Below are 57,344 nucleotides of genomic sequence, written 5' to 3' on the forward strand. Positions count from 1 at the left end.
CATCCGGGAGTACGTGGTCGAGTCCGGCCTCGGCGCCGGTGACAAGCTGCCTGCCGAGCGCGAACTGGCGCAGCGGCTCGGCGTCAGCCGCGCGTCGGTCAAGCAGGCCATCGTGGTGCTCGACGTGCAGGGCCTCGTCGAGGTGCGGCACGGCGGCGGGACCTACCTGACCAGTGCCAAGCTCGACCTCGAACCGGTCGAGGAACTGGTGGAGCGCCGGCGCAGGCTGCCGGATGTGCTCGAGGCGCGCGAGGCCATGGAGACCAAGCTCGCCGAGCTCGCCGCCGAGCGGCGCACCAAGGAGGATCTCGACGCGCTCGAGGACGCCCTGCGGTACATGGCCGAGGAAATCGACAACGGCGAGCAGGGCATCGAGGGCGACCGCCGGTTCCACGCCGCGATCACCGCGGCCGCGCGGAACCCGATCCTCGCCGAGTTCATGACTTCGATCGCCGAGCAGATCGCCGAGAGCCGCACCGAGTCGTTGCACCAGCCGGGGCGGCCGAAGCGGTCGCTCACCCAGCACTACCGGATCTTCGACGGCATCAGCCACGGCGACCCCAAAGCCGCCGCGGCGGCGATGAAGCGGCACCTGCGCACGGTCGCGAAGGTGCGCCTGCTGTCCTGGAACCCGGACGAAGAGGCCTGACCGGGTATCTTCACCACGACGGAACCGGACGCACCTCTCCCACCGTCGTACCCGTCAGGTGTCGCTGAAGGGGGCCGTCCACGACCGCCGGCGGGAACTCGTCGACGGGCGGGGCGAACTCCTACGTGCACAACCCGACCGGCTGGACCGACGCACTCGGCCTGACCGAGTCGAGCGATCTCGAATGGGTCGACCCCAACGCGCCTGACCCGGCTTCGACCACCGGGCGCACCTGGCAGGAGTCGTTCCAGCGGCGGTTCCGCGACCCGCGCAACCGCGGCCCGAACGGCGAGCCGGTACCGGACACCGGGTTGTCCGAGCGCCCGGGGCCACCGGGATCCTGTGGTGGTGGCGGACGGCGTGGACGGAGGAGACGATGACGGACCGGCGGTCCTTGCTGGCCGACTTGTGGCGCAACGAGCAGGTGCCGATCGAGGACGCGTTGTTCCTCGCCGACGGCAGTGCCTACGACCTCCGGCTGGACCGGGACGCACCCGGCGGGCTGGCCGTCGGCGACCGGTTCGACCTGGCGGAACTGCTGGCCGAGGACCCCGACTGGGTGGCGTCGATCCACCCGCTGCGGGAGGTCGGGCTGCCCGCCGGGGACGGTTGGCTGACCAGTGGTGAAGGGTCGCAGGGCGCGGACGGCTTCTTCGCCAGGCTCGACGCGGCCCGCACCCCGCGCTGGGTCGCCTTCCTCGCCGAGGGCAATCCCTTCACCGAGATCACCGTCGACGGGCGAATGGCGACCTTCACCTCGACTTCCGGGGTGGTCGTCACGGTCGATGCCGACCACCCCGAGCGCGGCTGATCAGGCGGAGACGACGGTCAGCTCCGTGCTGCCCGCGTGCCCGCCGCCGCAGCGTTCGGTTACCTGGTGCACGCCGGGAACGGCGTCCGCCCGGATGAGCGCGGTGCCCCACGACAGGGCCGAAGAGCGCACGGTGAACACCGCCACCCCGCCGTTTCCGGTGTACGGGCCGTCCTGGCCGGTGGCGGCGAACGCGGTCGAGCCGACCAGGTTCAGGCCCTCCACCCCGCACCCGGCGACCACCCGCACCCGCTCGCCCGGCCGCACGATCTCCTTGTCCAGGTTGAGGAACGAGCCCGTGGGGGCCGCCGAGGCGGTGCCCGCGGTCAGGGCGAGGGCCGCCGTGGTGACGATCAGCGCTCGGCGCAGCGTGGACATGGGTTCCCTTTCGTTCGCGGTTGACCGATCCCCGCAGCGGCCGGTCAACTCTTCACCTCAACCAGACGCGCCCAGCCGGTGCGGGTTGCCTGCGCGACGCCACCGGTCGGGTGAGTCGTAGGCTGGGGAACCGTGTTAGTACTGGCCGTCGACACCTCCACGCCCGCGGTGACCGCCGGGGTGGTCCAACTCGAGCCCGATTCGCTGGCCCTCGCCGCCGAGCGGGTGACCATCGACGCCCGCGCCCACGGCGAACTGCTCACCCCGCACGTGCTCGACGCCGTGCAGGCCGCCGGGGCCCACCTCCGCGACCTGGGCGCAATCGTTTGCGGAGCCGGCCCGGGACCGTTCACCGGCCTGCGCGCGGGTATGGCCACCGCCGCCGCGCTCGGGCACAGCCTCGGCATCCCGGTCCACCCGGTGTGCAGCCTCGACGCCATCGCCGCCGAGGTCACCCCCGGTGAGCCGTTCCTCGTCGTGACCGACGCGCGCCGCCGCGAGGTGTACTGGGCGGAGTACGACGTCGACGGCAAGCGCGTCGGCGAGCCCGCCGTGCAGAGTCCCGCCGAGCTGGTGACCACGGCGAAGGCCGCCGCGGGGTACTTCGCCGAGAAGACCGGGCTGCGCATCCTCGAACCCGAGTACCCGTCCCCGCTCGGGCTGGTCATGGCCGCGCGGGAGGCACTGCGCTCCGGCGCCGAACCCGCCCCGATGACCCCGCTCTATCTGCGGCGCCCGGACGCCGTCGAACCCACCGCGCGCAAGCGGGTGACCACGCCGTGACGGTCGAGCTGAGGCCGTTGCGCCGCGGCGACATCCGGCGCTGCGTGGAGATCGAGAAGATCCTCTTCCCCGGCGACAGCCCGTGGAGCGCCGCCGCGTTCCGGTCCGAATTGGACTCCGGCGCGCACTACCTCGGCGCCTACGAAGGGCAGGAACTGCTCGGTTACGCGGGACTGGCCGTGGTCGGCCCGCGCGGTGACTACGAAACGAGCCTGCACACGATCGGCGTCGCCCCGGAACACCAGGGCAAGGGCATCGGCAAGGCGCTGCTGGAAGCGTTGCTGGCCAAGGCCGACGAACTGCGCGCGCCGGTGCTGCTCGAAGTCCGCACGGACAACGAGGTCGCGCTCAAGCTGTACGAGACGCACGGGTTCACCAAGCTCGGCGTGCGCAAGCGCTACTACCAGCCGTCCGGTGCGGACGCTTACACGATGGTGCGGCCGCCGCTGGGCGTGGCCGCGGAGGAGGCCGGCTGATGGGCGCCCGGATCGTCATGGGCATCGAGAGTTCGTGCGACGAGACCGGCGTCGGCCTGGTCCGGCTGCACGACGACGGCACCGTGGAACTGCTGGCCGACGCGGTCGCGTCCAGTGTGGACCAGCACGCGCGGTTCGGCGGCGTGGTGCCCGAGGTGGCCAGCCGCGCGCACCTGGAAGCCATGGTGCCGACCACCGAACGCGCCTTCGCCGACGCCGGGCTGAAGATGTCCGATGTGGACGCCATCGCGGTGACCGCCGGGCCGGGGCTCGCCGGTGCGCTGCTGGTCGGCGTCGCCGCGGCGAAGGCCTACTCGGCCGCGCTGGACGTGCCGCTCTACGGGGTCAACCACCTCGCCGGGCACATCGCGGTGGACACCCTGCAGCACGGCCCGTTGCCCAAGCCCTGCTTGGCGTTGCTGGTTTCCGGCGGGCACACGCAGCTGCTCCGGGTGGACGACGTGGCCAGTTCGATCGTCGAACTCGGGTCCACTGTGGACGACGCGGCCGGTGAGGCTTACGACAAGGTGGCCAGGGTGCTCGGCCTGCCGTACCCCGGCGGGCCGCCGATCGACAAGGCCGCCAAGGCCGGAAACCCCTCCGCCATCGCCTTTCCGCGTGGCATGACCGGCCCGCGCGACGCGAAGAACGACTTTTCCTTCTCCGGCTTGAAGACCGCCGTCGCGCGCTGGGTGGAAGGCGCTGAACGCCGCGGTGAGGAGATCCCGGTCGACGACGTGGCGGCCTCGTTCCAGGAGGCGGTCGCCGACGTGCTGACCGCGAAGGCGGTGCGTGCGGCCAAGGAAGCCGGTATCGGCACGATCGTCATTTCCGGTGGCGTGGCGGCGAATTCGCGGCTTTCGTCGCTCGCGCAGGAGCGGTGCGACCAGGCGGGCATCGAGCTGCGGGTGCCGCGGCCGCGGCTGTGCACGGACAACGGGGCGATGATCGCCGCGCTCGGGGCGCACGTGGTGGCCGCCGGGGTCAAGCCGTCCTCTTTGGACTTCGCGGCCAATCCGGCGCTGCCGGTGGGGGCCGTCTCGGTCTGAGACGGCCCCCGGCCGGCCGCTAGTTGGGCGCCCAGGAGGGCAGGATCCGGACGTCGTCCGCCTTCACGTAGGCGATCCGGTGGCCGAACTGCACCTGGACGAACTTCGTCTTGCCGCGCACCACCTGGTGGTCGGCGGTGTCGAAGTTGACCGCGTAGTAGTACTCCGAGCCGGTGGTCAGGCCCAGCGTGTACCGCTGGCCGGCTTCCATGGTGTAAGGCAACGGGATGAACTCACGCGGGGTGATGCCCTCGGGATACGCCGACGCCTCCGGGTACGCGCCGCCCCAGATCTGGACCGGGCCCGACTTGGGCGTGACCACCTTGCCCTGCACCGGTTTCGCGGTGGCGTTCGACGGGTTGTGGAACCAGCCCTTCTGGCCGAGGTACCACACCGCGGTCCAGTCGCCCTTGACCTCGGCGACCGCGTACTGCTGCCCGCTGTCCACCCGGCTGCCGATGTCCGAAACGTGCATTGTGGACTGTCCGGTTTCCGGGTGCAGGCCGATGTCCTTGAGCAGCGGGGCGTCCGCCCGCGGTTCCGTGCGGAGGATGACCGAAGTGGACCCGCGCGGCGGGCACAGCGGCACGTCCTTCTCGCAGTACTCGAAGGCGGGCTTGTTCGTGGCGAAGTCCGGCGCGATGGTCACCATGCCGGTGTTCGGCCGCCAGTCGCCGGAGCCGGTGTCCGCGCGGTCGACCGGGGCACCGAGCAGATCGAAATAGTGCGTCCAGTCCCAGTACGGGCCCGGATCCCAGTGCATGCCCTTGATCTTCGCCGGGCTCAGGCCGGGCACGTTGTCGTGGCCGATGATGTGGTCGCGGTCCAGCGGGATTTCGTACTTGGCGGCCAGGTACCGCACCAGCTTCGCCGAGGTCCGGTACATCGCCTCGGTGTACCAGGTGCCCTTGGCGGCGAAACCCTCGTGCTCCAGGCCGATCGACTTCGCGTTGACGTACCAGTTCCCGGCGTGCCAGGCGACGTCCTTGGTCGGCACGTGCTGGGCGATGTGGCCGTCGGCGGAGCGCAGCGAGTAGTGCCAGCTCACGTAGGTCGGGTCCTGCACCATGTCCAGCACACCGTTCCAGTAACCCTCGGTGTCGTGGATGACGATGTAGTCGATCTTCTGGCTGTTCGGCCGGTCCGCCTTGTCGTGGTTGCCGTACCCGCCGGGGATCTCCTGGTACGGCGCGGGGATCCATTCGCAGGAGATCCCTTGTGGACACTCGATCGGCCCGGCCGCGGCGGGCACGCCCTTCGGTGCGGCGGTGGGCGTCGCGGCGAGGCTGACGCGCTGGCCGTCGTCGGTGACCCGCTCCACGCCGGTCGCGATGGTGCTGAACACCTCGTCGGCGAACGCGGTGGCCGCGGAGCTTTCCTCGCTGCCGCTGTACTTCGCCACGGCCTGGTACCAGTCACCGGTCTCGCGGTGGTGGGCGGCCAGCAGCGCGGCACCGCCGCGGATGTTCTGCGCCGGGTCGGTGCGCAGCGTCTCGGTGTCCACTCCGGTCAGTTCGGCCGCGGTGTCCAGCGACTGCAGGGAATCCGGGGGTGGCGCGGGCGGCCCGGCCTCCGGGTGCAGCGGCGGGCGTGACTCGTCGCCGCGCGGGTCCTCCTCGCCCTGGTCGTGGTGCGTGCCCACGCCCGCGGTCCGCAGGTCGGTGAGGTGCATCGGGCCGTACCCCGCCGAGGTGCTCGGCGTGCCCGCGTTGGTGTCCCATCGGGACTCGAGGAACGAGACGCCGAGCAGGACGTCCTGCGGTACCCCGAACTCGGCCGCCGCCGCGGCGAAGTCCCGTTGCCGCTGCTGATCGGCCGGTGCCGCCTGGGCGGCGGGCACGGAAACCGCGCCCGCCGCCAGTAGCAACACCGCCAGTCTTGCTGCTGTTCGCCGCATGTAACCGGCCCCCAGTGCTAGGTGGATGCTTGTGAGCACCTACCTAACACCGCGCGGACCTCGTCAGGAAGAGGCCGTTCGGGCTCAGGCCGGGTTGAGCGCGGGCACCCGGTCCTCGACCACGAAGCTGGCCGCGGTGCTGACCGGGGCGTCCGGCTTGGTCACGTACGGCAGCACGCGGTAGTCGGCGCGCAGCTCGTCCGCGGTGAACCGGGTGCGGATGTACCCGCGGCGGTTGCGGTGGAACTTGACGTGCGGGTTCTCGTCGAGCACCGCCTGGTTCGGGTCGTCGTTGCCGTCGCGGCCGCTGGTGATCGAGGTGGTGACCAGCTCGACGCCGACGCCCTTGGAGTCCGGCCGGCCGTAGGTCTCCTTGATCTCGGCCGCCCAGTGCCGGTGGACGTCGCCGGTGAGCACGACGCCGTTGCGGACCGCCGAGTCGCCCATCGCGGTGGCGATGCGGTCGCGGTTGACCTTGTAGCCGTCCCAGGCGTCCATGTTGTAGCCCTCGGCCGCGCCGGGGGTCAGGTCGATCTGGGCGAAGAACACCTGCTGGCCGAGGACATCCCAGCGGGCGCGCGAGGCGTTGAACCCGTCGACGATCCACTTCTCCTGCTCGGCGCCGGTGATCGACCTGGTCGGGGCGAGGCGCTCGGCGCAGTTGGCCTTCACGCCGTCGCCGCAGGCCTGGTTGTCGCGGTACTGGCGGGTGTCGAGCATGTGGAAGGTGGCCAGGTCGCCCCAGGCCAGGCGGCGGTAGAGGCGCATGTCGATGCCGTTGGGGCGGGCGGTGCGGCGCAGCGGCATGTTCTCGTAGTAGGCCTGGAAGGCGGCCTTGCGCCGGGCGAGGAAGGCTTCGCCGGGGGTCTGCGAGGAGTCCTCGGGGACCTCGTCGGCCCAGTTGTTCTCCGTCTCGTGGTCGTCCCAGACCACCAGCCAGGGCGCGGTCGCGTGCGCGAGCTGCAGGTCGGGGTCGGTTTTGTACTGGCCGTGGCGGAGGCGGTAGTCGGCGAGCTTGACCGTCTCCGGGCCGACGACCTTGCGGACCTCGTTGGTGCCGGCGGCGTACTCGTACTGGTAGTCGCCGAGGTGCAGGATCAGGCCCGGCTCGTCCTGGGCGAGGTGGCGGTAGGCGGTGAAGTAGCCCTGGCCGTAGTGGGAGCAGCTGGCGAAGCACATGGTCAGGTCGGTCATCTGGCCCGGCGCGGGCGCGGTGCGGGTGCGGCCGACCGGGGAGATCTCGGAGCCGGCGCGGAAGCGGTAGAAGTACTCCGTGCCGGGGGCGAGGCCGTCGGCCTCGACGTGCACGCTGTGCGCCGCGTCGGGGCTGGCCCAGGTGCGGCCGCCCCGGACGAGGTCGGTGAACTTCTCGTCCTTGGCGATCTGCCACTCGACGACCTGGCCGCGGGCGGGCATGCCGCCGAGGCCGTCCTCGGCGAGCGGGTTCTTGGCGAGGCGGGTCCAGAGCACGACGCTGTCGGGGTACGGGTCGCCGGAGGCGACGCCGAGGGTGAACACCTCGCCGGGGGCGGCGAGGCCCGCGCCGGCGGAGGTGGTCGCGCGGGCGAGTCCGGAGGCGCCGAGCGCGGCCAGGCCGAGCGCGCCGGCGCCGCCGAGCAGGACGGAACGCCGGGAGGGGGTGCTCATCGACACGATGACTCCTCAACAAGGTGGTGGGAACCGGCTGTCGCCCCCGATCGCACTGCGCCCGCGTCGAACGGGACAACCGTCCGGGATGACCACTCCGTGAATTCCTTTCGCGTCCGGCCGGAACAACGGGGCCGGTCAGCGAGTTGCACGGGGAGGTGGGCCACGTCAAGTGGACCCTCCTTGCGCGACTAGCACTCACGTGGCTAGAGTGCTAATTGCACGGCACCGCACACGCCCCGGCACCCGCGACGGCGGGGGTGGTAGGAGTCGTAAACCTTCAAACCTGCCAACGCTTTCTTCCGACCCGTGGAGGTCAACCCGGTGAGCGTGAACATCAAACCGCTCGAGGACAAGATCGTTGTCCAGACGAGTGAGGCCGAGGAGACCACGGCCTCCGGTCTGGTCATCCCCGACACCGCCAAGGAGAAGCCCCAGGAGGGCAAGGTTCTGGCCGTTGGCCCGGGCCGCATCGACGACAAGGGCAACCGCGTCCCGGTGGACGTCAAGGAAGGCGACGTCGTCATCTACTCCAAGTACGGCGGTACCGAGGTCAAGTACAACGGCGAGGACTACCTGATCCTCTCCGCCCGCGACGTGCTGGCCGTCATCAACTGACGTCCGCTCTGCAGCGCATGACGCCCCGGGGCCCCGATTGCCGGGGAGCCGGGGCGTCCGTGCGTTCTAACCACTTCGAAAGGTAAGCGGAAAACGCTATGCCCAAGCAGATCAGTTTCGACGAGGACGCTCGTCGCGCGCTGGAGCGCGGGGTGAACAAGCTCGCCGACGCGGTGAAGGTCACTCTCGGCCCGCGCGGCAGGCACGTCGTCCTGGACAAGAAGTTCGGCGGCCCGACGATCACCCTGGACGGCGTCACCGTCGCCCGTGAGATCGAGCTGGACGACCCGTTCGAGAACCTGGGCGCCCAGCTGGCCAAGAACGTCGCCACCAAGACCAACGACGTCGCCGGCGACGGCACCACCACGGCCACCGTGCTGGCGCAGTCCCTGGTGAAGGTCGGCCTGCGCAACGTGGCCGCCGGCGCCAACCCGACCGCGGTCGGCCGCGGCATCGAGGCCGCCGCGGAGAAGGTCGTCGAGGTCCTCAAGGCCAAGGCGACCCCGGTCAAGGGCCGCGACAACATCGCGCAGGTCGGCACCGTGACCTCGCGTGACGCCACCATCGGCGCCCTGCTCGGCGAGGCCGTGGAGCGGGTCGGCGAGGACGGCGTGATCACCATCGAGGAGTCCTCGACGCTGGCCACCGAGCTGGTGATCACCGAAGGCGTGCAGTTCGACAAGGGCTTCCTGTCGGCGCACTTCGCCACCAACCCCGAAGAGCAGCGCGCGATCCTCGAGGACGCCTACATCCTCATCCACCGCGAGAAGATCTCCGCACTGGCGGACCTGCTCCCGGTGCTGGAGAAGGTCGTCGAGGCCAAGAAGCCGCTGCTGATCATCGCCGAGGACGTCGACGGCGAGGCGCTGTCCACCCTGGTGGTCAACTCGCTGCGCAAGACCATCACCGCGGTCGCGGTGAAGGCCCCGTTCTTCGGTGACCGCCGCAAGGCGTTCCTGGACGACCTCGCCACCGTCACCGGCGCCGAGGTCATCTCCGCCGAGGTGGGCCTGAAGCTGGCCGAGGCCGACCTGAGCTCGCTGGGCAAGGCCCGCCGGGTCGAGGTCACCAAGGACAACACCACCATCGTCGACGGCGCGGGCACCAAGTCCGACCTCGACGCGCGGATCGCCCAGATCCGCAAGGAGATCGAGACCACCGACTCCGACTGGGACCGCGAGAAGCTGCAGGAGCGGCTCGCGAAGCTCGGCGGCGGCGTCGCGGTGATCAAGGTCGGTGCGGCCACCGAGACCGAGCTGAACGAGCGCAAGCACCGCATCGAGGACGCGGTCGCGTCCACGAAGGCGGCCGTCGAGGAGGGCATCTTGCCCGGCGGTGGCTCGGCGCTGGTGCACGCGGTCAAGGAGCTCGAGGACGGCCTCGGCCTGACCGGTGACGAGGCGACCGGCGTCCGCATCGTGCGCGACGCGCTCACCGCGCCGCTGCACTGGATCGCCACCAACGCCGGCTTCGAGGGCGCGGTCATCGTGTCCAAGGTGCAGGAGCAGAGCTGGGGTCAGGGCTTCAACGCGGCCACCGGCGAGCTGACCGACCTGCTCGCGGCCGGCATCGTCGACCCGGTGAAGGTCACCCGCTCCGCGGTGGCCAACGCGGCTTCCATCGCCCGGCTGGTGCTCACCACGGAAAGCTCCGTGGTCGAGAAGCCCGCCGAGGAGGAGGAAGGCGCCGGCGCGGGCCACGGGCACGCGCACTAGGCACCACCAGCAGTACCGAAAGGGGCGGCACCCACGCGGGTGCCGCCCCTTCTTTTTGTCCGCTTTGCCCCGAACCTGCTTTAGCCCGCAGAAGCCGGTTCCGCTGGTCAGGCGTTGGTGCCGGAGTCGATGGTGACGGCCGAGCCGGTGAGGAAGCGGCCCGCGTCCCCGGCCAGGTGGGCGACCGTGGCGGCGATGTCCCCGGCCGCCATGAACTCCCCGTACGCCGAGAGCTCCCGCTGCCCGCCGGCGTGGTCGCCGTTCGCCGGGTTCATGTCGGTGTCGGTCGAGCCCGGCTGCACCAGCACCGCGGCGATGCCCCGCGGCCCGAGGTCCCGCGCCAGCCCCCTGGTCAGCCCCAGCAGCGCGGACTTGCTCGCCGAGTACAGGCTCAGCCCCGGCCACGGCACCCGCTCGGCCAGGTTGCTGCCGATGGTCAGGATCCGGCCGCCCTCGCCCATGTGCTTCAGCGCCGCCTGCGCCGCCACGAAGACCGCCCGCACGTGCACCGCGAAGGTGTGGTCGATCTGCTCGACGCTGACCTCCTCGATGGTCGCGGTCGGGAAGATGCCCGCGTTGTTCACCAGGATGTCCAGCCCGCCGAGCGCTTCGGCGGCCTGGTCGACGGCGGCGGCCAGCGCCACCGGGTCGGCGCTGTCGGCCTGGATGGCGAGGCTCTTGCGGCCCAGTCCCTCGATCGCCGTGGCCACCGAGGCCGCCCGGTCCGCCGCGCTGGTGTAGGTCACCGCCACGTTCGCGCCCTCGGCCGCCAGCCGGGTGGCGATCGCCGCGCCGATGCCCCGGCTGCCCCCGGTGACCAGTGCCGTGCGCCCGTCCAGAGTGCTCATGCCCGCTCCTATTCTGTATCGATCGCTACATAAAACCGGCGCGTAGGATGAGGCGTCAAGGGTTTTTGTATCGCTTGTTACAGAAGGTGGTTCATGTCACCACGTGGCCGTCCGCGCGCGTTCGACCGGGACGCCGCGCTGCGCGAAGCCATGTACGTCTTCTGGCGGCGTGGTTACGAGGGCGCCTCGATCGGCGACCTGACCGCGGCGATGGGCATCAACTCACCCAGCCTCTACGCCGCGTTCAGCTGCAAGGAAGCGCTGTTCCGGGAGGCCGTCGAGCTGTACGGCCGCACCCACGGCGGGCTCACCGGCCGCGCGCTCGCGGAGGAGCCGACCGCGCGTGGGGCGATCGAGCGCATGCTGCGGGACAACGCGCGCGCGTTCACCGAGCCGGAGCTGCCGTCGGGCTGCATGGTGGTGCACGCGGCGACCAACTTCGCGGTGGCCAACCAGGGGGTGCACGACTTCCTGGTGGAACAGCGCCGCGACAACCACCGGTCCATCCTGGACCGCATCCGCCGTGGACAGTCCGAAGGTGACATCGCCGAGGAGGCGGATGCCGATGCCATGGCGCTGTTCTACGAGACAGTCCTCTATGGACTTTCCGTGCAGGCGCGGGACGGGGTGGGCGCGGGCGAGCTGAAGTCCGTGGTGGACTCCGCGATGCTGGCCTGGCCCGCGTTCGCGGCCGCCCGGAAATGACGAAGGCGCTTCCCGGTGGCGGGAAGCGCCTTCACCGGGGTGCGGCTCAGGTGCTGGACAGGCTCAGCGAGCGCTTGCCCGCCTTGATGATGTTCTCGCGTTCGGATTCCGAGAGCCCGCCCCAGATCCCGTACGGTTCGTGCACGGCCAGCGCGTGCCTGCGGCACATCTCCAGCACCGGGCAGGCCTGGCAGATAGCCTTCGCCTTGGCTTCTCGTCTGGCCCTCGCCGGGCCTCGTTCCCCGTCGGGGTGGAAGAAGGAGCCGCTGTCCATCCCCCGGCACGACCCCTCGAGTTGCCAGTCCCACACATCGGCGTTGGGGCCAGGGAGCCTGCGCGTGTCTGCCATCGTGACCGCCTCCGCTATCCGGGATTTCGCCGCCGGAATCCGCAGTTCCTACAACGCTCGCTACTCCATTCGGTGCAACGGGCGTAACGTTAGAAGCGCGCCAATACTTGTTCAAGAGATCCGGCCTGATTCAGCCGTTAGGCATCCCCCGGATGTGTGAGTGACCGCACAGCTCCGGCTTGCCACCCCTCTGACCGGCCGGGATATTGGGGCGAGTGGGATCCGAGGGCGACTTAGGTCACGCGGCAGGCCAACTGGTGGCGCCTGCCGCGGCTGAGCCCGATCCCGGCGAACCCAGCCTCCCCGTCGCCTCGGTCGCGCGCCGACTCGGCGTCGCTCCGGCCACGCTCCGGACGTGGGACCGGCGGTACGGGCTCGGGCCCAGCCGTCACGTCGGCGGGCGGCACCGGCGCTACGGTCCCGCCGACATCGGCCGCCTCGAACTGATGCAGCAGGCGCTGCTGCGGGGCACGTCCACCGCCGAAGCCGCGCGGTACGCGCTGGAGCGCATGCCGAAGGCCGCCGAAGCGGCGCCGGCCACGTCGCTGCGGATCGACACCCCCGACGGGCACCTGCTTTTGCCCGCGGAAGCAGGTGAGCCGGGGCAGTCGCGGCTGGCGCGGCGGCTCAGCACGGCCGCGCTGGCGCTCGACTCGCGGGCGGTGCAGCGCACGCTCGCCGACGTGATCGAGGGGGCGGGGGTGCTCTCGGCGTGGTCGGGGGTGATCCAGCCGGTGCTGGCCGCGCTCGGCGACCGGTGGCGCGGCGGCGGCGCGTCGGCCGGGGCGGAGGTCGAGTACCTGCTCGCCGACGCCGTGCTCGCCGCGCTGATCCGCGCGACGCCGGTGCTCGACGAGCCGCGGAACCACCGGCCGGTGCTGCTCGCGAGCGTGCCGGAGGAGCGGGACGGGCTGGCGCTGTACGCGCTCGCGGCGGAACTGGCCTGCCGGGGCGTCGGCACGCAGCTGTTCGCCACGCCTTTGCCCGCGGAAGTGCTCGCGGTGGCCGTGCGGCGGGGTGCGCCGGCGGCGGTGGTGCTGTGGGCGCGGCGGGCCGGGGTGGCGGACGCGCGGCTGTTCTCGCGGGTGGCGCGCGGGCGGCAGCGGAGCCGCCTGTTCGCGTGCGGGCCGGGGTGGGACGCGGCGGCGTTGCCGTCGAAGGTCGAACTGCTCGCCGACCTGTCCGCGGCGGTCGACCGGGTCGAGTACGTGCTGCTCGGTCCGCGAGACTGACCGGGTGGAGGAACTGCTGCGTCAGGCCGCCTTCGGCGACGACCCGGGTGCGGGGCGGCTTCTGCGGGGAAAAGCAGGTTCGGGGCGGGAGCGGTTGCTGGCCGGGATTCTGGCTGGGGCCGAGGGCCGGTATGCGACCGCGGCGACGCTGTTCCAGCAGCTCATGCGGGGTGGGGACCGGGTTCTCGCGGCCCATGCGGCGGCTGGGTTCGCGGCGCATCGGCGGCAGTTGGGTGGGCATGGGGCTGCTCTGCGTTTCGATGGTCTGGCGGTGGCTTGGGCCACTACTGATCTTGGAAAGTGTGGGCCGCGGGGTTCGGGCGGGCTGGGCGCGGATGAGTTGGATGCGGACGGGCTGGATGCCGAGGGGGCACTGGTCGATGGGCTGCTCGGCCTGGCCGCCGACAACCTCGGCCTGGGCCGCCTGCGGGCTGCTCGGCTTCTGCGGGCAAAAGCAGGTCGGCTCCTGGCGGCAGGGGAGGCGTCGTCGGGCGAGCGGGTCGGCGGGGAGCGGCGTTTGCCCGCAGAAGCACGCTCAAGAGGCTGGAGGGGGCGCATCCGGGCCGGTTGGATCGGGGCGGAGATCGAGTTGGCCGCCGGCAACGCTCAAGCCGCCCTCCCGCCCGCCGAGCAAGCTGCCGAGCTCGCCCGCGCGTGCGGAGCCGTGCGCCACGGGATCAAGTCGGATCTGGTGCTCGCCGCGGCGCTCACCGCTGCGGGCGATTCCGCTGGGCGGGAGCGGGCACTCGATCTGGTCCGAAACGCCCGGTTGGCCGCCGAGAAATATGAACTTCGCTCACTTATCTGGCCCGCCGCCCTCATTTCCGCGGATTTGGTTCCTGCTAATGGCCATCTGCATCGATCCAGAGCGGATACAGTGTTGCACGCAGTGTTACTACGCGCAGACCCTGGGGGGAGGCGGCTTGCACGGGAATCACCCTGGGTGCCGGTGTAGCCCCGGAGTAGGCGGAAGCGGCTCCGATGGCTCGACCGCGCACACCGATACCGACATCCGGGCTAGGGCATTTCAAAAAAAGCCACCGGATCGTGTCAAGGTGGGGCCTAAAGCGTCCGATAGGGGATATGGAATGTCACCCGGCTGCAGGAAGGAAACCCCGTGACGACGGTCTTGATCTGCGACGACCGACGCAGTGTCCGCGAAGGGCTTACTCGCGTGATGTCTGCTGTTCCAGGGGTCAGTCGCATCGACTGCGTAGCGCACGGTGACGAGTTGCTGGCCAGGTACTCCCGGCAGCCGGTGGACGTCGTGCTCGTCGGTACCCAGCGCGCGGTGCCGACCGGGGTGGAGGCCACCCGACGGCTCGTCTCCGCGAACCCCCAGGCGAACGTCATCGTGTTCGGCGCCCCCGACGACGCGGGCAGCATCGCCGCCGCGATCGCCGGCGGGGCCCGCGGCTACCTCCGGTGGGACGCGTCCCGTCCGGAACTCGTCGCCGCACTGGCCCACACCCTCGCCAGCACCTCGGTACCGGCGCCCCGTCAGCCGTCGGACCCCGGCGTCCAGCTGACCGAGCGCGAACTCCAGGTCCTGCGCGGGATGAGCCAGGGCAAGAGCAACGGGCAGATCGGCCGCGAGCTGTACCTTTCCGAAGACACCGTGAAGACCCACGCCCGCCGGCTGTTCCGCAAGCTCGGCGTGCGCGACCGCGCCCAGGCCGTCGCCCACGGCTTCCGTCGCGGTCTGGTCTCCTGAGTAGCTCTGACCAGCTCGAACGCTCGACCTCCCCACCCCACCGGGTCACCTGCTGTCCGGCTCCTCCTTCCATCCAGTGGAGGACGCCGGACATTTTGTGCTCAGCTGTAACACCACCCGGTCCGGACCCGTTGTAAGTTGTTGAAAATTGAAGGACCGGGATGCTGAAAATCCGGCCGCGCCCCGCGAGGCGCGCCGAGAACGACCGTGAGCAAGCGCCAGCGGTGCCGGACGGTACGGTGGGTGTCACCGGCGTGAGGGATGACGAATGCCGCACGCCGGGCTCTTTGCACGCCTAGACGTAACACCGGGACTGTTGTCTGCGATGGCCAATGTGGGGGATGGACTGGACGAGCCAGTCGCCGCCGCTGTCGAGGGAGACCCCCAGGCAGTAGAGCGGCTGCTGGCCGCTATCCGTCCCCTTGTGGTGCGGTACTGCCGCGCCCGAGTCGGCAGGCAGGAACGTTCGTTCGCTTCGGCGGACGATGTCGCGCAGGAGGTGTGTCTCGCGGTGCTCACGGCATTGCCCTCGTACCGTGATCAGGGGCGCCCCTTCCTGGCGTTCGTGTACGGGATCGCCCAGCACAAGGTGGCCGACGCGCACCGCGCGGCCGCCCGCAACCGAGCCGAGCCGGTGGCCGAGGTCCCGGACGAGGTCGAAGGCGGCGTCGGCCCGGAACAGCGCGCCCTCCAGGGCGAGCTGAACCAGCGCATGGCGCAACTCCTGCAGGTCCTGCCCGACAAACAACGTGAGATCGTCGTCCTGCGCGTGGTCGTGGGGCTGTCCGCCGAGGAGACCGCCGAAGCGGTGGGCTCCACGCCGGGCGCGGTCCGCGTGGCCCAGCACCGCGCGCTCGCGCGGCTCCGCAAGGTACTGGCCGCTGAGGAGGTGGTCTGAGTGACCGAACGCGAAGGTCCGCGTGAGCTCGAGCAGCAGGACGGCGCGGCGGGCGATGTGCCCGGCTCCGTGCCCGACCTGTCGGCCGTGCAGGCCGACGACGCGTTGCTCGACGCACTGGGCGGGTCCGACCCCCAGGTCGCGGACGCACTCGGAGACCAGGAACTGAACGCGCTGCTGCTCGCCTGGCGGCGGGACATCGACAGCCAGCCGATCCCGGAACTGATCGACACCGACGCCGCGGTGGTCACCGTGAAGACCGCCGCGCTGGCCCACAAGCACGGCAACCGCGGGCGCAAGCGCCGCCTGCTGGTCCCGGTGGCCGCGGCCGCGGCGGTGCTCGCCATCGCCTTCACCGGCACCGGGCTCGCCGCGCGCGACGCCCAGCCCGGCGACACGCTGTGGGGCCTGACCAAGGTGCTCTACGCCGACCACGCCCGGTCGATCGAGGCCGCCGCCCAGGTGCGCAGCGAGCTGAACGCGGCGGACATCGCGATCAGCGAGGGCAGGCTGGACGACGCCCGCAAGGCGCTCGACGACGCGCAGGCCGCGCTGCGGCAGGTGTCCGTCGAGGACAACCTCGACCAGCTGATGGCCCAGCACCGGCAGCTCAGCGCCCGGCTGGAGAACCCGAAGCCCGAGGTGCCGAACAACCCGGGCACCACCGAGCCGGGCACCTCGCAGACGGGCACGTCGCCGACCGGCACGCCGCCGGTGGACAGCCCGCAGCTGCCGCCGACGGACATCCCGACCACACTGCCGCCGGACAACACCGCGCCGACCAGCAGCCCGCAGGAGCCGTCGAGCCCGCCGCCGCCGACCACCACCTCGGAGATCAGCTCCGGCGGTGGCTCGGAGCCGAACACCGGCACCGGCGGCAACAAGGGCAACGCCGTGGAGGGCAACCTGCCCGCCGAGGCAGGCACCCCGTAACCGCGGGCACCCCATAACCGGGCATCCCGTAACTGGCACCGCGTAACCGGGCACCCAGCAACAGGCATGCCGTAACCGGCACCGCGTAACAGCGCCGCGCAGCCAGCGCCGCGCAGCCAGCGCCGCGCAGCCAGCGCAGCGCAACCGGCGCAGCGAGCAGTGCAACCAGCTGCGAGCAGCACAACCAGCTCAGCGAAAAGGCCCCCGGCAGCTCGCCGGGGGCCTTTTCGCGGTCGGGTACCTCAGTAGGCGCTTTCGGTGGTCGTGACCCCGTCGGCGAACCCGCGGCAGTAGTCCCAGCTCACGTAGTCGGCCGGATTCGGGTCGAAGGCCGGCTCGTGCGGGCGCATGCGCCCGTCGTTGAGCAGCTGTTCCAGGCTGGCCCGGAGCAACTGCCAGTCGTGGTAGTGAGGCTGGTCGCATTCGCCGCAGTCCACGACGATGCCCCGCACCCCCCGGGGGGCGAGCAGGGCCTGGTACACGGCCAGATCGGACAGGTCGGCGAGCAGCTCGGTGCGCTCGTCGGCGGTGATCGGCTCGGTCACGTCGTCGTCCATCCCGGCGACCTCCCTGGCGGGATCGTCCGGGTCGTCGGCGAACGGGTCTGGGGGCAACACGTCGTGCGGCACGCGCTGCACGGTACCGGGCGGGCCCCGGGGCGCGTCCAGATACCATCGGTTACTAGCGCGCCGAGTCGCTTTCGACCCACCCCTCACCCGCGCCAGGAAGGCCAACAGCCAGCCATGACCAGCGAGCACCCCGCCACCTTCCCGACCAAGTTCGCCATGCTCGGGCTGACCTTCGACGACGTGTTGCTGCTGCCCGCGGAGTCGGATGTGGTGCCGAGCTCGGTGGACACCTCGACCCGGCTCACCCGCAACGTCAGCCTCCGCATCCCGCTGGTCTCCGCCGCGATGGACACGGTGACCGAGGCCAGGATGGCCATCGCGATGGCCCGGCAGGGCGGCATGGGCGTGCTCCAGCGCAACCTGCCGATCGACGAGCAGGCCACCGCGGTCGAGGTGGTCAAGCGCTCCGAGGCGGGCATGGTGACCGATCCGGTGACCTGCTCCCCGGAGGACACCCTGGCCGAGGTGGACGCGCTGTGCGCCCGCTACCGCATCTCCGGCGTCCCGGTGACCGACGCGGCAGGCACCTTGGTGGGCATCATCACCAACCGCGACATGCGGTTCGAGGTGGACCACACCCGCCCGGTCAGCGAGGTGATGACCCGCACCCCGCTGGTCACCGCGCAGGTCGGGGTGACCGCCGACGCCGCGCTGGGGCTGCTGCGCCGCCACAAGATCGAGAAGCTGCCGATCGTGGACGGCGCGGGCAAGCTGCGCGGGCTGATCACGGTCAAGGACTTCGTCAAGACCGAGCAGTTCCCGAACGCCACCAAGGACACCGACGGCAGGCTGATCGTCGGTGCCGCGGTCGGGGTCGGCGCCGACGGGCACCAGCGCGCGATGGCGCTGGCGGACGCGGGCGTGGACGTGCTGATGGTGGACACCGCCCACGGGCACTCGCGGGCCGTGGTGGACACCGTGGCCCTGCTGAAGAAGGAACTCGGCGACACCGTCGACGTGGTCGGCGGCAACGTGGCCACCCGGGCCGGGGCGCAGGCGCTGGTCGAGGCGGGCGTGGACGGGGTGAAGGTCGGGGTCGGCCCCGGCTCGATCTGCACCACGCGCGTGGTCGCCGGGGTGGGTGTGCCGCAGATCTCGGCGATCTACGAGGCCGACCAGGCCTGCCGCCCGGCCGGCGTGCCGGTGATCGGGGACGGCGGCATCCAGTACTCCGGCGACATCGTCAAGGCGCTGGCCACCGGGGCCTCCACGGTCATGCTGGGCAGCCTGCTGGCCGGTACCGCCGAAGCGCCCGGTGACCTGATCCTGGTCAACGGCAAGCAGTTCAAGACCTACCGGGGCATGGGCTCGCTGGGCGCGATGCAGTCGCGCGGCGAGGCGAAGTCGTACTCGAAGGACCGCTACGCCCAGGACGACGTGCTCTCCGAGGACAAGCTGGTGCCCGAGGGCATCGAGGGCCGGATCCCGTTCCGCGGGCCGCTGTCCACCGTGGTGCACCAGCTGGTCGGCGGGCTGCGCTCGGGCATGGGCTACGCCGGGGCCCGCACCGTCGCCGAACTGCAGGAGGCGCAGCTGGTCCGGATCACCGCGGCCGGGCTGAAGGAGAGCCACCCGCACGACGTCACGATGACGGTCGAGGCGCCGAACTACACAACGCGCTAGTGCGGCTCGTCGCCGGCTTGGTGCTGGCGGGGCTGGTGGTCGTGGGGTGCGTGGTCGGCATCGTGATCACCGTGGCCGATCTGCGGTCGCCGGAGCACGACGTGCCGGCGGTGGTGGTCAGCGCGACCCGGCCGGAGCCCTGTGCACCGCCGTGCCGGTGGGACCGGACCGACGTGGTGGCCCGGGCCGAGGACGGGCGGACGCTGGAGTTCGGCGTGACCGGCGACGACTGGCCGCCCGGGCTGGTGGCCGGGGCCCCGGTCACGGTCCGGCTGAGCGAAGTCGGCGGGCACCCGGTCGGAGTGCGCACCTCCGGTGGTTCCTTCGACACGATGGACCCGACCGGGCTGAGCGGCCCGCCGCTCCTCGCGGCCCTGATCGGGCTGCTGGTGGTGACGTCGGCAGGCACCTGGCACTGGGTGCGCATGCGGGCGTGACGACGCTGGCGCGGCCACCGTCTTCGGTGCCAGGATGAGGTGCCCGCCGCCTGGGACGCACCAGGAGGCTCGTTCATGTGGCGACACGTTCTGCTGATCCCCGTCCTGCTGGCGGTGGCGGCGCCCGCGCAGGCGGATCCGGCGTTCTCGGTGATGACCCCGGCGGACACGGTGGCCTCGCGCACCGACCGCCGCCCGCTGGCGGGCGGGGTGCACGACCCGGCGGCCGGGGTGACCTTCATCTCGTGGTCCGGGGTGAACGCGGACACCTACGTCCAGGCCTACGACCACCGCGGCGGCGACTGGACCGCGCCGAAGCTGATCGCCGGCGGTGAGGCCGATCCGCACAACTACCCGACGATGGTGCTCGCCGACGACGGGCACCTGCTGATCTTCCGCGGCATGCACAACAGCCGGACCGTGCTGAGCCGGGCGCCGAGCCCGCATTCGCTCGACGGCGACTGGACGCACACCGAACTGCCGGAGGGCGACGCCGCGAGCTACCCGATGCCGGTCAAGACCGCGCGCGGCACGCTGATCGTGTTCTACCGCGAGACCACCCGGGAGATCGACCCGAGCGCGCCGACCGACTTCCGCCCGATGAAGTACCTGATCTCCCGGGACAACGGCCGAACGTGGAAGAACTCCGTGCAGCTGACCGGGCAGGAGTTCGCCTTCGGCTCGAAGGGCCGCGCGGACCACATGGACGAGGTCTACGTGGGACAGCTGCGGTACGAACCGGGTTCGCTCGGGCGGCCCGAACGCGTCCACATCGTCTACACACTGGCCGGTGGTGGTCCGGACCAGCACGTCCACGACTACTACCACCGGAACGTCTACTACGCCTGGTTCAACCCGGCGAACCTGCGCTTCCACGCCGCCGACGGCCGTGACCTCGGCACGCAGATCGACGACGCCGACCAGGAGCGGTACCTGAAGGTGGCCGAGACGCCGCTGGAACGCCCCGCTGGGCTGAAGTCGCCGGACTACATCCAGCAGGTCGGGTTCGGGCCCGACGGCAAGCCGTTCGTGCTGTGGTTCCAGTTCGACGCGAACGGCATCCCGCTGGACCACGCCGCCAGGTGGACCGGGACCACCTGGGAACGCGAGCAGGTCGCGAATGGACTCCGGACGCGCGAGATCGAACCCGCCGGGAACGGGAACTGGCGCGTCTACGCCACGAGGGACGGCCTGCCGGACATCGAGACCTACCTCCTGTCCGCACGGGACGGGTTGGACTGGCGGGCGGAGACGGTGATCCGCACGCCGAAGCCGGTGCAGCGGGTCGAGGTGATCACCGGCTTCCGCGATCCGGCGCGGATCCTGGCCACCGGGGCGTCCAGCGCGCGGGAGGTGAGCGTGGCCGACGGCGACATCTACGTGGCCGGCGCGCCGAACTGACGCCCCCCGCGTGCCGCGGTGAAGCCCACTGGACACAATGTGCGCTGGAACATCGTGTTCGAGGAAGGGACGTCACGTGCGGGATCTGGTCGAGATCGGAATGGGCCGTACCGCTCGGCGGGCCTACGACCTGGACGACATCGAGATCGTGCCCTCGCGGCGCACCCGGTCGTCGAAGGTGGTCTCCACTGCCTGGAAGATCGACGCCTACCAGTTCGACCTGCCGCTGGTGACGCACCCGACGGACGCGATCGTCTCGCCGGGCACCGCGGTGGCGGTCGGCGAGCTGGGCGGGCTCGGCGTGCTCAACGCCGAAGGGCTGTGGGCGCGCCAGCCGGACGTCGAAGAGGCGATGTTCCGGATCGTGCGCGCGGCCGAGGAGGGCGACGGCGACCCGACCGCGCTCACCCGGGTGCTGCAGGAGATGCACGCCGCGCCGATCCGGCTCGACCTGATCTCCGAGGCGATCCGGACGGTGCGCGAGGCGGGCGTGACGGTGGCCGTGCGGGTGAGCCCGCAGCACGCCGCCGAGCTGACCCCGGACCTGCTCGCCGCCGGCGTGGAGATCCTGGTGGTGCAGGGCACGATCGTCTCCGCCGAGCACGTGGTGCGCGACGGCGACCCGCTGAACCTCAAGCAGTTCATCGCCGACCTCGACGTGCCGGTGATCGCCGGTGGGGTCGGCGACTACCGGACCGCGATGCACCTGATGCGCACCGGCGCGGCGGGCGTGATCGTCGGACACGGCGCCAGCCCCGGCGTGACCAGCACCGACCGCGTGCTCGGCATCGGCGTGCCGATGGCGACCGCGATCATCGACGCGGCGGCGGCGCGGCGCGACTACCTCGACGAGACCGGCGGCCGGTACGTGCACGTGCTCGCCGACGGCGGCATCAACGTCTCCGGGGACATCGCCAAGGCGATCGCCTGCGGTGCGGACGCGGTCATGCTCGGTGCGCCGCTGGCGGCCGCTTCGGAGGCGCCGGGGCAGGGCCTCTACTGGACGGCGGCGGCCGCGCACCCGTCGCTGCCGCGTTCGCGCGTGGCCGCCGGGCCGGACTACGCGGTGGACCTGAAGACGCTGCTGTTCGGACCGTCCTCGGACGCCGAGGGCGTGATCAACCTGTTCGGCGCGCTGCGGCGGGCGATGGCCAAGACCGGCTACTCCGACCTGAAGGAGTTCCAGAAGGTCGGGCTGACCATCCGGGGCTGACCCTAACCGGCCGGTAACTTACTGGTAGTCAGCAAGCGGCTCGCGGGTTATGGTTTTACCTGTGACTGCTCGTAACACCACCACGGACTACGACGTCGTAGTGGTCGGCTCCGGGTTCGGCGGCAGCGTCGCCGCGCTCCGGCTGACCGAAAAGGGTTACCGGGTCGCGGTGATCGAGGCGGGCCGCCGCTTCGCCGACGACGAGTTCGCGAAGACCTCCTGGGACGTGCGGCGCTACCTGTGGGCGCCGCAGCTCGGGTGCTTCGGCATCCAGCGCATCCACCTGCTCAAGGACGTGATGGTGCTCGCGGGCGCCGGGGTCGGCGGTGGGTCGCTGGTCTACGCGAACACGCTGTACCGGCCGCTCAAGCCGTTCTACACCGACCGGCAGTGGGCGCACATCACCGACTGGGAGGCCGAGCTCGGCCCGCACTACGACCAGGCGAGCCGGATGCTGGGCGTGGTGACGAACCCGACGGTCACGCCGTCCGACGAGGTGATGCAGAAGGTCGCCGCGGACCTGGGCGTCGCGGATTCGTACCACCCGACGCCGGTCGGGGTGTACTTCGGCGAGCCGGGCAAGCGGGTGGCCGACCCGTACTTCGGCGGGGCGGGCCCGGCGCGCACCGGCTGCACCGAATGCGGTTCGTGCATGACCGGCTGCCGCGTCGGCGCGAAGAACACGCTGGTCAAGAACTACCTGTACCTGGCGGAGCGGGCCGGGGCGAAGGTCATCCCGCTGACCACGGTGACCGGGCTGCGCGAGCGGCCGGACGGTTCGTTCGAGGTGGACCTGCGCAAGACCGGGAAGACCTCGCCGCGCTTCCGGACCACGGTGACCGCGGGCAAGGTGGTGCTCGCGGCCGGGACCTGGGGCACGCAGAACCTGCTGCACAAGATGAAGGACACCGGTGCGCTGCCGCGGCTGTCGGCCAGGCTGGGCGAGCTGACCAGGACGAACTCCGAGGCGATCATCGGCTCCGGGCGGCCGACGGTGGACCCGGCGCACGACTACACGCGCGGGGTGGCGATCACCTCGTCGATCCACCCCGACGAGATCACGCACATCGAGCCGGTGCGCTACGGCAAGGGCAGCAACGCGATGAGCCTGCTGCAGACCATCGCCACCGACGGCGCTTCGCCGGTGCCGCGGTGGCGGCAGGCGGTCCGGTTCCTGGTGCGGCACCCGATCCAGTCGGCGAAGCTGCTCAACGGGTACCGGTGGAGCGAGCGCACGGTGATCCTGCTGGTGATGCAGAGCCTGGACAACTCGATCACCACGTACACCAGGCGCGGCCTGTTCGGGCGGCGGAAGTACACCTCGAAGCAGGGGCACGGCGAGCCGAACCCGTCGTTCATCGCGGCCGGGCACGAGGCGAACCTGCGCACCGCCGAGCACATCGACGGCATCGCGGGCGGAACCTGGGGCGAGGTGTTCGACATCCCGCTGACCGCGCACTTCATCGGCGGCGCGCCGATCGGCACGGACGCCGCCTCGGGTGTGATCGACCCGTACCACCGGGCCTACGGGCATCCCGGGTTGTCCATTGTGGACGGTTCGGCGATCACCGCGAACCTGGGCGTGAACCCGTCGCTGACGATCACCGCCCAGGCGGAGCGGGCGATGTCGTTCTGGCCGAACAAGGGCGAGGTGGACCCGCGGCCGGCGCAGTCTTCGGGGTACGAACGGCTCGCGCCGGTGGCCCCGAAGAACCCGGTCGTCCCGGCGGAGGCGCCGGGCGGCCTGCGCCTGCCGCTGGCCTGACCGCCAAGCGTCCGAAATGTCCGAACCTGCTTTTGCCCGCAGAAGCCGGTTCCGCAGAGCTGGCTGCACTGCTCGCTGCGCTGGTTGCACTGCGCTGGCTGCGCGGTGCCGGTGACCGGCTCAGGGGCCGCCGCCGGAGCCGAGGCAGATGAACGGGCGGCGTAGCGGGTCCACGCCGACGGCGTCCGCCAGTGCGGTGGCCGGGGCGACGTTGGCGGCCAGTGCGCGGTGGTAGTCGTCCATCGCGGCGGCGGCCGGGTGGTCGCCGACCCGGCTGGCCGCGGCGACCACGGTGTGCGTCCCGCTCGCCAGCAGCGCGCCGGCGAAGCCGAGTGCCTCGTCGCCCGGTCTGATCAGGTTCAGCGCGAGTTCGCACGCGGCCAGCACCACCTGGCGCGGCGGTCTTCGCAGCGCGGCCACCTCGTGCGCGAACAACGCGCCGTCGGCCAGTTCCAGTTTCGAGAACAGCGCGTTGTCCGGCTCGTGCGAACCGTGCGCCGCGATGTGCGCCAGGTCGACGCCGTCCAACGCGTCGAGCACCGTGCGCACGTCGGCGCGGTCGGCGGCGAACTGCGTGGCGTTCCGGTGGTGCGCGGCGAGCTTGTCTATCTCACCGGTCGCCGCCAGCAGGTTGGGGCCGCGCACCAGGACGGTCCCGGTGGCCTCCGGCTCCGGTTTCGACGCGGCCAGCCACGCCGTCGCCGACGGTGCCACCACGATCGGCCGGTACCGCAGCGAGCCCAGCACGTTCCACGGCACCGCGTACAGCGCCCCGGTCGGCACCAGCACCGCCTCGCGGTCACCGAGGATCTCCAGCAGCGGCCGCATCAGCTGCGCGTCGAGCAGGTCGGCCTCCTTGCGCGCCGACGCCGAGATCGCCTGCAGCAGCGGTTCGGCCAGGTGGTCCGGCGCCATCGCGTTCAGGTCGGCGTGCAGCCGCCGCGTCCGCTCGGCGGCGTCGCGCGCCGAACCCAGCCGGACGATCCGCACCCGGCCGTCGTGCACGACCACCGCGAGCAGTTTGTCGCCGGAGGCCGCGAAGCTGATCAGCACCCGGTCGCCGAGCCTGGCCGCCACGTCCTCGACGGTGGCGACCGGCCGCGGCCGTCCCCAGCGGGTCGCCGCGTGCCAGCCCAGCCGCGTCGCCGCGTGCCGCAGTTCGTTGTAGCGCGCCTGCAACCCGGCCACCGGCCTGCCGTCCAGTTTGGCTTCGCGCAGCGCGTGCCCGACGTGGCGGATTTCCGCTATCGACTCGACCAGCTGCGTGTTCTCCAGCCCGGACACCTGCTCGTAGCGGTACATCTGCGCCCGCGTGCGCTCCAGCCAGTTGAACAGCTGACGCGCCTCGGTGGCCGACTCACCGCCGTCGAGCACCAGCCGCATCGCCAGATCGCCGAGTTCCTGGCCGTGCAACGCGGTGCCGGAGACCAGTTCCAGCCCGCCCATGCGGTCGCGTGCCTGCCCGAGTTCGGCCAGCCCGGCCCGCGCCTGCGCGAACGCCTTGCGCCGATTTCCCTGTGCCGCCGCCAGTTCCGCTTTGCACAGGCGCAACAGCATGCGGTGTTCGAGCGGGGTGTGTGGTTTCGGCCGCGGCACGCGGCGCAGCAGCTCGCCCGCTTCGTCGACCCGCCCGCGACGCACTTCCAGTTGTGCCGCAAGGGTTCTCGCCAGTGCGGCGTCCTCGCCGAGGCGCAGGTCGGACAGTCGCGCGGCGAGCTGCCCCGCGGTGGACACCAGCGCCGCGGGCACCCGGCCGCTGGACAGCGCGCGCATCGTGTGCACCCGGAGGCCGAGCAGTTCGGCGAGGGTGGCCCAGCCCTCGGTGCCGCGTCGCCGCATCCGGCGCTGCGCCGAACCCGCGAGCTGTTGCGCGGTGGGCAGATCACCTTCGAGCAGGGCCGCGGCGGCGCGGAACAACTCGGCTTCCCCGAGGTCCTGGCCGACCCGCTGGCGGCGCATCTGCGGCAGCACCTCGTCCAGGTGCCGCCCGGCCTCGACCGCCAGTCCGGCGCCGAGCAGCGCCTGCGCCTGGTCGATCCGCAGCCGGTAGAGCATGTCCGGGCCGAGTTCGAGGTAGGCGCGCTCGGCCTCGCCGTAGTGGTGCAGCGCCTGCGGCAGCCTGCCGAGCCGCTTCTCCAGGTCGCCCAGCATGTGCTGGAGGTAGGCGCTCTTCTGCGGGAAGTCGTACTCGGCGGCCAGTTCGCTCGCGTAGTCCAGGTCCTGCCTGGCTTCGGCGAGCCTGCCGAGGGTGACGAAGGTGAGCCCGCGGTTGCTCGCCGACGCGACCAGCGCCTCGGTCAGCCGTTCGCGGCTGTCGGCGGTGGCCTCGGCGACCAGGCGGCGGCGGTGCGCGATCGCCGACTCCATCAGCGGCAGGCTGGCCTCGTCGAAGCCGGCCCTGGAGAGCATGGTGCCGTGGATGTGGTCCATGAAGCCGCGGAGTTCGGTGCGGACCGGGCCCTCGGGCAGTTCGGTGAGGCGGGGGCGCACGGCGTCGAGGCGGGCGAGGCCGTCGGCGACCGTGCCGAACTCGGCTTCGGAGTAGGCGAGCCGGATCCACAGCTCGATGTGGAGCGCGAGCCAGCGGGCGCCCTCGGGGGAGATCGTCTCGAGCAGGGCGAGACCGCGCCGGAACAGGCGCATCCCCTCGCGCTCACGGCCGGCGTGCCGGATCCGCACGGCCGTCTCGTGCAGTTCGGCGACCTGGTCCAGTACCGCTTCGCGGGCACGGGAACGCCGGTGCCGCCGGGTCGCTCCGGAATCGTTAGGGGCGGCCACCCGACTATCAGACCACATGAGGACGCGGGACGAAGTCCGCCGGGCGGGGGGATCCCGCCCGGCGGAAGCTACGGCGATCGCCTCAGGACGCGGGGACGCTGGTGTTGCGCGGGCCCTGGGTGGTCGGGTCGGTGCTGGTGTTGCGCGGGCCGTCCGGGGTGGTGTCGGTGCTCGTGTTCCGGGGGCCCTGCGTGGTCGGGTCGGTGCTCGTGTTGCGGGGACCCTGGGTGGTCGGGTCGGTGGCGGTGTTGCGCGGACCCTGAGTGGTGGGGTCGACGCTCGTGTTGCGCGGGCCCTGCGTGGTCGGGTTCGTGCTGGTGTTGCGGGGACCCTGGGTGGTGGGGTCGACGCTGGTGTTGCGCGGGCCCTGCGTCGTCGGGTCGGTGGCGGTGTTGCGCGGGCCCTGGGTGGTCGGGTCGACGCTGGTGTTCCGGGGGCCCTGGGTGGTCGGGTCGGTGCTGGTGTTGCGCGGACCGTCCGGCGTGGTGTCGTCCGACTCCGGGGCCAACTCCTCCGTGGGCGTGCTCATCTTCGTTTCCTCCCTCGTGAATGCGCCGGCACCGGCGCAACCAACCTTTTCCGTACGCCGCAAGCTGATACCAAGATGCGACGCTGGGTGTCCGGATCGGGTTCCCCCCAAGGAACCTTGGCTGAAGGTACCGCACGAATGGAGGTATGGGAATTACTATGTGCGCAGGCCCTTTTCTGTATTAGTCCTAAAGAGTGATCCCGGTCAGTACCGTCACCTTCTCCTCGGTCAGGTCCGCCATCGCCGCCGGAACGCCCTCACGACCGCGTCCCGAGCCCTTGACCCCGCCGTACGGCATCTGGTCCGCGCGGTAGGACGGCACGTCACCGATGATCACGCCGCCGGTCTCCAGCTCAGCGGAAGCGCGAAAAGCGAGCCCGACATCGCGGGTGAAAACCCCTGCCTGGAGCCCGTATCGAGAATCGTTCACCGCCTCGAACGCGGCGTCGGCGGAATCCACCACGGAAATCGCGAGCACCGGGCCGAACACTTCTTCCGCCCAGACCTTCGCGTCCCGCGGAACGTCGATCAGCAGCGTCGGTTCGACGGTCGCGCCGTCCCGGCCGCCACCGGCGAGCACCCGCGCGCCGCCGTCGACCGCCTCGCCGATCCAGGTAACGATTCGCTCCGCCGCCGCTTCGTCGACCACTGGCCCGACCTCGACCTCGGTGTCGTACGGGTCGCCGGTCCGCAGCGCGCGCACCGCCTCGGTCAGCGCGGGCACGAACTCGTCGGCGACCGCGCGTTCGACGATCACCCGCTGCACCGCGATGCACGACTGGCCGGCCTGGTAGTTGCCGAAGGTGGCGATCCGCCGCGCGGCCCCGGCGAGGTCCGGCCAGTCGGCCAGCACCACCGCCGCCGCGTTGCCGCCGAGTTCGAGCACCACGTGCTTGCGCGCGGCCGCGTCGGCGATCGACCAGCCGACCGGACCGGAGCCGGTGAACGACACCACCGGCAGCCGCGCATCGGCCACCAGCGCCGAGGTTTCGGCATTTCCCAGCGGCAGCACGGAAAACGCGCCGTCCGGCAGATCCGTCTCGGCCAGGATCTCGCCCAGGATCAAGGCGGACAACGGGGTGCGCGGTGCCGGTTTCACGATGATCGGCGCACCGACCGCGAGCGCCGGGGCGACCTTGTGCGCCACCAGGTTCAGCGGGAAGTTGAACGGCGCGATGCCCAGCACCGGCCCACGCGGCACGCGCCGGACGAGCGCCAGCCTGCCCTCGCCGCCCTCGTCGGTGTCCAGCCGCTGCAACTGCCCGTCGAACCGGCGTGCCTCCTCCGCGGCGATCCGGAACACCGAGATCGCCCGCCGCACCTCGACTTCCGACCACTTCAGCGGTTTGCCGTTCTCCGCGGTGATCACCTCGGCGATCTCCTCGGCGCGTTCGGCGAGCGCGCGTGAGACGTGGTCGAGCACCGCGGCGTGCTGGTGCGCCGGGCGGCGGCGGAACTCGGCGGCCACCGAGGCCGCCTTCGCCACCGCGCGCTCGACCTGCTCCGGGCCGGGCACCGCGACCGTGGCGACTTCGAGGCCGTCGAAGGGGTGCGTGACCTCCATCGTGCTCGCGCCCTGTTCGGGCAGCCCGGCGATCCAGGCGGGACGGGGTTCGGGGGTGAATGCTTCCTCGTTCACGCGACCAGCACCTTCAGCGCCTTGCAGTCGGCCATCGCCTGGTAGGCGGCGGGGACCTCGTCCAGTGGCACGGTCACGTCGAACACCCGGCCGGGTTCGACGCGGCCGTCGAGCACATCGGGCAGCAGCTGCTCGATGTAGTTCCGCGCGGGCGCGACCCCGCCGGTGACGGTGATGTTGTTGCCGAACACGTACCGCCCGATCGGGCCCTCGGTGTACTGCGGCACGCCGACCCGGCTGACCCGCCCGCCGGGGCGCGCCACGCCGATGCCCATCTCGAACGCGGGCCTGGTGCCGACGCATTCGAGCACGGTGTGCGTGCCCCCGGTCAGTTCGCGCACCTTCGCGATGCCCTCCTCGCCGCGTTCGGCGACCACGTCGGTCGCGCCGAACTCGCGACCGAGATCGGTGCGGTCGCGGTGGCGGCCCATCAGCACGATGCGCTCGGCACCCAGGCGCCGCGCGGCCAGCACCGCGCACAGGCCGACCGCGCCGTCGCCGATCACAGTCACCGTTGTGCGTTCGCTCACGCCCGCGGTGACCGCGGCGTGGTGCCCGGTGGAGAACACGTCGGACAGGGTCAGCAGCGAGGGCAGCAACGCGGTGTCCTCACCGACGGGAAGCTTCACCAGCGTGCCGTCCGCCTGCGGCACGCGGACCGCTTCGCCCTGGCCGCCGTCGACCCCGTGCACGCCCCAGTTGCCGCCGTTGCGGCACGAGGTGTGCAGGCCCTCGCGGCAGAACTCGCAGGTGCCGTCGGAGTAGACGAACGGCGCCACCACCAGGTCACCGGTCTTGACCGTGGTGACCTCGGCGCCGGTGTCTTCGACGACGCCGAGGAACTCGTGCCCGATCCGCTGCCCCTGCTCGGTGGCCTCACGACTGGCGTAGGGCCACAGGTCGCTGCCGCAGACGCACGACCGGAGCACCCGCACCACCGCGTCCGACGGCGCGCGGAGCACCGGGTCCGGCACGTCCTCCACGCGCACGTCCCCCGCTCCGTAGATCAGCGTGGCTCGCATCCCCGTCCTTTCCTCGAAGTCATCACCTGCGACGATAGTGCGCGAGGAGAAGGAGGTCGGCGAGTGAACAGCAGCACCGGGCCGGTGCTCGTGGTGGACTTCGGGGCGCAGTACGCGCAGCTGATCGCGCGGCGCGTCCGCGAGGCCCAGGTCTACTCCGAGGTGGTACCGCACACCGCCGCAGTCGACGAGCTGCTGGCGAAGAACCCGTCCGCGATCATCCTTTCGGGTGGACCGTCCAGTGTGTACGAAGAGGGCGCGCCCGCGATGGACCCGGCGCTGGTCGAGGCGGGCGTGCCGGTGTTCGGCATCTGCTACGGCTTCCAGCTGCTGGCCAGGGCGCTCGGCGGCACGGTGGAGGCGACCGGCGCCCGCGAGTACGGCCGCACCGAGGTCAAGGTCAGCGGCGACGGCGGCGGCGTCCTGCACGCCGAACTGCCCGCGCGGCACCCCGCGTGGATGAGCCACGGCGACAGCGTGACCAAGGCACCGGACGGCGCGGTGGTCACCGCGACCTCCGAGGGCGCGCCGGTGGCCGGGTTCGAGGACACCGAACGCCGCATCGCCGGGGTGCAGTACCACCCCGAGGTCGGGCACTCCCCGCACGGGCAGGAGGTGCTGCGCCGGTTCCTGCACGAGATCGCCGGTATCCGTCCACAGTGGACCACGGCGTCCATTGTGGAGGAGCAGGTGGCGGCGATCGCCGCGCAGGTCGGCGACGGCCGGGCGATCTGCGGGCTGTCCGGCGGGGTGGACTCGGCGGTGGCCGCGGCACTGGTGCAGCGCGCCATCGGCGACCGGCTCACCTGCGTGTTCGTCGACCACGGCCTGCTGCGCTCGGGCGAGCGCACCCAGGTGGAACGGGACTTCGTCGCGGCCACCGGGGTCAACCTGGTCACCGTGGACGCGCGCGAGCGGTTCATGGACGCGCTCGCCGGGGTCACCGATCCCGAGCAGAAGCGCAAGATCATCGGCCGCGAGTTCATCCGCGTGTTCGAGCAGGCCGAGCGCGACCTCAAGGCGGAGGGCGACTACCGGTTCCTGGTGCAGGGCACGCTCTACCCGGACGTGGTCGAGTCCGGCGGCGGCGCGGGCACCTCGAACATCAAGAGCCACCACAACGTCGGTGGCCTGCCCGACGACCTGGCCTTCGAACTGGTCGAGCCGCTGCGGTCGCTGTTCAAGGACGAGGTGCGCCGGGTCGGGCTGGAGCTGGGCCTGCCGGAGACGATCGTGCACCGGCAGCCGTTCCCCGGGCCGGGACTGGGCATCCGGATCATCGGCGAGGTCACCCCGGACCGGCTGGCCACCCTCCGCGCGGCCGACGCGATCGCGCGCGAGGAGCTGACCGCGGCCGGGATGGACCGCGACATCTGGCAGTGCCCGGTGGTGCTGCTGGCCGACGTGCGCAGCGTCGGCGTGCAGGGCGACGGCCGGACCTACGGGCACCCGGTGGTGCTGCGGCCGGTGTCCAGCGAGGACGCGATGACCGCGGACTGGACCCGACTGCCCTACGAGGTGCTGGAGCGCATCTCCACCCGGATCACCAACGAGGTGGCCGAGGTGAACCGCGTGGTGCTGGACGTGACCAGCAAGCCGCCGGGCACGATCGAGTGGGAATAGCGGAAAGGGCCCCGGATCAGTCCGGGGCCCTTTTCCGCTTGAGTGGGTTATCGCTTCTTGCCGCTGAACGAAGCACCGAGCAGCAGCAGGCCGATCAGCACCGCGGCGCCGGCGACCAGCCACCGCGGGTCGAAGCCGGGCAGCGGCAGCGCACCGTCGGTCAGCACGTAGGCGCTGGCGCCGAGGGTGGCGATGCCGAGCAGCAGGGTGAACACGTCGAGCCGGCGCTTCACCGGGGTGGTTTCGGATTCCTCAGCCACGGCGCACCTCCACGCTGCCGGTCGACGTGGTCACGGTCAGGTTGTACTGGGGGCCACCGACGCCGTCGTTGCCGTGGTCGGTCACGGTGATCGGCGCGTTGCCGAGGCCGCTGTGCTCGCGACCGAGGCACTCGATGTCGCCGACCGAGCTCTCGCAGGTGACCTGGACGTCGGCGTCCTCCGGCACGATCACCGTCGAACTGCCGAGCGTCGAGCGCACGGTGGTGGTCACCGGGGTGCCCTCGGGCAGCTGGGTCAGGTCGAGGTCGATGTTGCCCGCGGTCTGCTGGTAGACCGGCAGCACCTCGCCCGCCGAGCGCGGCGTCGCGTCGATGTTGCCGACCCCGCCGCCGACCGCGTGGAACGGCACCGCGGTCAGCGCCACCCCGGCGATGGACAGCGGCACGGCCAGGCCGATCAGCCCGCGGCCGCCACCGGTGAGCGCACCGGCCACCATGCCGACCCCGAGCACCCCGAGCGTCACGCCGATGATGTGGGCCGGGCTGAACCACGCCACCCCGGTGAGGCCGAGCGTGGTCAGCACACCCGCGGTGACCAGCGCCACCGCGAAGGTGATCTTGCCGACCGGGGACGAGCGGCGCCGCGGCACCGGCGGCGGCGGTGGTTCGTCGGCGAGCACCGGAGCCGGGTGGGGATCGGGCAGATCCCAGGCGAACGGCGCCGCCCCGAGCGGATCCCACTGCGGGGGCGCGTCGGTGCTGCTGGACACGGTGGTACCTCCGTCGGTCATGGTGAAGCCCGCGTCGTGGCCGGGAGCGGGCGGCACGGCGGGACGGTTGAACTGGCCGCGACTGCGGTGCAGCAGGTACAGCGCGAGCAGGATCAGGCCGAGGCCGAAGAACCCGCCGCCGTCGAACCAGTTGCCGGCGAACGACCAGGGGATGACGAAGAACAGCGAGCAGGCCAGCACCACGGTGAAGGCCGGGTTCATCGACGTCCGGCCGCGGCCGATCAGGCCCTCGATCGGCGCGACCTCGTCGTGCTCGTCGGCGAAGAGCAGCCAGCCGATCACGTACAGGCCGATGCCGATGCCGCCGAACACGGTCGCGGCGACCAGCGCCACGCGCACCACCACCGGGTCGATGCCGTAGCGGTTGCCGATCGCCGCCGCCACACCCGCGACCTTGCGCCCCTGCTTGGGGCGGCGCGGGCGGCTCGCCCAGAAGTCCTTGACGGTCTCTTCGAAACCGTTGAGCCCCGGCTTCGAAGTTTCCGGCGGCTGCGTCGATGTCCCACTCATGCCATCGAGAATGCGCTCCGGACCGCCCCGGCACATCCGGGAAGTCCCCTGAACTTGCTCAGGGGTGGCGGGACCCGGGTCCACCTCGGGGGTTTCCCTGATGATTCCGGCGCGTCGCCGTGTGACCATGGGCCACGTGCCAGAACAGCTCCAGCAACCCACCGCGCCCGCGCCGCCCGATGCGGAGACCGTGGTGATCCCTGCGCCGCGCTCGGCGGTCGAGGAAGCGGGCCCGCCGAAGATGTACCGGCGGCGGTCCGGGCGGGCCGTGGCCGGGGTGGCCGGCGGTCTCGCCGACCACCTCGGCGTGCGCGTGCTCTGGGTGCGGATGGCCTTCGCGCTGCTCGGCGGCCTCGGCGGGGTGGGCATGTTCGCCTACGGCCTGCTCTGGGTGTTCGTCCCGCAGAACGCCAAGGAGGAGAAGAAGGAGGGCTCGGCCAAGGACCGCCAGCAGGCGTTCGGGCTGATCGCGCTCGGCGTCGGCCTGTCCGTGGCCGGGGGTGCGCTGAGCGGGCTGTTCAGCGGCTGGGTGGCCGCGCCGCTGACGGTCGCGCTGATCGGCGCGGCGGTGGTCTGGCGGGAGGCCGACGAATCGCAGCGCCGCCGCTGGCGGACGGGTGCCAAGACGGGGGTCGTCGGCACGCTGTCCGGGGCGGGCGGCTGGTCGGCGGCGATCCGCATTCTGGCCGGGGCGGCGCTGGTGATGACCGGGGTCGGCGTGGTGCTGCTCCGCTCGGGGAGCATGGAGCAGATCCAGTTCGCGTTGCTCGCGGTGCTGGCCACGCTGATCGGGGTGGCGGTGCTGACCGTGCCGTTCTGGGTCCGGCTGGTCCGCGACCTCGGGGAGGAGCGGCGGGCCCGCATCCGCACCGAGGAACGCGCCGAGATCGCCGCGCACCTGCACGACTCGGTGCTGCAGACGCTGGCGCTGATCCAGAAGCAGTCGGGGGACCCGCGTGAGGTGGCGCGGCTGGCCAGGGGACAGGAACGGCAGCTGCGCAGCTGGCTCTACGGGCCGTCGGGGTACGGGGACAAGGAGAAGTCGGGGTCGGAGGGCCTTTCTCAGGCGGGGCAGTCGGGGGGCCGCCTGACGCGCTTGTCGGAGGCCATCGCGACCGCGTGCGGGGAGGTGGAGGACAGCTTCGCCATCTCGGTCCAGCAGGTGGTGGTCGGCGAGGCCGAGCTGGACGAACCGCTGACCGCGCTGGTGCAGGCCGCGCGGGAGGCCATCGTCAACGCGGCCAAGCACGCCGGGGTGGACGAGGTGAGCGTGTACGCCGAGGTGGAGCCGACGGCGGTCACCGTGTTCGTGCGCGATCGGGGGAAGGGGTTCGACCAGGACGCGGTTCCGGCCGACCGGCATGGCCTCGCGGACTCGATCCGGGGGAGGATGGAGCGCAACGGCGGCAAGTGCCGCGTGCGCACCGCCCCTGGCGAGGGCACCGAGGTGCAGTTGGAGATGCCGCTCAAGGTTGGGAAGGTCGCGTGACGGACGAAGCGAAGAAGCCGGTGTCGGTGTTCCTGGTGGACGACCACGCTTTGTTTCGCGCGGGGGTGCGGGCCGAGCTGGAGTCGATCACCGAGGAGGTGCGGGTGGTCGGCGAGGCGGGGTCCGTCGCCGAGGCCGCGACGGGGATCGCGCGCACCCGCCCGCAGGTGGTGCTGCTCGACGTGCACATGCCGGACGGTGGCGGCGCCGAGGTGCTGCGGCGGATCCGGCCGGAGCTGCCGGACGTGGTGTTCCTGGCGCTGTCGGTGTCGGACGCGGCCGAGGACGTGATCGCGGTGATCCGGGCGGGGGCCCGGGGGTACGTCACCAAGACGATCTCGTCGAAGGAGCTGGTCCGGGCGGTGGTCCGGGTCTCCGACGGCGACGCGGTGTTCTCGCCGCGGCTGGCGGGCTTCGTGCTGGACGCCTTCGCCGACCGGCCCGGCTCCGCCCCGATCAGCGACCCGGAACTGGACCTGCTGACCCCGCGCGAGCGGGACGTGCTGCGCCTGCTCGCGCGGGGGTACGCGTACAAGGAGATCGCGTCGGAGCTGTTCATCTCGGTGAAGACGGTGGAGACCCACGTGTCCAGCGTCCTGCGGAAGACCCAGCTGTCCAACCGGTACGAGCTGTCCCGCTGGGCCTCCGACCGCCGTCTCGTCTGAACTACTTCGCTGGAGCCGGTTCCACCGGGATCGGCTCCAGTTCGAGGTGCGTCGCGCGCCTTTTGACCCTGGTCAGCGCGACGCCGCCGAGCACGATCAGCATGCCCGTCAGCACCCGCAGGTCCAGCTGCTCGCTGAGGAACAGGCTGCCCAGCAGCACCGACACCACCGGCAGCAGGTACCCCACCGTCGACGCGGCCACCGCGCCCTCGGTCTCCAGCAGCCGGTAGTTCATCGCGAACGCGATCCCGGTGGAGAACACGCCGAGCACCGCCACCGCGACGAAGGCACCCAGGTCGAAGTGCACCGGCGTGGTGCCGCCGACCGGCATCGCCAGCAGGATGAACCCGCTGGCCAGCAGCATCTGCGTGCCCGCGAGCACGATCGGCGACGACCCGCTGCGCGAGAGGTACCGCTCCTCGTAGACGAACACGAACCCGTAGCTGGCCGACGCCGCGAGGCAGGCCAGCGCGCCCCAGCTGAGCAGGCCGGACGCCTGCCACGGCGCGAAGATCACCGCGGTACCGGCCAGGCCGAGCACCAGCCCGGCCCCCTTGGCCAGGCCCAGCTTCCGCTCCATCCCCCAGAGCACCGCGACCAGCAGCGCCCACAGCGGGGTGGTCGCGTTGATCACCCCGGTGATGCCGGAGTCCACCGTCTGCTCGCCGATCGCGAAGAGCAGGAACGGCAGCGCGCAGTGGAACAGCCCGGCCACCGCCAGGTGGAACCACAGCCGCCGGTCCGACGGCAGCCGGTGGCGGTTGAGCAGGCAGAGCAGCAACAGCACACCGGCGCCGAGCACCAGCCTGGCGAGCACGAGCTGCACCGGCGAGAACGCGTGCAGCCCGAGTTTGATCCAGAAGAAGCTCGACCCCCACATGAGTGCGAGCGCGCCCATCCGCAACAGGGTCTTCGTTTCGGTCACCCCAGCCTCCCTCGAGTACGGGTCCAGCCTCGCCAGGTCGAGAGATAAGAACAAGCGAAATCTTCTGCAGTGATCTGTTAGCAGAACTGTAAGATCGGACCATGCTCGACTTCCGGCGCATGCAGGTGCTGAGCGCGGTGATCACCAGCGGTTCGATCTCCGCGGCCGCTCGCACGCTCGGTTACACGCCGTCGGCGCTGAGCCAGCAGCTGTCCACCCTGGAACGCGAGGCGGGCACGCCCCTGCTCGAACGCGCTGGTCGCGGCGTGCGCCCGACCCCGGCCGGACGCCTGCTCGCCGAACACGCCGAAGTGCTCGGCCACCAGCTTCTGCGGGCAGAAGCAGCTTTGGCCGAGCTGAAGGACGGGCGGACCGGGAGCCTGTCCATCCGGTACTTCGCCACCGCGGGCGCCGCGCTGGTGCCGCCCGCGGTGGCCGCCGTGCGCCGCGACTTCCCCGGGGTCCGCCTCAGCCTGAAGCTGACCGAGCCGGAGGACCCGCTGCCCTCGGTCGAGTCCGGCGAGACCGACTTCGCCATCGTCGTGGTGCCGAGGCAGGGGCGACCGGCGAAGAACGTCGACCTGTTCCCGCTGCTCGACGACCCCTACCGGGCGGTGCTGCCCCGGTCGCACCCGCTCGCGTCGAAGGAGGTGATCGAGCTGGCCGACCTCGGCGGCGAGCCGTGGGTCGGCATCGAACCGCTCGGCCCCTGCCTCGACATCCTGCTCGGCGCCTGCGCCGAAGCCGGGTTCACGCCGGAGTTCGCGGTCGAATCCGAGGACTACGCCACCGCGCAGGGCTTCGTCGCGGCCGGGCTCGGCGTGATGCTGATCCCCGAGCTGGGCCTCGGCTCCCCGCATCCCGGCGTGGTGGTGCGCCCGGTCGTCCGGCCGGAGGTCGTGCGCTGCATCCACGCCGCGGTCGCTTCGCACGCGCGTGAGCTGCCGGTGGTCCGCCACCTGGTCGACGGCCTGCGGGCGGCCTCGGTCAGAGCAGGAACAGCTCGGTGAACGCGATTCCCATCGCCACCGCGAAGAAGATGGCCAGCGCCATCACCACCCAGCGGCGGATCTGATCCCCGGACGGGGCCGACCGCTGGGTCTGCTGGGGCGGCATGGGGGCCATCTCGCCGATGCGCGTCTGCTGGTGCGGTGCGCCGTGCTCGGCCGGCGGGGGCGTGGTCACCTGGGGCAACGCGGTCGCGGTCGGTGGGATGAACGCGGTCTGCCTGCCGTCGGTGATCGCCTTGAGCGAGGTGATGATGTCGGAGACGGTCGGCCGGGTGACCGGGTCCGCGCGCAGCATCTTCGACAGCGCGCCGGAGAGCACGCCGGTGTGGTTCGGCTGCACCTGCGGGCCCGCCCCGTCCGGGCCCATCGGCGGCACGCCCTCGACCGCGGCGAACAGGGTGGCGCCCAGCGAGTACGAGTCGGACGCGGTGGTCGGCGTCTCCCCGCGCCGCACCTCGGGCGAGAGGTACGCCGGGTCGAGCCAGCCGGAGATGCCGATGTCGGTCAGCTTGACCCCGCCGTCGTCGGCCAGCAGCACGTTGCTCGGCTGCAGACCGCGGTGCGGGATGCCGGCGGCGTGCGCGGCGATCAGCGCGGAACCCAGCTGGACGCCGAGGAAGGCCGCCTGCTCGGCGGTCAGCCTGCCGTACTCGGACAGGAAGTCGACCATGTTCCGCGAGGGCACGTACTCCATCGCCAGCCAGACGTCGGCGCCGTCGCGGACCACGTCGTGCACGGTGATCGCGCAGGCGTGCGAGATCCGGGTGGCGTCGTGGCCCTGCTGCATGGCGACCGCGCGCGCGTGCTCGGCCTGCTGCGGATCGAGTCCGGGGGGCAGGTAGAGCCGTTTCGCGGCCACGTTGCGGTGCAGGCGCGTGTCGTACGCCATCCAGACGATTCCCGCTCGCCCGCGCCCGATCGGCTGGTCCAGCCGATAGCGGCCGCTGATGAGCGCGCCCTGAGAACTCAATCAACTACCTCTGTCACGCCAACGATCCGGGGGTTCTGGCCATCCACAGTAACCGGTGATCCACTGCCACCGCGCCACAGCGAGCGTGAGCCTGCCTACTCGGTGCCGCTGGGCGGCGGTCCGCTCGGTTCCGTCGACGGGTCCGGTGGCGTGGACTTCGACGGCTTCGGCGAGGACTTCGTCGGCGTCGGCGTGTCCTTGGTCGGGGTGTTGTCCTTGGGCGGGGCCGACGACGTCTGCTTCGGCGGCTCCGGACGCGACGAGGACTCCTCCTCGACGCTCGACTCCACGACCGAGCTCTCGGTGCTCGACGGCGCGCTCGAACTCGGCGCGGGCGGCGGCGCGATCGGGTCGGCGTCACCCGCCTTGTTGTCGCCGGGCAGGAAGATCCACACCCCCAGCGCCACCAGCGCGACCAGCACGATGCCGCCGATCGCGGCGGGCTTCTTCCACGCACCGCGGCGGTCGTCCGCCGCCGTCGCCGCGCCCTGCGGGGCGGGCTGGTAGTCGTAGCCGTCGTCGTCGTTGTTCGGGTACGGCTGCGGCGGGGCCGGCGCGACCGTGGTGGCGGCCGCGGCGCGGAACTGGTCGCTGTCGTAGTCCTCGTCGGGGTAGCCCTCGGCGGGCGCGTAGCCCTCGTCCGGGCGGTCGTCGTAGAAACCGCCGGCGGCCGGGGTGTCCGAGAGCGTGCCGGAGTAACCGCCGGACATCTCGTCGGGCTCCGGCAGGGTCTGCGTGCCGAGCGCGCCGGCCATCGCACCGGCGCCGAGCGCCGCGGCCGGGGCGGCGAGCGCCTCGGTCGGCCCGCCGAGCGGGGTCTCGCCGCGCGCGACCGCGTCCAGCAGGTCCTGGCACTCCTCGGCGGTCGGCCGGTGGTCGACCTCGGGGTGCAGCATCACCGCGAGCACGCTGGCCATCGGCCCGGACTGGCGCGGCGGGTTGATCTGCCCGGCGGCCACCGCGTGCAGCAGGCTCAGCGTGTTCTCGCTCAGCCCGAACGGCGGCTGGCCCTCGCAGGCCGCGTACAGCGTCGAACCCAGCGAGAACACGTCCGACTCGGGGCCGGGGTCACCGCCGATGGCCACCTCGGGGGCCAGGTAGGCGGGGGTGCCGGCGATCATGCCGGTCTTGGTGACGGTGACGTCGTCCTTGGCCCGGGAGATGCCGAAGTCGGTGATCTTCACGTGGCCGTTGCCCGCGATCAGGATGTTGCCCGGCTTGATGTCGCGGTGCACGATGCCGACCGCGTGCGCCTCCTTGAGCGCCTCCGCGATCTGCGCGCCGATCCGCGCCACCTCCATCGGCGGCAGCGTTTTGTGCTCGTGCAGCACCTGCGCCAGGCTGGTGGAGTTCAGGTACTCCATGATCAGGCACGGCTGGCCGTTGTCGTCGGTGACCACGTCGAACACGGTGATCGCGTTCGGGTGGTGCAGCCGGGCGGCGATCCGGCCCTCGCGCATCGTGCGCTGTCTGGCGTCCTCGGCCTCGTGCCCGTCCAGTCCCGGCTGCAGCAGCAGTTGCTTGATCGCGACCGTGCGCGCCAGTACCTCGTCGTGCGCTTGCCAGACGGCGCCCATCGCGCCGGTGCCGATCCGCTGGACGATGCGGTACCGACCGGCGACCAGGCGACCCTCGTCGCTCACGCGACCTCCTTCTGGTGCTCCACGGGCCTGACGGTGGAACTCGTGCCCGCTGAAGCGTATGCACAGGGGGACGGTCTGTGGGCCTGGTTTGCCGAGACCGTCTCGTGATTAAGGCTAGGGCGTTCACTCTGCGCACACGCAGGCGGCACCCAACGCGTGGGTGGGCCTGGTCACGGCGAGCGGCGACGAGCCTAGGAAGTGTGCTGGGCGGAGAGCAAGCGCGCCTGGGAGATCAGTCCGCCGTCCGGGCCGGTGAACCACAGCTGCTGGGTGATCCGCAGCTGCCGCCCGTCGTCGCCGAACATGCTCACCACCGCGAGCACCGAGCCGTCCGCCTGCTCGCGCACGCTCTCCACGTGCACCGAGTCCATCGCGGTCCACGCGCGGACGAGGTCGCCGGGCTGCTCGCCGGCCAGCGCGTCGGTGAGCATCGACAGCGCGCCGCCGGGATCGACGTCCACCCGCCGGTAGAACTGCTCGACCAGTGCGCGCTTGTCGGCCGGGGTGCTGGTCGACGTGCCCGCCGCCGGGGACACCGTGCCGGGCACCACCTGGGCCGCGGTGGTGCCGCCGGTGGTGGTGGTGCTCTGGCCGGTGGACGTCGTGGTCTCCGAGGTCGCGGGCAGCTTCGGCATGGTGGGCGCGGGCCCGCGTGGCGCCGGGATGGCGAACCCGCCGAGCGCGGCCGCGCCGGTGATCCCGGCTTCCGCGGGCTGGACGGTGCCTGCCGAGTGCTCCGGCGGGCGGTCGCGCAGCATGGCCGCGGCGGCGATCGAGCCGGTCAGCAGCGCCGCGGCGCCGAGCAGCCCGAACAGCTTGGAGCGGCGGGCGAACCGGCTCTCCGGCTCGTGCGGTGGCGCGTCCGGCTGCCTCGGCTCGCGGTCCGGCACGGGTTCGGGGACCGGTTCGGGCAGGAACTTCTCCGGCGCGGCGAACACCTCCTCGAGGTGCGCGCGGTCGACCAGTGGATCGGCCAGCATCTCCGGTGGGACCACGTCCTCCACCCGGGTCCTGGCCGGCTCCTGCTGGATACCGGTTGTCTCGTGCACGCCTCCAGGTAACCGAACGAGCACGGCCCGGAGCCACCCTCGATCGCCGGATAGCCCCTCCGGCACGACGAACGGCAGTCAAGGCCACTCACATGGCCCAATCCTGAGCCATTCGGCGCTGGGCCGAACGGCCTAGCGCTTGGCTGTAACGCTCATCGGCCGTCGTCGGTGATCTTGTCGTTCTCGCTGAAGACGAGGGTGCGCTGCTCGGTGGTCTTGCTGCCGTCGGCGTGGGTCACCTCGACGGTGTTCACCGTGACGCCGTCGTTCGGGTCCACGTAGATGTGCTTGACCTCGAAGTACGCCACGTCGGAGTAGCTCTCCCGCAGGCCGGAGGCGCCTTCCTGCTGGAGTTCGCCCTCGGTCAGCGCGGCGGCCGAGCCAGGGTCCTCGGTGACCGTGTTGAAGAACTTCTCCGAGTGGTCGGCCATCGTCTTCGGGTCGTTGCTGGTCCAGTAGCGCTGCTTCTCGAACTCGCGCTTGGCCGGCTTCGCGGGCGGTTTCGCCAGGTCGGGCTGGGGCTGGCTGCTGTCGGGCCGGCCGCTGCCCGGACCGGTCTGCGGGGTGGTCGGGCGGCTGCCGCCGACCGAGGACGGCGCGTCGCCGGTGCGGGTGCCGGTGCCGGGCTGGTCGCTGGAGGCGGGGAGGTCGCTGCCGGGCACGGACGGGTCGGTGACGTCCGTCGCGGGCGGTTCGGTGCTGGTGCCGGTACCCGTGCCGTCGCCAGGCAGCGGCAGGTCGCCCTGGACCAGCGGGTGGCCACCGCCGCCGTTCTCGCCGAGCCAGCCGTTGATCGCCCGGGACTCGCTGGCCGGTGGCTGGCCGACCAGGAACGAACCGGCGCACAGCATGGCGACCACCACGCCACCCGAGGAGGCGGCGGCGAACCAGGCGGCCTTGCGCCAGGTCCGCGGCGGGGTGACCGAGGCGGGCACCGAGCCGAGGTCGAAGGTGCCCAGCCCGTCCACCGGCGGCGCGACGTAGATGCGGGCCTCGTCCTCTTCCGGCGCGGGCGGCGGGGGTGGCGGGGTCAGCGTGACCTTGGTGCGCCGCACCGGCCCGGTGACCTCGGCGGCGGGTGGACGCTGTTCACCTCGCTGGCTGGGCAGTTCCGGCGGGGTGAAGGGGGCGGTGTCGGCGAAGTCGGGGCAGGCGCCGAGGCCGGGGCCGTCGCCGAAGCCGGAGCCGTCGCCGAGGCCGGGGCCGTTGCCGAAGCCGGGGCCGAGGTCGGGGCGAGTGCCGAGGTCGGCGCGGGTGCCGAGGTCGGTGCGAGCCGGGACCGGCAGCACGCCGCGGGAGGCGCGGAAGCCGGGGTCGGTGCGCTGGGCGGGCGGCTCGAGCGTGCCGGTACCGCCGAAGGCGCGGTGCGAGTGGTGTCCCTGCGCGTGCGGGACGGCCGGGGTCCAGGTGCCGGAGCCGCGGCGGTGACGGCCGTGCCCGGTACCGGTGCCGGTGGAGTCGATCCTGCCGTTCATGCTGGGTGGACCTCTCCTCCCTGCCGTGCTGACGGTGGTCTTGCCCGGTTCAACCCGATCGGAGCAGTTGCACATTCGGTGCTGCCGAGCATTTGCACATCACATCTGCACGAGCATCCGACTGTGCACATGCGAGACCACCGGCCTCGCATGCCCGAACTGACACGCGGGTCCTCTCGAAGAACAGAGTAGAAGGCCCGGGGCAAGAACGCGCCATCGAATCTGCAACTTGCAGAAAATTCACTCCGACGGGCGCGCCGGGCGGGTGGCGCGCCCCGGACGGCACCCCGAGTGACCGCTCTGAGTGTGCCTCCGGGCCTCAGCCGCCGCTGCGATACCTCTGCTGGGTGGACTGCAACGCCTTGGTCGCCACCGCTCCGCTACCGGCGGCGAGCACGATCGCCAGGATGTCCATCGGGATCGCCTCACTTCCGGTGATCAGCAGCGCCAGGAACGAGGCGGCCGTGGTACCGCCCGCCACCGCCCACCGGCTGCGCACGTACTGCGCGATCGGTGAGCCACCCGCCCTGTCCTTGGCGGCCTTGTTCAGCATCGCGAGGTAACCGGCGTGACCGAGCGCGGCGAGCAGCCCGGCGATGGCCACCACCACGGCGATCAGGTTGACGATCGTTCCCATGCGTCCAGTGTGCCCGTCTCCGGCGCACCGCGGCTCAGGGCACACCCTGAACTTCCGGCATCGTTACCGGCCGAGCCGCCCCCGGCCGAGGTTCAGCAGCGCCATCGCCAGCTCACGGCCCTCCGGCCCGAGTTCGCGGTACCGGGCGAGCACGTCCATCTCGCGGTTGTAGACGATGCGCGTGCCACCGGCGGCCATCCGCGCGGCGCCGATCGTCTTGGACACCTCGACCCGGCGCTTCACCAGGCGCAGGATCTCCTTGTCGAGCCAGTCGATCTCCTTGCGCAGCGCGTCGATGTCCTGCGCGTCGGCGACTTCGCTGGTCTCGTCGGTCTGGGGGTTCATCGGGACCTCCGTGCTCGGGTCCGGCTCCGCTTCGGGTCCCAAAGCCTGCGAAAGCCCCGGGTCCGTGGACTCCGGGGCTTCGTGGTGACTGCGTCGTGGCACTACGCGGACACGGGAGCCGGAGTCCGGATCCCGTAGAAAAATCGGTGGTAGCGCCGCACGCCGTCAGTATTGCACAACGTCACGCCGCCGGGCCGGGAACCCGCGCACCCAAGCGTGCCCGGCGACGCTGAGCGCAAGCCAGAAGATGGGCACGAGCGGCCAGAAGAACTCGGCGCCGGAGAACGCCCAGCGGACCACGAGCAACACCGAGAGCAGCGCGGCGATCCCCGCGTGCACCCGGAGCGCGCGCACGGCGTGCACCGGCGCGCGCCGGAACGACGCCCGCTCCGGTGGCAGGTCGGCGGTCAGCCCGGTCAGTTCGTCGGTGAACGTGGCGGCGTAGACCGCGGCCACCCGTTCGTCGGTTTCGGTGAGGGTGAGCCTGCCCGCCGCGCCGGCGGACTGGACTCGGGTGGCGACCCGTTCGCGTTCGGCGTCCGAAGCGCGGATCCTGGCTGGTGTCGGCTCTGTACTGGACATGGCACCAGGGTGCGCGCGGGTGGCCCGTCCCGGCATCGGCTCCCGGGCGGCTCCGCCACCTACGTCCGGTGCCGTACTTCGTCACCCCTCCCGAGTAACGTGGACAGGCGATGGACACCCTCTTCGATCTCCCCGCCCCCACCGGCGAGTCCGCCCTGCTGGCCGACCTCAACCCCGCCCAGCGCGCCGCGGTCACCCACGCCGGTGCGCCGCTGCTGGTCGTCGCGGGCGCGGGGTCGGGCAAGACCAGGGTGCTCACCCGGCGGATCGCCTACCTGCTCGCCGAGCGCGGCGCGCACCCCGGCCAGATCCTCGCGATCACCTTCACCAACAAGGCCGCCGCCGAGATGCGCGACCGGGTGAGCGAGCTGGTCGGCAAGCGCGCCAACGCGATGTGGGTGTCCACCTTCCACTCCATGTGCGTGCGGATCATGCGGCGCGAGGCCAAGACCCTCGGCATGACCTCCAGCTTCTCCATCTACGACGCCGACGACACCAAGCGCCTGATCACGCTGGTCGCCCGCGACCTCGACCTGGACCCGAAGCGGTACCCGGCGCGCACGCTGGCCATCCACATCTCGAACCTGAAGAACGAGCTGCTCGACGCCGAGGACGCCAAGGCGAAGGCGGCCAACGACCTGGAGCGCCGGGTCGCCGAGGCGTACGCGGAGTACCAGCTGCGCCTCGGCCAGGCCAACGCGATGGACTTCGACGACCTGATCATGCGCACGGTCGAGCTGCTGCAGAACTTCCCCGACGTGGCCGAGTACTACCGGCGCCGGTTCCGCCACGTGCTGGTCGACGAGTACCAGGACACCAACCACGCGCAGTACACCCTGGTCCGCGAGCTGGTCGGCACCGGGACCACCGAGTCCGGCGTGGAGCCGGGCGAGCTGTGCGTGGTCGGTGACGCGGACCAGTCGATCTACGCCTTCCGCGGCGCGACCATCCGCAACATCGAGGAGTTCGAGCGCGACTTCACCAACGCGCACACCATCCTCCTGGAGCAGAACTACCGCTCCACGCAGACCATTCTCTCCGCGGCGAACGCGGTGATCGCGCGCAACCCGAACCGCCGCGCGAAGCGGTTGTGGACCGACTCCGGCGACGGCGAGAAGATCGTCGGCTACGTCGCGGACAACGAGCACGACGAGGCCGCGTTCGTCGCCGGCGAGATCGACGAGCTGGCCGATTCGGGCGCGGCGACCTACGGCGACGTGGCCGTCTTCTACCGCACGAACAACCAGTCGCGCGTGTTCGAGGAGATCTTCATCCGGCTCGGCCTGCCCTACCGCGTGGTCGGCGGGGTGCGGTTCTACGAGCGGCGCGAGGTCCGCGACATGCTGGCCTACCTGCGCGTGCTGGCCAACCCGGAGGACACGGTCAGCCTGCGCCGCATCCTCAACGTGCCCAAGCGCGGCATCGGCGACCGGGCCGAAGCGGTGGTGGCCGCGCACGCCGAGCGCGAGCGGATCTCGTTCGCCGCGGCGCTGCGCGAGTCCGTCGACGGCAAGGTCACCCTGATGAACCCGCGGTCGCAGAAGGCCATCGCGGGCTTCCTGGCGCTGATGGACGAGCTCGGCGGACTGGTCGAGGACGAGGCCGAGGTGGCCGACATCCTGGAGGCGGTGCTCGAACGCACCGGCTACCGCCAGGAGCTCGAGGACTCCGACGACCCGCAGGACGCCTCGCGGGTGGAGAACCTGACCGAACTGGTCACCGTGGCCAGGGAATTCGGCGAGTTCGCGGCCGAGGTCACGCCGCCGCCGGAGGACACCGTGGTGGTGCCCGGCTCGCTGCCCGCCTTCCTGGAGCGCGTGTCGCTGGTCGCCGACGCCGACTCGATCCCGTCGCCGGACGGGGAGGACGCCGACGACGCGGGCGTGGTCACGCTGATGACCGTGCACACCGCGAAGGGCCTGGAGTACCCGGTGGTGTTCTGCACCGGCTGGGAGGACGGGATCTTCCCGCACATGCGCGCGCTGTCCGAGCCGGCCGAGCTGGCCGAGGAACGGCGGCTGGCCTACGTGGCCATCACCCGCGCGCGGCAGCGCCTGTACGTCTCCAGGGCGGTCGCGCGGACGGCCTGGGGTCAGCCGATGGCGAACCCGGCTTCGCGCTTCCTGGACGAGATCCCGGCCGAACTGCTCGACTGGCGGCGCGAGGAGCCGTCCCGCGGTGGCTTCCGCTCCGGTTCCCCGCGCGCGGCGACCACCTGGGGGAGCCGCTCGTCCTCGTTCGGCGGGGATTCGGCGCAGGCCGGCCTCTCCTCGCGCGGGATGCGCACGACGAACTTCAAGGGCTGGAAGGACACCGTGGCGCTGAAGCTGGACGTCGGCGACCGCGTCAGCCACGACAAGTACGGCCTCGGCACGGTGGTCGCGGCCGACGGCACCGGTCCCCGCGCCACCGCGACCATCGACTTCGGCGCCTCCGGCAAGGTCAAGCTGATGCTGATCGGCAGCGTCCCGATGCAGAAGCTCTGAAACTGTCGTACCCACCCGCTATAACGGACGTCGAACACAAGTTCGACGAGCGGGTGGGTCCCTGCACCCCCCGGGAGCAGGAGAAACGACATGTGGCGAACCGGTGCGGCGTGCGCGGCGACGTCCCGTAGGTCACTGCGCACGCGGCAGCCCGCGCGCTGGAATTCGGCGTTGCGGTGCTCTTCGCGTCCCGGTCAGCTCGGCACCGCGCGGCACGCGCACGCCGAAGGCCCGGACGGGGTGGCGCGTGGGGGTGACGGTGGTGGAGGACAGCCCTCGTCCGTCAGGGACGAGGGCTGTCCACCGGAAGATCCGGAAGGATCAGATCTTGACGCCGCGCTCGCGCAGCCAGGGGCTCGGGTCGATCTTCTTGCCGCCGCCGGTCCAGACCTCGAAGTGCAGGTGCGGTCCGGTGGACTGGCCGCGGTTGCCGACCTCGGCGATCTGCTCGCCGGCCTTGACCTTCTGGCCCGAGCGGACCGAGAAGCTGTTCATGTGGCCGTAGACGTGGATCGTGCCGTCGTCCATCTGGATGCGGACCCAGAGGCCGAAGCCGCTGGCGGAACCGGCCTCGATCACCGTGCCGTCAGCGGCGGCGAGGATCGGGGTGCCGATCGGGGCGGCGAGGTCGATGCCGTTGTGGCTGGCGCCCCAGCGGGCGCCGAAGCCGGAGGTGAACCGGGCCTCGGGGCACGGGTTCACGATCTTGGGGCGCTTGGCCTCTTCTTCCTTCTTGCGCTGCTCCGCCTCTTCGCGCTCCACGCGAGCGGTGGTCACCGACGCGCTGTCGTCCAGCTTCTGGACTTCGGCGGAGGCGTCGCTGCTGAGCGCGACGGGAAGGAGCTCGGGAGCGCTGGCCTTGGTGTCGCCACCGACACCGAACGCGGCGCTGGCGTCACGAGAGCTGGCCAGCGGCGTCACATTGGCGTCGGAGTCGGAACCCAGCGACTGGAGCGTCGAGCCGGCGGCCGCGGCGGCGAACGCGCCGGCGGCGACAGCGGCGACCACAACGCGGCCACGGAGTGCGGACGGGGGCGGGGGGAGCCGGTGCGTGCCCCGGACTCGGACGACCGCACCGTCAAGTGCGTCTTCGAGCTCCGGGGAAGGAACTTGGCCGCCGGGGGAGCGGTGTCGAGCCAAGACTACGGGGCCTTCCATCTTCGGGGAATCAGATCTCGCGTTCGGGCTGCCGGGCGGGGGATCCCGGTGAGCAACCTCGGGGGTGGTTGCTCGGCGTCCTATTCGTGATCTGACTGTAATGGGGACCCGGGGACAGTAACGAAGGGGCACCGCCCGGGGCAAGGCGCAGCAGCCGTGTCGGCCGAACGAGGCCGACGGGCGCGCGCACTAGCTGTGCATATGACTAAAAGTAGACCCCTGATTACTCCGTAGGTGTGACCTGGACAACAGGCATCCACCCGTGTCCCAGGTCACAAAACCGCCCCCGCGGTCCCCTGAAGCTCCCGTTGTCCCGATTTACCCGGGTCGCGCCCGGAATAAACCGTTGCGCTCCCGCTGATGAGGGCTTTCACCCGTCCGAACTATCGGTTCTTGGTCGCATCGGTGCAGCTCACACGCCCATTCCGCCGCCGCGCCGTATCGCCGGGCACCTGATCGCCCGCGGCCCACTGAGCCCGAACCGCTGCGAGCCCACCGAAAGTTCGCGAGCACCGCGGCGGCGCACGGGCCCCAGCCACTTCCCGTGACCACCGTGGCCGCGACATCCGTGCCCAGTGACGACCGCACCCCCGTGGCGACGGCGGCCAGTCACGACTGCGATCAGCGGCTTACGAAGCCCGTCGTCCAAGGCCCGGCCCCCAAGAAAGGACCCGGCTCCCCCAAGAAAATGACCGGGGCCCACCCACGAAGTGCGGGCGGACCCCGGCCATTCAGTCCCCGGTTCCCTGTGGTGGTTGTCCGCCGCCCCGCCGGCGGGCAATCCCCTGTACCGCTCCGCCCCGAAGGGAGCGATATGCCGTTGGACGCCTGACCGCCACCCAGGTTGCGCGCCGCCCGGATCCAAGTGCCCCGGATTCCAAGGCTGCGTCGCGCCACATCCCGAGGGTGCTTGGCGCCCCGGCTCCCAAGATCGCGTGGCGGCCGGACCCGAAGGTCGCGTGGCGCCCGGATCTCGAGGTTCCGTGCCGCCCGGGTCCCAGGGCTGCGTCGCGCCCGGACGCAAAGGGCACGGGCGCCGGATCCCAGGTTTGCGTCGCCCCCGGATCCGAGTGCCCCCGGATCCGAGTGCCCCGGACCCAAGCGGCCCCCCGGACCCAAGCGGCCCCGAACCCAAGTGGCCCCCGAACCCAGGCGGCCCCCGGACCCAAGTGGCCCCGGATCGAGGGTGCGTGGCGCCCGGCCCCGCACCGCCGGGGCTTGCTAGCGTCGTCGCGATGACTTCCAAGCCCGGTCTCCTTACCGGGGCGCTGCTCTCCGGGGTGCTCGGCTCGGTCCTGCTCGCCGTCGGCGGGGTGCTCCCCGTCGTCGGGGACGCGGCTCCCGGGTACGCCAGCGCGGCCCCGCTGATCGTGCTGGCGCTCCTCCCCGCCGCGCTCGCGGTGCTCGCCTTCACCCGCGGCCGCCCCACGCTGGCGGCCGGGGTGCTCGCCGGGACGGCCGTGCTCGCACCCGGCCGCCTCCTCCTCGACCTCCAGCTCCTCGTCGACCTCTCCACCGCCGCCCGCCCCGAGTTCCACGTGCCCGTCCAGCTGGAAGCCGGCACCGCCGGCCCCGGCCTGTGGGCACTGCTCGCCGGCCACGTGCTCACCGCCGCCGCGGGCATCGCCGCCGTGTACTTCGTGCGCCGCGAAGCCGAGGCCGAGGGCACGGACCTGCCCGGCGGCCCCCGCCTCGTGGTGCTCGCGATCGGGCTGACCGTCGTCGCCGGGGTCGGGCTGGTGATGGCGCCGTTCGAGTCCGCCGACCCCTACCTCCCCGCGCGCAACGCCTTCGAATCGCCGTGGCCGGTGCTCACCGGCGCCCTCTTCATCGCCTTCGCCATGCCGCTCGGCGCCGCGCTGGCCTTCGGCTCCGGCCTGCGCGCGGCCGCCAGGGGCAGCGTGCTCGGCCTCGCCGCCGGGGTGCTCGCGGTCGCCGTGCCGAACCTCATCGCCGGGTTCGCGGTCAAGGACGCCTCGGTCAGCGCGGGCCCGGTGGTGGCGATCGTCGCCGCGCTCGGGCTCGCCGCGCTCGCCGTCGCCCGTCAGGAAGGCACCCAGCAGAACGACGACCCCGACGTCGCCGAGGAAGCCAAGCTGCCCGGCAGCCGCCGCCTGGAGCTGGCGACCGGCGCGCTCGCCGTCCTCACCGCCGTGGCCGCCGCGCTCGGCGGACTGACCGCGCAGGTGAGCAGTTCCTCCCCGGCCATCGAGGCCCCCGAGTCGCCCGCGGCCCTGCTGCTCGTGGTTGCCGGTGTGCTGCTCGGAGTGCTCGGACTGGCCGTGCTCCTGCCCGGCCTCGGCGAGACCCTGCGTCCGGCGCTGTCCGTGGCCTGGGTCGTGGTGCCGCTCGCGGGCACGGCCGTGCTCGACACCGTGCTCACCGCCTCCCGCTTCGGCGGCGTGCTCAGCCCCGGCCCCGGCGTGACGTGGACCTCCATCGCGTTGTTCGCCGCGGTCGTCACCGGCATCTGCTCGGCCGTCGCGGGCATGGTCGAGCGCGAGAACGACGACGGCCGCCGCCCGGCGGGCAGCGCGACCACGCCGGTGGTCGCCGCGGCCGTGCTCGCCGTCGCCGCGTTCGCCACCCCGGTGGTCACCGCGCCCGACTACGACCCGCCCACCCTGGTCACCGGCTTCGGCGCGTCCTGGTGGGGCACGGTGATCGCGCTGGTGGCCGTGCTCGCCGCCTTGGCGCTCTCGTTGCGCAGCCGTCCGATGCGCGCGTTCGCCCTGCTGCTCGGCGTGCTCTTCGTCCTGGTCCTCCGCGCGGCCGAGTTGCCGCTCGTCGAACTGGACGGCGCCACCAGCGGTGCGGGCCTCTGGCTGGCTATCGCCGCCGTGATCGCCACGGCGATTTCCGCGGGATTCGTCACACGCGCCGCCGACGACGAGTCGTGACCGTTCCGCCGCGCGTGCTCCTCGCCGCCTTCGACGAAACCCCCGTGCTGGCCGAAGTAGCCAGGGCGCTGCGCGACGAAGGCATCGAGGTGATCTACGCGGGCGTGCTCGAAACCGCCGAAGAAGTCGTCAGCGCGGCCGAGCAGGAGGACCCCGCCGTGATCGCGGTTTCGCCGTCGGCGCCGGAAGTCGCGCTCGACGGTGTCGAAGTGGTCGGCTTCCGCACCGTTCAAGAAGGTGTCGACCGGGTGAAGATGGCCACAGGAGCGAGGTCACGGGCCCGTCGGTGACCGACTTCACCGGGTGCGGAGTCCACTACCGAACCGCAGGTCGCTAGGGTCGACTCGGCGAGAAAAGCCGCCAACGAAACCAGCACAGTGGCGTGTCGTCAGGAGACTGGAGTAGTGGACCTTTACGAATACCAGGCGAGGGATCTCTTCGCCGCCCACGGTGTACCGGTGTTGTCCGGTGCCGTGGCCCATACGCCCGAAGAAGCCCACGCGACGGCCGCGGAGATCGGTGGCCAGGTGGTCGTCAAGGCCCAGGTCAAGACGGGCGGCCGTGGCAAGGCCGGTGGCGTGAAGCTCGCCGACACCGCCGATGAGGCCAAGGAGAAGGCGCAAGCCATCCTCGGCATGGACATCAAGGGCCACACCGTGCACCGCGTGCTGGTGGCCGAAGCCTCGGACATCGCCGAGGAGTACTACTTCTCCTTCCTGCTGGACCGCGCGAACCGCACCTTCCTCGCGATGGCGTCGGCCGAGGGCGGCGTGGAGATCGAGCAGCTCGCGGTGGAGCGCCCCGAAGCGCTGGCCAAGATCCCGGTCGACGCGATCACCGGGGTGGACAAGGCCAAGGCCGTGGAGATCCTGACCGCGGGCAAGTTCCCGGAGAAGGTCGTCGACGAGGCCGCCGACGTGGTGGTCAAGCTCTGGGAGACCTTCGTCTCCGAGGACGCCACCCTGGTCGAGGTCAACCCGCTGGTCCGCGACCCGCAGGACAAGATCATCGCCCTCGACGGCAAGGTCACCCTCGACGAGAACGCCTCGTTCCGCCAGCCGGGCCACGACGCGCTCGTCGACAAGCAGGCCGAGGACCCGCTGGAGGCCAAGGCCAAGGCGAAGGACCTCAACTACGTCAAGCTCGACGGCGAGGTCGGCATCATCGGCAACGGCGCGGGCCTCGTGATGTCCACTTTGGACGTCGTGGCCTACGCGGGCGAGAAGCACGGCGGCGTGAAGCCGGCCAACTTCCTCGACATCGGTGGCGGCGCCTCGGCCGAGGTGATGGCCGCCGGGCTGGACGTCATCCTCGGCGACCCGGCCGTGAAGAGCGTCTTCGTCAACGTCTTCGGTGGCATCACCGCGTGCGACGCGGTGGCCAACGGCATCGTCGAAGCGCTGAAGATCCTCGGTGACGAAGCGGCCAAGCCGCTCGTCGTGCGGCTCGACGGCAACAACGTCGAAGAGGGCAGGCAGATCCTGGCCGAGGCGAACCACCCGCTGGTGACCGTGGTGGACACTATGGACAACGCGGCTGACAAGGCTGCCGAGCTCGCAGCGGCAGGGGCGTGAGATGTCGATCTTCCTGAACGAGAACAGCAAGGTCATCGTGCAGGGCCTGACCGGGTCCGAGGGCACCAAGCACGCGACCAAGATGATCAAGTCCGGCACCAACATCGTGGGTGGCGTGAACGCCCGCAAGGCCGGCCAGACGGTGACCATCGAGGGCAAGGAGCTCAAGGTCTTCGGCACCGTCGAGGAGGCCATCAAGGAGACCGGCGCCGACGTCTCGGTCGTCTTCGTGCCGCCGAAGTTCGCCAAGGACGCCGTGGTCGAGGCCATCGACGCGGAGATCGGCCTGGCCGTGGTGATCACCGAGGGCATCCCGGTGCACGACTCGGCGTACTTCTGGGCGCACGCGGTCGCCAAGGGCAACAAGACCCGGATCATCGGGCCGAACTGCCCCGGCGTGATCAGCCCCGGCAAGTCGAACGCGGGCATCATCCCGGCGAACATCACCGGCCCCGGCAAGATCGGCCTGGTGTCCAAGTCGGGCACGCTGACCTACCAGATGATGTACGAGCTGCGCGACATCGGTTTCACCACCGCGGTCGGCATCGGCGGTGACCCGGTCATCGGCACCACGCACATCGACGCGCTCGCGGCCTTCCAGGAGGACGCGGACACCGAGGTCATCGTGATGATCGGTGAGATCGGTGGCGACGCCGAGGAGCGGGCCGCGGACTACATCAAGGCCAACGTGACCAAGCCGGTCGTCGGCTATGTCGCGGGCTTCACCGCGCCCGAGGGCAAGACCATGGGCCACGCGGGCGCGATCGTCTCCGGTTCGTCCGGGACCGCGGCCGCGAAGAAGGAGGCCCTCGAGGCCGCCGGCGTGAAGGTCGGCAAGACGCCGACCGAGACCGCCAACCTCGCGCGCGAGCTGTACAACAGCCTGCACTGAGCCCAGCGCTCCCAGACCGAGGCCGGGCACCCGATCGGGTGCCCGGCCTTTGTCGTGATCGGTGCCGGGGGTGACGAAACCATTTCGGGCGCCGGAACGTCTGAGCCAGCGGGCGGGCCAGCGCCGCTGGTGCGCTAGCGTTCAGTAACCACAAGCCGCCTCTTTTGCCACACGCCGAGTGGCCGGTCGGACGACAGGAGAACACGGATGTCCTTTCCCAGCAGTGGGCCTGGTTACCCTCCGCAGGGTGGCGGCCCCCACAATCCCCAGGGACCGGGTACCGGGTCGTTCCCGCCGGTCGGCCCGCCGCCGCAACAGCAGCAGCAGTTGCAGGCCGGGGCGCTGAACTTCGCGGTCATCCTCGCGCTGGCCGTGTCGGTGCTGGGCCTGGTGCAGTACTTCGTCGGCTTCTCGGACGAGGCGTCGCCCGCCACCGAGTCGACCACCTGGTTCCTGGTCGGCGGCCTGCTCGCCGCGCTGCGCGTGCTGCCGAACGCGCCGAAGGTGCTGCCGTTCGCCGCGCTGATCAGCGTGCTGGGTGCGCTGCAGGCGCTGGACCACGTGATCGGTTACGGGGAGAACGACACCGTTCCCGGCATCATCACGGTGATCGTCATCCTCGGTTTCCTGCAGCTGCTCGCCGCGGTGGCGGCGCTGCTGTTCGACTACAACGTGCTGAAGCTGCCCACGCCGCAGCCGCAGGGCGCGCCGCAGCAGCCGCAGTTCGGCCCGCCGACCGGGCAGCAGCCCGCGCAGCCGGGTCAGCCCGGGCAGCCGGGGCAGCCGGGTCAGCCTGGTCAGTACGCGCCGCAGCAGCCGCAGTTCGGTGGCCCGCCGCCCGCCTCGTCGCAGCAGACCACGCAGTACGCGCCCACCGGCGGCAACCAGCCCGACTCGGGCGGCTTCGCGGCGCCGACGCAGTACTCGACCCCGGTCACGCCGCCGCCCCCCGGGCAGCAGTCGACCACCTACGCGCCGCAGCAGGGCCAGTTCTTCCAGTCCGGCGGTTCGGGTTCTTCGGAGTCCGGTGGGCAGCAGTCCCCGGGCACCCCGCCGGGCGGGTTCGGCAAGCCCAGCAGCTGATCCCCGGTCCGATCGAAGGCCACCCGCGTGCGCGCGGGTGGCCTTTTCGCTGTGCCCCGACCGGGTGGCTGTGGCTGGTGCCATTTTCGATCAACGGCGTGGCTCACCCGGATGGCCCAGCCTGGATGCGAGGGTCAGCGGTATGCAGGTGCTCACCACTGGGCCGGACGGCGCCGAGCGGCTGAGCGACCACGGCACGCACGAGGAGGTCACCGGGGCGGCTCGGTTCCGCGTGCTCCTGGTCGCCGCCGTGCTCCCGCTGCTCGCCGGCTACACGCTGGCCGCCGGTTCGGTGGCCGCGGTGGTCGGCCTCGCCCCCGGTTCGGGGTTCAGCATCAGTGGTGCGCTGCGGGGTGGTGGTCCGGCCTGGCTGGCCACGCAGCAGGTGCCGCTCGGTCTCGGCGGGGCCCCGCTCGGGGTGCTGCCGCTGCTGCCGACGATCTTGCTCCTGCTGCTGGTGGCCAAGGTCGCGTCGAGCGCCACGCGCAAGCTCGGGCACGTCGACGCCACGCACGCGCTCGGCGTGGTCGGGGTGATCGCGTGCGCGCACGCCACCGCCGGGGTCACCGTCGCGGTGCTGTGCAGCGGTACGGAGGTGGAAGTCGAACCGCTGACCGCGTTCCTGCTGCCGGGCGTGCTGTCCGGGGCGGCCGCGGCGGCCGGGGTGCTCGCCCGCTGCGGGGTGCCGGAACCGGTGCGGCAGTACGTCGACCCGGTCGCGGTGCGCGGGCTGCGTGCCGGCGTGCTCGGGCTGGTGGCGCTGCTGGTGGCAGGGGCGCTGGTCACGCTGCTCGGGTTCGGCCTGTCCGTGCCGGAGACCATGCGGTTGTTCGACGCCGAGACGGCCGGCAGCGGGGCGGGCATGCTGCTGGTTTCCGTGGTGTACCTGCCGAACGCGGTGGTGGCCGGGCTGTCCTTCGCGGCCGGGCCGGGGTTCTCGATCGGTGCGGTGAACATCACGCCGTTCGCCTTCGACGGCGGGCCGGTGCCCGCGCTGCCGCTCCTCGCGGCGTTGCCGGAGGCGCAGGCGGCCTGGTGGCCCGCGTTGCTGGTGCTGCCCGCGCTCGCCGGCGCGCTGAGCGGCTGGACGTTGCGCCGCTGCGACCCGGACCCGCTGGTCCGCGTGCGCGCGGCGGCGATCGCCGGTGCCACGGCCGGGTTCGGCTGCGTGCTGCTGGGGACGTTCGCCGGTGGGCGGTTCGGGGACGCGTTGTTCGACCCGGTGACCGTGCCGATCGCGTTGTTCTCGCTGGCCGGTTCGTGCTGGGTGGCGCTCCCGGCGGCGGCGGTGGCCTGGCTGACCGGCAGCACCGGGCCGGTGGCGCCCGCGCCCGACGACATCCCGGGCGACGACGCCATCACGGAAGTCTTCGACGCCATCCAAGACGACGACACCGCCGAAGCTTCCGACACCTCCGACACCTCCGACACCGACGAGGATCCCGAGGAAGAACCGGACGACTCCGCCGACTCCGCCGAGGAATCGGCCGCCACCGGCGCGACCGACGAAGCCGACTGGACCGGCGCGCCCGACGAAGGCGACTGGGCCGGTGAAGCCGACCGGGCCGGTGAAGCCGCCGTGGCGGACTGGGCCGAGGAAGCCATCGCGACCGACGAAGCAGACGTGGCCGAGGAGCCCGCTCCGGGTGCCTCCGAGGAGCCCGAGCGCCGCGACTAGGCTGGGCGTGCCCAGGTCAATGGCCATGTGCCCGAGCAAGGAGACCCGTTCTGCCTAGTCGGTTGGAGCTGCCCACCCCGGCCAGGGTGGTGGTGCTCGCCTCGGGGTCCGGAACCCTGTTGCAGGCCTTGCTCGACGAATCCGCCCGCCCCGGTTTCGGCGCGACGGTGGTCGCCGTCGGCGCCGACCGCACCGGGATCGAGGCACTCGCCCGTGCCGATCGCGCGTCCGTGCCGTACTTCACCGTGCGCGTCGCCGACCACCCCGATCGCGCGGCCTGGGACAAGGCGCTGACCGAAGCGGTCGCTGCCTACCGGCCCGATCTGGTGGTCTCCGCCGGGTTCATGAAGATCCTCGGCGAGCAGTTCCTGGCGCGCTTCGAGAACCGGGTGCTCAACACGCACCCGGCGCTGCTGCCCTCCTTCCCCGGCATGCACGCGGTCGCCGACGCGCTCGCCGCCGGGGTGAAGGTCACCGGGTCCACCGTGCACTTCGTGGACGCCGGCATGGACACCGGCCCGATCATCGCCCAGGAGGCGGTGGTGGTGGAGGAGTCCGACACCGAGGACCGGCTGCACGAGCGGATCAAGTCGGTGGAACGGCGGCTGCTGGTGGACGTGGTCGCGAAGCTGTGCCGTGCGGGCTGCACGGTGGACGGACGGAAGGTGAGTTTCAGGTGAGCGAGCCGGGGCGGAAGCCGGTCAAGCGGGCGCTGATCGGCGTTTCGGACAAGGCAGGACTGCTGGAACTGGCGACCGGCCTGCACGCCGCCGGGGTGGAGATCGTGTCCACCGGCGGCACCGCGAAGGTGATCGCGGACGCCGGTGTGCCGGTCACCCCGGTCGAGGAGGTGACCGGGTTCCCCGAGTCGCTCGACGGCCGGGTCAAGACGCTGCACCCGCGGGTGCACGCCGGGCTGCTCGCCGACCGGGACCGCGCCGAGCACGTGGCGCAGCTGAAGCAGCTCGACATCGCGCCGTTCGACCTGCTGGTGGTGAACCTCTACCCGTTCCAGCAGACGGTGGCCTCGGGTGCCTCGTTCGAGGACTGCGTGGAGAACATCGACATCGGCGGCCCGGCGATGGTGCGGGCCGCGGCGAAGAACCACGGCAGCGTGGCCGTCGTGGTGGACCCGGCGCGCTACGACTGGGTGCTGGAGAACGTGCGCGACGGCGGGTTCGACCAGGAGGACCGCAAGCGCCTCGCGGCGGCCGCCTACGCGCACACGGCGTCCTACGACATCGCCGTGGCCAACTGGTTCGCCACCGCCTACGCCCCGGCCGACGACGCCGGTTTCCCCGACTTCAAGGGCGCTTCCTGGGAACGCGCCGACGTGCTGCGCTACGGCGAGAACCCGCACCAGGAGGCCGCGCTGTACCGGCACTGGAGCGGCGGCGGGATCGCGCACGCCGAGCAGCTGCACGGCAAAGCCATGTCCTACAACAACTACGTCGACGCCGATGCCGCGCGCCGCGCGGCCTACGACTTCGACGAGCCCGCCGTGGCGATCATCAAGCACGCCAACCCGTGCGGCATCGCGGTCGGAGTCGACGTCGCCGAGGCGCACCGCAAGGCGCACGCCTGCGACCCGGTTTCGGCCTACGGTGGGGTGATCGCCACGAACCGCCCGGTCACCCTGGCCGCCGCCGAGCAGATCGCGGACATCTTCACCGAGGTGCTGGTGGCGCCCGCGTTCGACGAGGACGCGCTGGAAGTGTTGACGCGCAAGAAGAACATCCGGCTGCTGCGCCTGCCGGAGGCCGCGGCGTCCCGGCTCGAGGAGCGGCCGATCTCCGGCGGTCTCCTGGTGCAGGCGGCGGACCGGATCGACGCCGAGGGCGACAACCCGGCGAACTGGACGCTGGCCACCGGTGAGGCGGTCGACGAGGCGACGCTGGCGG

General features: G+C 71.6%; 53 protein-coding genes (2 of these 53 only partly in view). 32 read left to right on the forward strand and 21 right to left on the reverse strand.

Annotated elements, in window-relative coordinates; genetic code table 11:
* From JYK18_RS16050 to JYK18_RS16060, 3 genes are all read left to right on the forward strand, one after another.
* On the forward strand, positions 1–649 hold the 3' portion of the coding sequence (locus JYK18_RS16050) for a FadR/GntR family transcriptional regulator (RefSeq protein WP_242579144.1). 62 nt of this gene lie to the left of the window's left edge; the window shows 649 of its 711 coding nt (coding positions 63–711); its start codon lies beyond the left edge, outside the window; its stop codon occupies positions 647–649.
* 125 nt (positions 650–774) lie between these two features.
* Positions 775–1,029 (forward strand): hypothetical protein, encoded by a 255-nt coding sequence (locus JYK18_RS16055; RefSeq protein WP_206802815.1) that lies wholly within the window; start codon positions 775–777, stop codon positions 1,027–1,029.
* Positions 1,026–1,460, forward strand: coding sequence for a hypothetical protein (locus JYK18_RS16060; protein WP_206802816.1), 435 nt, complete (start codon positions 1,026–1,028; stop codon positions 1,458–1,460). The genes JYK18_RS16055 and JYK18_RS16060 overlap by 4 nt, the downstream gene beginning before the upstream one ends.
* On the opposite strand, the gene JYK18_RS16065 is transcribed toward JYK18_RS16060, so the two are convergent.
* Complete coding sequence (locus JYK18_RS16065; RefSeq protein ID WP_206802817.1) at positions 1,461–1,838, reverse strand: hypothetical protein; 378 nt, start codon at positions 1,836–1,838, stop codon at positions 1,461–1,463. It abuts the gene before it with no gap.
* 132 nt (positions 1,839–1,970) lie between these two features.
* Here JYK18_RS16065 and tsaB point away from each other — a divergent pair, with 132 nt between their 5' ends.
* From tsaB to tsaD, 3 genes are read left to right on the forward strand one after another with little or no spacing between them, the layout of a single operon-like run.
* Positions 1,971–2,621 (forward strand): tRNA (adenosine(37)-N6)-threonylcarbamoyltransferase complex dimerization subunit type 1 TsaB, encoded by a 651-nt coding sequence (gene tsaB, locus JYK18_RS16070; RefSeq protein WP_206802818.1) that lies wholly within the window; start codon positions 1,971–1,973, stop codon positions 2,619–2,621.
* A complete protein-coding gene (rimI, locus tag JYK18_RS16075; RefSeq protein ID WP_206802819.1) occupies positions 2,618–3,097 on the forward strand; it encodes a ribosomal protein S18-alanine N-acetyltransferase in 480 nt (159 codons plus the stop codon). The genes tsaB and rimI overlap by 4 nt, the downstream gene beginning before the upstream one ends.
* A complete protein-coding gene (gene tsaD, locus JYK18_RS16080; protein WP_206802820.1) occupies positions 3,097–4,146 on the forward strand; it encodes a tRNA (adenosine(37)-N6)-threonylcarbamoyltransferase complex transferase subunit TsaD in 1,050 nt (349 codons plus the stop codon). The genes rimI and tsaD overlap by 1 nt, the downstream gene beginning before the upstream one ends.
* A 19-nt stretch (positions 4,147–4,165) precedes the next feature.
* Here tsaD and JYK18_RS16085 read toward each other — a convergent pair whose 3' ends face one another.
* Positions 4,166–6,043 carry an N-acetylmuramoyl-L-alanine amidase gene (locus tag JYK18_RS16085; protein WP_206802821.1) on the reverse strand — a complete coding sequence of 626 codons (1,878 nt, stop codon included), beginning with the start codon at positions 6,041–6,043 and terminating at the stop codon, positions 4,166–4,168.
* Between the two features lie 84 nt (positions 6,044–6,127).
* A complete protein-coding gene (locus JYK18_RS16090) occupies positions 6,128–7,690 on the reverse strand; it encodes an alkaline phosphatase (RefSeq protein ID WP_206802822.1) in 1,563 nt (520 codons plus the stop codon).
* A 324-nt stretch (positions 7,691–8,014) separates the two neighbouring features.
* Here JYK18_RS16090 and groES point away from each other — a divergent pair, with 324 nt between their 5' ends.
* Complete coding sequence (gene groES, locus JYK18_RS16095; protein ID WP_026360373.1) at positions 8,015–8,308, forward strand: co-chaperone GroES; 294 nt, start codon at positions 8,015–8,017, stop codon at positions 8,306–8,308.
* A gap of 98 nt (positions 8,309–8,406) precedes the next feature.
* Complete coding sequence (groL, locus tag JYK18_RS16100) at positions 8,407–10,023, forward strand: chaperonin GroEL (RefSeq protein WP_206802823.1); 1,617 nt, start codon at positions 8,407–8,409, stop codon at positions 10,021–10,023.
* A gap of 107 nt (positions 10,024–10,130) precedes the next feature.
* Here the strand turns inward: groL and JYK18_RS16105 are convergent, their stop codons facing one another.
* On the reverse strand, positions 10,131–10,871 hold the full coding sequence (locus JYK18_RS16105) for an SDR family NAD(P)-dependent oxidoreductase (RefSeq protein WP_206802824.1): 741 nt from the start codon (positions 10,869–10,871) through the stop codon (positions 10,131–10,133).
* 93 nt (positions 10,872–10,964) lie between these two features.
* On the opposite strand from JYK18_RS16105, the gene JYK18_RS16110 reads away from it, so the two are divergent.
* Positions 10,965–11,576, forward strand: a complete 612-nt coding sequence (locus JYK18_RS16110) for a TetR/AcrR family transcriptional regulator (protein ID WP_206802825.1) — start codon at positions 10,965–10,967, stop codon at positions 11,574–11,576.
* 46 nt (positions 11,577–11,622) lie between these two features.
* Here JYK18_RS16110 and JYK18_RS16115 read toward each other — a convergent pair whose 3' ends face one another.
* Positions 11,623–11,925, reverse strand: coding sequence for a WhiB family transcriptional regulator (locus JYK18_RS16115; RefSeq protein WP_206802826.1), 303 nt, complete (start codon positions 11,923–11,925; stop codon positions 11,623–11,625).
* 257 nt (positions 11,926–12,182) lie between these two features.
* On the opposite strand from JYK18_RS16115, the gene JYK18_RS16120 reads away from it, so the two are divergent.
* The 5 genes from JYK18_RS16120 (at position 12,183) to JYK18_RS16140 (ending at position 16,702) form a co-directional block, all read left to right on the forward strand.
* A complete protein-coding gene (locus JYK18_RS16120; RefSeq protein WP_206802827.1) occupies positions 12,183–13,157 on the forward strand; it encodes a MerR family transcriptional regulator in 975 nt (324 codons plus the stop codon).
* 4 nt (positions 13,158–13,161) lie between these two features.
* Positions 13,162–14,112: a hypothetical protein gene (locus JYK18_RS16125; RefSeq protein ID WP_206802828.1), complete on the forward strand. Its 951-nt coding sequence runs from the start codon at positions 13,162–13,164 to the stop codon at positions 14,110–14,112.
* A gap of 162 nt (positions 14,113–14,274) precedes the next feature.
* Positions 14,275–14,871, forward strand: coding sequence for a response regulator transcription factor (locus JYK18_RS16130; RefSeq protein ID WP_003073605.1), 597 nt, complete (start codon positions 14,275–14,277; stop codon positions 14,869–14,871).
* A gap of 325 nt (positions 14,872–15,196) precedes the next feature.
* Entirely contained in the window at positions 15,197–15,769 is a 573-nt protein-coding gene (locus tag JYK18_RS16135; protein WP_153035930.1) for a sigma-70 family RNA polymerase sigma factor, read from the forward strand.
* A gap of 57 nt (positions 15,770–15,826) precedes the next feature.
* A complete protein-coding gene (locus JYK18_RS16140) occupies positions 15,827–16,702 on the forward strand; it encodes an anti-sigma-D factor RsdA (protein ID WP_307796007.1) in 876 nt (291 codons plus the stop codon).
* A 242-nt stretch (positions 16,703–16,944) separates the two neighbouring features.
* Here the strand turns inward: JYK18_RS16140 and JYK18_RS16145 are convergent, their stop codons facing one another.
* On the reverse strand, positions 16,945–17,340 hold the full coding sequence (locus JYK18_RS16145; protein ID WP_206802830.1) for a DUF5319 domain-containing protein: 396 nt from the start codon (positions 17,338–17,340) through the stop codon (positions 16,945–16,947).
* Positions 17,341–17,445: 105 nt separating this feature from the next.
* On the opposite strand from JYK18_RS16145, the gene guaB reads away from it, so the two are divergent.
* The 5 genes from guaB (at position 17,446) to JYK18_RS16170 (ending at position 23,770) form a co-directional block, all read left to right on the forward strand.
* Positions 17,446–18,954, forward strand: a complete 1,509-nt coding sequence (gene guaB, locus JYK18_RS16150) for an IMP dehydrogenase (protein ID WP_206802831.1) — start codon at positions 17,446–17,448, stop codon at positions 18,952–18,954.
* Positions 18,954–19,391, forward strand: coding sequence for a hypothetical protein (locus tag JYK18_RS16155; RefSeq protein ID WP_206802832.1), 438 nt, complete (start codon positions 18,954–18,956; stop codon positions 19,389–19,391). The genes guaB and JYK18_RS16155 overlap by 1 nt, the downstream gene beginning before the upstream one ends.
* A 75-nt stretch (positions 19,392–19,466) precedes the next feature.
* A complete protein-coding gene (locus tag JYK18_RS16160; RefSeq protein ID WP_206802833.1) occupies positions 19,467–20,792 on the forward strand; it encodes a BNR-4 repeat-containing protein in 1,326 nt (441 codons plus the stop codon).
* A 76-nt stretch (positions 20,793–20,868) separates the two neighbouring features.
* Positions 20,869–22,005 carry a GuaB3 family IMP dehydrogenase-related protein gene (locus JYK18_RS16165; protein WP_206802834.1) on the forward strand — a complete coding sequence of 379 codons (1,137 nt, stop codon included), beginning with the start codon at positions 20,869–20,871 and terminating at the stop codon, positions 22,003–22,005.
* 61 nt (positions 22,006–22,066) lie between these two features.
* On the forward strand, positions 22,067–23,770 hold the full coding sequence (locus JYK18_RS16170; RefSeq protein ID WP_307795923.1) for a GMC family oxidoreductase: 1,704 nt from the start codon (positions 22,067–22,069) through the stop codon (positions 23,768–23,770).
* Positions 23,771–23,890: 120 nt separating this feature from the next.
* Here JYK18_RS16170 and JYK18_RS16175 read toward each other — a convergent pair whose 3' ends face one another.
* The 4 genes from JYK18_RS16175 to JYK18_RS16190 form a co-directional block, all read right to left on the reverse strand.
* On the reverse strand, positions 23,891–26,548 hold the full coding sequence (locus JYK18_RS16175) for a CHAT domain-containing protein (RefSeq protein WP_307795924.1): 2,658 nt from the start codon (positions 26,546–26,548) through the stop codon (positions 23,891–23,893).
* Between the two features lie 82 nt (positions 26,549–26,630).
* Positions 26,631–27,077 (reverse strand): hypothetical protein, encoded by a 447-nt coding sequence (locus JYK18_RS16180; protein ID WP_206802837.1) that lies wholly within the window; start codon positions 27,075–27,077, stop codon positions 26,631–26,633.
* A gap of 187 nt (positions 27,078–27,264) precedes the next feature.
* Entirely contained in the window at positions 27,265–28,716 is a 1,452-nt protein-coding gene (locus tag JYK18_RS16185) for an aldehyde dehydrogenase family protein (RefSeq protein ID WP_374195021.1), read from the reverse strand.
* The gene (locus JYK18_RS16190; RefSeq protein ID WP_206802838.1) at positions 28,713–29,738 is read right to left on the reverse strand and encodes a zinc-dependent alcohol dehydrogenase family protein; all 1,026 of its coding nucleotides are present in this window, start codon (positions 29,736–29,738) and stop codon (positions 28,713–28,715) included. The genes JYK18_RS16185 and JYK18_RS16190 overlap by 4 nt, the downstream gene beginning before the upstream one ends.
* A gap of 63 nt (positions 29,739–29,801) precedes the next feature.
* Between JYK18_RS16190 and guaA the strand changes: the two genes are divergently transcribed.
* Positions 29,802–31,361, forward strand: a complete 1,560-nt coding sequence (gene guaA, locus JYK18_RS16195) for a glutamine-hydrolyzing GMP synthase (protein ID WP_206802839.1) — start codon at positions 29,802–29,804, stop codon at positions 31,359–31,361.
* A gap of 47 nt (positions 31,362–31,408) precedes the next feature.
* On the opposite strand, the gene JYK18_RS16200 is transcribed toward guaA, so the two are convergent.
* Positions 31,409–31,621 (reverse strand): hypothetical protein, encoded by a 213-nt coding sequence (locus tag JYK18_RS16200; RefSeq protein ID WP_206802840.1) that lies wholly within the window; start codon positions 31,619–31,621, stop codon positions 31,409–31,411.
* Positions 31,614–32,882, reverse strand: coding sequence for a PspC domain-containing protein (locus tag JYK18_RS16205; protein ID WP_206802841.1), 1,269 nt, complete (start codon positions 32,880–32,882; stop codon positions 31,614–31,616). Before JYK18_RS16205 ends, JYK18_RS16200 begins: the two co-directional genes overlap by 8 nt.
* Before the next feature lie 127 nt (positions 32,883–33,009).
* Between JYK18_RS16205 and JYK18_RS16210 the strand changes: the two genes are divergently transcribed.
* Both JYK18_RS16210 and JYK18_RS16215 read left to right on the forward strand, forming a co-directional pair.
* On the forward strand, positions 33,010–34,371 hold the full coding sequence (locus JYK18_RS16210) for an ATP-binding protein (protein ID WP_206802842.1): 1,362 nt from the start codon (positions 33,010–33,012) through the stop codon (positions 34,369–34,371).
* Positions 34,368–35,036, forward strand: a complete 669-nt coding sequence (locus JYK18_RS16215) for a response regulator transcription factor (protein ID WP_206802843.1) — start codon at positions 34,368–34,370, stop codon at positions 35,034–35,036. The genes JYK18_RS16210 and JYK18_RS16215 overlap by 4 nt, the downstream gene beginning before the upstream one ends.
* 1 nt (position 35,037) lies before the next feature.
* Here JYK18_RS16215 and JYK18_RS16220 read toward each other — a convergent pair whose 3' ends face one another.
* The gene (locus JYK18_RS16220; protein ID WP_206802844.1) at positions 35,038–35,961 is read right to left on the reverse strand and encodes a DMT family transporter; all 924 of its coding nucleotides are present in this window, start codon (positions 35,959–35,961) and stop codon (positions 35,038–35,040) included.
* 101 nt (positions 35,962–36,062) lie between these two features.
* On the opposite strand from JYK18_RS16220, the gene JYK18_RS16225 reads away from it, so the two are divergent.
* Positions 36,063–36,971, forward strand: coding sequence for a LysR family transcriptional regulator (locus JYK18_RS16225; protein ID WP_206802845.1), 909 nt, complete (start codon positions 36,063–36,065; stop codon positions 36,969–36,971).
* Here JYK18_RS16225 and JYK18_RS16230 read toward each other — a convergent pair.
* From JYK18_RS16230 to JYK18_RS16260, 7 genes are all read right to left on the reverse strand, one after another.
* Positions 36,949–37,941: a serine/threonine-protein kinase gene (locus JYK18_RS16230; RefSeq protein ID WP_206802846.1), complete on the reverse strand. Its 993-nt coding sequence runs from the start codon at positions 37,939–37,941 to the stop codon at positions 36,949–36,951. The two genes, JYK18_RS16225 and JYK18_RS16230, sit on opposite strands and share 23 nt — an antisense overlap.
* Positions 37,942–38,036: 95 nt before the next feature.
* On the reverse strand, positions 38,037–39,584 hold the full coding sequence (locus JYK18_RS16235; protein WP_206802847.1) for a serine/threonine-protein kinase: 1,548 nt from the start codon (positions 39,582–39,584) through the stop codon (positions 38,037–38,039).
* Positions 39,585–39,775: 191 nt separating this feature from the next.
* Positions 39,776–40,633: a hypothetical protein gene (locus JYK18_RS16240; protein ID WP_206802848.1), complete on the reverse strand. Its 858-nt coding sequence runs from the start codon at positions 40,631–40,633 to the stop codon at positions 39,776–39,778.
* Between the two features lie 152 nt (positions 40,634–40,785).
* Positions 40,786–42,108, reverse strand: coding sequence for a hypothetical protein (locus JYK18_RS16245; protein WP_242579148.1), 1,323 nt, complete (start codon positions 42,106–42,108; stop codon positions 40,786–40,788).
* Positions 42,109–42,427: 319 nt separating this feature from the next.
* Positions 42,428–42,745 (reverse strand): hypothetical protein, encoded by a 318-nt coding sequence (locus JYK18_RS16250; protein WP_206802849.1) that lies wholly within the window; start codon positions 42,743–42,745, stop codon positions 42,428–42,430.
* Between the two features lie 63 nt (positions 42,746–42,808).
* On the reverse strand, positions 42,809–43,090 hold the full coding sequence (locus JYK18_RS16255; RefSeq protein WP_206802850.1) for a chorismate mutase: 282 nt from the start codon (positions 43,088–43,090) through the stop codon (positions 42,809–42,811).
* Between the two features lie 165 nt (positions 43,091–43,255).
* On the reverse strand, positions 43,256–43,672 hold the full coding sequence (locus JYK18_RS16260) for a DUF1707 domain-containing protein (protein WP_206802851.1): 417 nt from the start codon (positions 43,670–43,672) through the stop codon (positions 43,256–43,258).
* Between the two features lie 110 nt (positions 43,673–43,782).
* On the opposite strand from JYK18_RS16260, the gene pcrA reads away from it, so the two are divergent.
* Positions 43,783–46,158, forward strand: a complete 2,376-nt coding sequence (pcrA, locus tag JYK18_RS16265; protein ID WP_206802852.1) for a DNA helicase PcrA — start codon at positions 43,783–43,785, stop codon at positions 46,156–46,158.
* Between the two features lie 321 nt (positions 46,159–46,479).
* Here the strand turns inward: pcrA and JYK18_RS16270 are convergent, their stop codons facing one another.
* Complete coding sequence (locus tag JYK18_RS16270) at positions 46,480–47,166, reverse strand: M23 family metallopeptidase (protein ID WP_228004383.1); 687 nt, start codon at positions 47,164–47,166, stop codon at positions 46,480–46,482.
* 1,385 nt (positions 47,167–48,551) lie between these two features.
* On the opposite strand from JYK18_RS16270, the gene JYK18_RS16275 reads away from it, so the two are divergent.
* The 8 genes from JYK18_RS16275 to purH all read left to right on the forward strand — a co-directional run.
* Entirely contained in the window at positions 48,552–50,216 is a 1,665-nt protein-coding gene (locus JYK18_RS16275) for a hypothetical protein (RefSeq protein ID WP_206802854.1), read from the forward strand.
* Positions 50,213–50,506 carry a cobalamin-dependent protein gene (locus tag JYK18_RS16280; protein WP_206802855.1) on the forward strand — a complete coding sequence of 98 codons (294 nt, stop codon included), beginning with the start codon at positions 50,213–50,215 and terminating at the stop codon, positions 50,504–50,506. The genes JYK18_RS16275 and JYK18_RS16280 overlap by 4 nt, the downstream gene beginning before the upstream one ends.
* 114 nt (positions 50,507–50,620) lie before the next feature.
* The gene (gene sucC / locus JYK18_RS16285; RefSeq protein ID WP_206802856.1) at positions 50,621–51,790 is read left to right on the forward strand and encodes an ADP-forming succinate--CoA ligase subunit beta; all 1,170 of its coding nucleotides are present in this window, start codon (positions 50,621–50,623) and stop codon (positions 51,788–51,790) included.
* 1 nt (position 51,791) lies between these two features.
* On the forward strand, positions 51,792–52,682 hold the full coding sequence (sucD, locus tag JYK18_RS16290; protein ID WP_206802857.1) for a succinate--CoA ligase subunit alpha: 891 nt from the start codon (positions 51,792–51,794) through the stop codon (positions 52,680–52,682).
* Between the two features lie 207 nt (positions 52,683–52,889).
* Positions 52,890–53,765, forward strand: coding sequence for a DUF5336 domain-containing protein (locus JYK18_RS16295; RefSeq protein ID WP_206802858.1), 876 nt, complete (start codon positions 52,890–52,892; stop codon positions 53,763–53,765).
* A gap of 142 nt (positions 53,766–53,907) precedes the next feature.
* Positions 53,908–55,443, forward strand: a complete 1,536-nt coding sequence (locus tag JYK18_RS16300) for a DUF6350 family protein (RefSeq protein WP_206802859.1) — start codon at positions 53,908–53,910, stop codon at positions 55,441–55,443.
* Positions 55,444–55,505: 62 nt separating this feature from the next.
* Positions 55,506–56,123 (forward strand): phosphoribosylglycinamide formyltransferase, encoded by a 618-nt coding sequence (gene purN, locus JYK18_RS16305; protein ID WP_206802860.1) that lies wholly within the window; start codon positions 55,506–55,508, stop codon positions 56,121–56,123.
* Positions 56,120–57,344 carry the 5' portion of a bifunctional phosphoribosylaminoimidazolecarboxamide formyltransferase/IMP cyclohydrolase gene (gene purH, locus JYK18_RS16310; RefSeq protein ID WP_206802861.1) on the forward strand. Its footprint extends 335 nt past the window's final position, so the window shows 1,225 of its 1,560 coding nt (coding positions 1–1,225); its start codon is at positions 56,120–56,122; the stop codon falls past the right edge of the window. The genes purN and purH overlap by 4 nt, the downstream gene beginning before the upstream one ends.

Source organism: Amycolatopsis sp. 195334CR, assembly GCF_017309385.1.
Classification (GTDB): domain Bacteria; phylum Actinomycetota; class Actinomycetes; order Mycobacteriales; family Pseudonocardiaceae; genus Amycolatopsis.

What these genes read in the sequence shown, in the direction of transcription:
- sucD (WP_206802857.1), top strand. Translation starts at nt 51,792, where the DNA reads ATGTCGATCTTCCTGAACGAGAACAGCAAGGTCATCGTGCAGGGCCTG.
- tsaD (WP_206802820.1), top strand. Translation starts at nt 3,097, where the DNA reads ATGGGCGCCCGGATCGTCATGGGCATCGAGAGTTCGTGCGACGAGACC.
- JYK18_RS16160 (WP_206802833.1), top strand. Translation starts at nt 19,467, where the DNA reads ATGTGGCGACACGTTCTGCTGATCCCCGTCCTGCTGGCGGTGGCGGCG.
- JYK18_RS16060 (WP_206802816.1), top strand. Translation starts at nt 1,026, where the DNA reads ATGACGGACCGGCGGTCCTTGCTGGCCGACTTGTGGCGCAACGAGCAG.
- JYK18_RS16115 (WP_206802826.1), bottom strand. Translation starts at nt 11,925, where the DNA reads ATGGCAGACACGCGCAGGCTCCCTGGCCCCAACGCCGATGTGTGGGAC.
- JYK18_RS16300 (WP_206802859.1), top strand. Translation starts at nt 53,908, where the DNA reads ATGCAGGTGCTCACCACTGGGCCGGACGGCGCCGAGCGGCTGAGCGAC.
- JYK18_RS16245 (WP_242579148.1), bottom strand. Translation starts at nt 42,108, where the DNA reads ATGAACGGCAGGATCGACTCCACCGGCACCGGTACCGGGCACGGCCGT.
- JYK18_RS16295 (WP_206802858.1), top strand. Translation starts at nt 52,890, where the DNA reads ATGTCCTTTCCCAGCAGTGGGCCTGGTTACCCTCCGCAGGGTGGCGGC.
- JYK18_RS16065 (WP_206802817.1), bottom strand. Translation starts at nt 1,838, where the DNA reads ATGTCCACGCTGCGCCGAGCGCTGATCGTCACCACGGCGGCCCTCGCC.
- JYK18_RS16210 (WP_206802842.1), top strand. Translation starts at nt 33,010, where the DNA reads ATGGGCCACGTGCCAGAACAGCTCCAGCAACCCACCGCGCCCGCGCCG.
- groL (WP_206802823.1), top strand. Translation starts at nt 8,407, where the DNA reads ATGCCCAAGCAGATCAGTTTCGACGAGGACGCTCGTCGCGCGCTGGAG.
- JYK18_RS16205 (WP_206802841.1), bottom strand. Translation starts at nt 32,882, where the DNA reads ATGAGTGGGACATCGACGCAGCCGCCGGAAACTTCGAAGCCGGGGCTC.
- JYK18_RS16090 (WP_206802822.1), bottom strand. Translation starts at nt 7,690, where the DNA reads ATGAGCACCCCCTCCCGGCGTTCCGTCCTGCTCGGCGGCGCCGGCGCG.
- JYK18_RS16190 (WP_206802838.1), bottom strand. Translation starts at nt 29,738, where the DNA reads ATGCGAGCCACGCTGATCTACGGAGCGGGGGACGTGCGCGTGGAGGAC.
- pcrA (WP_206802852.1), top strand. Translation starts at nt 43,783, where the DNA reads ATGGACACCCTCTTCGATCTCCCCGCCCCCACCGGCGAGTCCGCCCTG.
- JYK18_RS16110 (WP_206802825.1), top strand. Translation starts at nt 10,965, where the DNA reads ATGTCACCACGTGGCCGTCCGCGCGCGTTCGACCGGGACGCCGCGCTG.
- JYK18_RS16135 (WP_153035930.1), top strand. Translation starts at nt 15,197, where the DNA reads ATGGCCAATGTGGGGGATGGACTGGACGAGCCAGTCGCCGCCGCTGTC.
- JYK18_RS16085 (WP_206802821.1), bottom strand. Translation starts at nt 6,043, where the DNA reads ATGCGGCGAACAGCAGCAAGACTGGCGGTGTTGCTACTGGCGGCGGGC.
- JYK18_RS16250 (WP_206802849.1), bottom strand. Translation starts at nt 42,745, where the DNA reads ATGGGAACGATCGTCAACCTGATCGCCGTGGTGGTGGCCATCGCCGGG.
- JYK18_RS16260 (WP_206802851.1), bottom strand. Translation starts at nt 43,672, where the DNA reads ATGTCCAGTACAGAGCCGACACCAGCCAGGATCCGCGCTTCGGACGCC.
- guaB (WP_206802831.1), top strand. Translation starts at nt 17,446, where the DNA reads ATGACCAGCGAGCACCCCGCCACCTTCCCGACCAAGTTCGCCATGCTC.
- JYK18_RS16255 (WP_206802850.1), bottom strand. Translation starts at nt 43,090, where the DNA reads ATGAACCCCCAGACCGACGAGACCAGCGAAGTCGCCGACGCGCAGGAC.
- JYK18_RS16180 (WP_206802837.1), bottom strand. Translation starts at nt 27,077, where the DNA reads ATGAGCACGCCCACGGAGGAGTTGGCCCCGGAGTCGGACGACACCACG.
- JYK18_RS16105 (WP_206802824.1), bottom strand. Translation starts at nt 10,871, where the DNA reads ATGAGCACTCTGGACGGGCGCACGGCACTGGTCACCGGGGGCAGCCGG.
- JYK18_RS16225 (WP_206802845.1), top strand. Translation starts at nt 36,063, where the DNA reads ATGCTCGACTTCCGGCGCATGCAGGTGCTGAGCGCGGTGATCACCAGC.
- JYK18_RS16275 (WP_206802854.1), top strand. Translation starts at nt 48,552, where the DNA reads ATGACTTCCAAGCCCGGTCTCCTTACCGGGGCGCTGCTCTCCGGGGTG.